At 54.5% G+C, this 55,986-nt stretch carries 58 protein-coding genes (2 of these 58 running past the window's edge); 45 read left to right on the forward strand and 13 right to left on the reverse strand.

Features of this window, described 5'->3' with window-relative positions:
• Positions 1 to 120, reverse strand: partial view of an MFS transporter gene (locus HMPREF1487_RS15340; RefSeq protein WP_010797587.1) — the 5' end (the start) only. The gene continues 1,191 nt to the left of window position 1, outside the view; only the first 120 of its 1,311 coding nucleotides appear in the window; its start codon is at positions 118 to 120; the stop codon falls past the left edge of the window.
• A gap of 235 nt (positions 121 to 355) precedes the next feature.
• Positions 356 to 1,156: a cytochrome C assembly family protein gene (locus HMPREF1487_RS15345; RefSeq protein WP_010797588.1), complete on the reverse strand. Its 801-nt coding sequence runs from the start codon at positions 1,154 to 1,156 to the stop codon at positions 356 to 358.
• Between the two features lie 135 nt (positions 1,157 to 1,291).
• On the opposite strand from HMPREF1487_RS15345, the gene ffh reads away from it, so the two are divergent.
• The 15 genes from ffh (at position 1,292) to HMPREF1487_RS15420 (ending at position 15,647) form a co-directional block, all read left to right on the forward strand.
• Complete coding sequence (gene ffh / locus HMPREF1487_RS15350; RefSeq protein WP_010797589.1) at positions 1,292 to 2,668, forward strand: signal recognition particle protein; 1,377 nt, start codon at positions 1,292 to 1,294, stop codon at positions 2,666 to 2,668.
• Between the two features lie 156 nt (positions 2,669 to 2,824).
• Positions 2,825 to 3,076 (forward strand): 30S ribosomal protein S16, encoded by a 252-nt coding sequence (gene rpsP / locus HMPREF1487_RS15355; protein WP_010797590.1) that lies wholly within the window; start codon positions 2,825 to 2,827, stop codon positions 3,074 to 3,076.
• Between the two features lie 5 nt (positions 3,077 to 3,081).
• Positions 3,082 to 3,621, forward strand: a complete 540-nt coding sequence (gene rimM / locus HMPREF1487_RS15360) for a ribosome maturation factor RimM (RefSeq protein ID WP_010797591.1) — start codon at positions 3,082 to 3,084, stop codon at positions 3,619 to 3,621.
• Positions 3,622 to 3,624: 3 nt separating this feature from the next.
• Positions 3,625 to 4,368: a tRNA (guanosine(37)-N1)-methyltransferase TrmD gene (gene trmD / locus HMPREF1487_RS15365; protein WP_010797592.1), complete on the forward strand. Its 744-nt coding sequence runs from the start codon at positions 3,625 to 3,627 to the stop codon at positions 4,366 to 4,368.
• A gap of 45 nt (positions 4,369 to 4,413) precedes the next feature.
• A complete protein-coding gene (gene rplS, locus HMPREF1487_RS15370; protein ID WP_010797593.1) occupies positions 4,414 to 4,764 on the forward strand; it encodes a 50S ribosomal protein L19 in 351 nt (116 codons plus the stop codon).
• 98 nt (positions 4,765 to 4,862) lie between these two features.
• Complete coding sequence (locus HMPREF1487_RS15375) at positions 4,863 to 5,282, forward strand: acyl-CoA thioesterase (RefSeq protein WP_010797594.1); 420 nt, start codon at positions 4,863 to 4,865, stop codon at positions 5,280 to 5,282.
• Positions 5,283 to 5,297: 15 nt separating this feature from the next.
• Positions 5,298 to 6,188: a site-specific tyrosine recombinase XerD gene (gene xerD, locus HMPREF1487_RS15380; RefSeq protein ID WP_010797595.1), complete on the forward strand. Its 891-nt coding sequence runs from the start codon at positions 5,298 to 5,300 to the stop codon at positions 6,186 to 6,188.
• Positions 6,189 to 6,243: 55 nt separating this feature from the next.
• Positions 6,244 to 6,972 carry a bifunctional protein-disulfide isomerase/oxidoreductase DsbC gene (gene dsbC, locus HMPREF1487_RS15385; protein ID WP_010797596.1) on the forward strand — a complete coding sequence of 243 codons (729 nt, stop codon included), beginning with the start codon at positions 6,244 to 6,246 and terminating at the stop codon, positions 6,970 to 6,972.
• A 161-nt stretch (positions 6,973 to 7,133) separates the two neighbouring features.
• Positions 7,134 to 8,438, forward strand: a complete 1,305-nt coding sequence (locus tag HMPREF1487_RS15390; protein ID WP_010797597.1) for a homoserine dehydrogenase — start codon at positions 7,134 to 7,136, stop codon at positions 8,436 to 8,438.
• Between the two features lie 58 nt (positions 8,439 to 8,496).
• Entirely contained in the window at positions 8,497 to 9,906 is a 1,410-nt protein-coding gene (gene thrC / locus HMPREF1487_RS15395; protein ID WP_010797598.1) for a threonine synthase, read from the forward strand.
• 94 nt (positions 9,907 to 10,000) lie between these two features.
• Positions 10,001 to 11,143, forward strand: a complete 1,143-nt coding sequence (locus HMPREF1487_RS15400; RefSeq protein ID WP_010797599.1) for a GGDEF domain-containing protein — start codon at positions 10,001 to 10,003, stop codon at positions 11,141 to 11,143.
• A 62-nt stretch (positions 11,144 to 11,205) separates the two neighbouring features.
• Positions 11,206 to 11,745: a YaeQ family protein gene (locus HMPREF1487_RS15405; RefSeq protein WP_010797600.1), complete on the forward strand. Its 540-nt coding sequence runs from the start codon at positions 11,206 to 11,208 to the stop codon at positions 11,743 to 11,745.
• A 113-nt stretch (positions 11,746 to 11,858) separates the two neighbouring features.
• Complete coding sequence (gene recJ / locus HMPREF1487_RS15410) at positions 11,859 to 13,574, forward strand: single-stranded-DNA-specific exonuclease RecJ (RefSeq protein WP_010797601.1); 1,716 nt, start codon at positions 11,859 to 11,861, stop codon at positions 13,572 to 13,574.
• A gap of 98 nt (positions 13,575 to 13,672) precedes the next feature.
• The gene (locus HMPREF1487_RS15415) at positions 13,673 to 14,776 is read left to right on the forward strand and encodes an NADH:flavin oxidoreductase/NADH oxidase (protein WP_010797602.1); all 1,104 of its coding nucleotides are present in this window, start codon (positions 13,673 to 13,675) and stop codon (positions 14,774 to 14,776) included.
• 154 nt (positions 14,777 to 14,930) lie between these two features.
• Positions 14,931 to 15,647 carry a tellurite resistance TerB family protein gene (locus HMPREF1487_RS15420; protein WP_010797603.1) on the forward strand — a complete coding sequence of 239 codons (717 nt, stop codon included), beginning with the start codon at positions 14,931 to 14,933 and terminating at the stop codon, positions 15,645 to 15,647.
• Here the strand turns inward: HMPREF1487_RS15420 and HMPREF1487_RS15425 are convergent, their stop codons facing one another.
• Entirely contained in the window at positions 15,648 to 16,562 is a 915-nt protein-coding gene (locus tag HMPREF1487_RS15425) for a LysR family transcriptional regulator (protein WP_010797604.1), read from the reverse strand.
• A 132-nt stretch (positions 16,563 to 16,694) separates the two neighbouring features.
• Here HMPREF1487_RS15425 and HMPREF1487_RS15430 point away from each other — a divergent pair, with 132 nt between their 5' ends.
• From HMPREF1487_RS15430 to HMPREF1487_RS15460, 7 genes are all read left to right on the forward strand, one after another.
• A complete protein-coding gene (locus tag HMPREF1487_RS15430; protein ID WP_010797605.1) occupies positions 16,695 to 18,362 on the forward strand; it encodes a GMC family oxidoreductase in 1,668 nt (555 codons plus the stop codon).
• 122 nt (positions 18,363 to 18,484) lie between these two features.
• Positions 18,485 to 20,107 (forward strand): MFS transporter, encoded by a 1,623-nt coding sequence (locus HMPREF1487_RS15435; protein ID WP_010797606.1) that lies wholly within the window; start codon positions 18,485 to 18,487, stop codon positions 20,105 to 20,107.
• A 250-nt stretch (positions 20,108 to 20,357) separates the two neighbouring features.
• Positions 20,358 to 21,453, forward strand: a protein-coding gene (prfB, locus tag HMPREF1487_RS15440; protein ID WP_100217761.1) for a peptide chain release factor 2 whose coding sequence is annotated in 2 segments (ribosomal slippage) — positions 20,358 to 20,429 and positions 20,431 to 21,453 — 1,095 coding nt in all. Because the reading frame shifts where the segments join, the coding sequence is not laid out codon by codon here.
• Between the two features lie 62 nt (positions 21,454 to 21,515).
• The gene (gene lysS, locus HMPREF1487_RS15445; RefSeq protein WP_010797608.1) at positions 21,516 to 23,018 is read left to right on the forward strand and encodes a lysine--tRNA ligase; all 1,503 of its coding nucleotides are present in this window, start codon (positions 21,516 to 21,518) and stop codon (positions 23,016 to 23,018) included.
• Between the two features lie 143 nt (positions 23,019 to 23,161).
• Complete coding sequence (locus tag HMPREF1487_RS15450; protein WP_010797609.1) at positions 23,162 to 24,457, forward strand: flavohemoglobin expression-modulating QEGLA motif protein; 1,296 nt, start codon at positions 23,162 to 23,164, stop codon at positions 24,455 to 24,457.
• Positions 24,458 to 24,495: 38 nt separating this feature from the next.
• Positions 24,496 to 25,233 (forward strand): TIGR00266 family protein, encoded by a 738-nt coding sequence (locus HMPREF1487_RS15455; RefSeq protein ID WP_010797610.1) that lies wholly within the window; start codon positions 24,496 to 24,498, stop codon positions 25,231 to 25,233.
• Positions 25,234 to 25,258: 25 nt separating this feature from the next.
• Positions 25,259 to 25,765, forward strand: a complete 507-nt coding sequence (locus HMPREF1487_RS15460) for an O-acetyl-ADP-ribose deacetylase (RefSeq protein ID WP_010797611.1) — start codon at positions 25,259 to 25,261, stop codon at positions 25,763 to 25,765.
• Between the two features lie 54 nt (positions 25,766 to 25,819).
• On the opposite strand, the gene HMPREF1487_RS15465 is transcribed toward HMPREF1487_RS15460, so the two are convergent.
• The 3 genes from HMPREF1487_RS15465 to HMPREF1487_RS15475 all read right to left on the reverse strand — a co-directional run bounded on the left by HMPREF1487_RS15465 (position 25,820) and on the right by HMPREF1487_RS15475 (position 27,667).
• Positions 25,820 to 26,593 (reverse strand): lipotoxin F family OmpA-related lipoprotein LptF, encoded by a 774-nt coding sequence (locus HMPREF1487_RS15465; protein WP_010797612.1) that lies wholly within the window; start codon positions 26,591 to 26,593, stop codon positions 25,820 to 25,822.
• Between the two features lie 46 nt (positions 26,594 to 26,639).
• Positions 26,640 to 27,083 carry a DUF4398 domain-containing protein gene (locus HMPREF1487_RS15470; protein ID WP_073450340.1) on the reverse strand — a complete coding sequence of 148 codons (444 nt, stop codon included), beginning with the start codon at positions 27,081 to 27,083 and terminating at the stop codon, positions 26,640 to 26,642.
• 245 nt (positions 27,084 to 27,328) lie between these two features.
• On the reverse strand, positions 27,329 to 27,667 hold the full coding sequence (locus tag HMPREF1487_RS15475) for a hypothetical protein (protein WP_010797614.1): 339 nt from the start codon (positions 27,665 to 27,667) through the stop codon (positions 27,329 to 27,331).
• 123 nt (positions 27,668 to 27,790) lie between these two features.
• Between HMPREF1487_RS15475 and ppc the strand changes: the two genes are divergently transcribed.
• From ppc to HMPREF1487_RS15515, 8 genes are all read left to right on the forward strand, one after another.
• Positions 27,791 to 30,430: a phosphoenolpyruvate carboxylase gene (ppc, locus tag HMPREF1487_RS15480; protein WP_010797615.1), complete on the forward strand. Its 2,640-nt coding sequence runs from the start codon at positions 27,791 to 27,793 to the stop codon at positions 30,428 to 30,430.
• A 275-nt stretch (positions 30,431 to 30,705) separates the two neighbouring features.
• Positions 30,706 to 31,353, forward strand: a complete 648-nt coding sequence (adk, locus tag HMPREF1487_RS15485; protein WP_010797616.1) for an adenylate kinase — start codon at positions 30,706 to 30,708, stop codon at positions 31,351 to 31,353.
• A 161-nt stretch (positions 31,354 to 31,514) separates the two neighbouring features.
• Positions 31,515 to 31,703 carry a CsbD family protein gene (locus HMPREF1487_RS15490; protein WP_010797617.1) on the forward strand — a complete coding sequence of 63 codons (189 nt, stop codon included), beginning with the start codon at positions 31,515 to 31,517 and terminating at the stop codon, positions 31,701 to 31,703.
• A gap of 95 nt (positions 31,704 to 31,798) precedes the next feature.
• Entirely contained in the window at positions 31,799 to 32,476 is a 678-nt protein-coding gene (gene tsaB, locus HMPREF1487_RS15495; protein ID WP_037030106.1) for a tRNA (adenosine(37)-N6)-threonylcarbamoyltransferase complex dimerization subunit type 1 TsaB, read from the forward strand.
• A 160-nt stretch (positions 32,477 to 32,636) separates the two neighbouring features.
• On the forward strand, positions 32,637 to 32,993 hold the full coding sequence (locus HMPREF1487_RS15500) for a hypothetical protein (protein WP_010797619.1): 357 nt from the start codon (positions 32,637 to 32,639) through the stop codon (positions 32,991 to 32,993).
• Positions 32,994 to 32,999: 6 nt separating this feature from the next.
• Positions 33,000 to 33,857: a DUF72 domain-containing protein gene (locus HMPREF1487_RS15505; protein ID WP_010797620.1), complete on the forward strand. Its 858-nt coding sequence runs from the start codon at positions 33,000 to 33,002 to the stop codon at positions 33,855 to 33,857.
• Between the two features lie 46 nt (positions 33,858 to 33,903).
• On the forward strand, positions 33,904 to 34,596 hold the full coding sequence (locus HMPREF1487_RS15510) for an extensin-like domain-containing protein (protein ID WP_010797621.1): 693 nt from the start codon (positions 33,904 to 33,906) through the stop codon (positions 34,594 to 34,596).
• Positions 34,597 to 34,656: 60 nt separating this feature from the next.
• Entirely contained in the window at positions 34,657 to 35,442 is a 786-nt protein-coding gene (locus HMPREF1487_RS15515) for a class I SAM-dependent methyltransferase (RefSeq protein ID WP_010797622.1), read from the forward strand.
• 3 nt (positions 35,443 to 35,445) lie between these two features.
• On the opposite strand, the gene HMPREF1487_RS15520 is transcribed toward HMPREF1487_RS15515, so the two are convergent.
• From HMPREF1487_RS15520 to HMPREF1487_RS15535, 4 genes are all read right to left on the reverse strand, one after another.
• Positions 35,446 to 36,450: an AbrB family transcriptional regulator gene (locus tag HMPREF1487_RS15520; protein ID WP_051370189.1), complete on the reverse strand. Its 1,005-nt coding sequence runs from the start codon at positions 36,448 to 36,450 to the stop codon at positions 35,446 to 35,448.
• A 67-nt stretch (positions 36,451 to 36,517) separates the two neighbouring features.
• A complete protein-coding gene (locus HMPREF1487_RS15525; RefSeq protein ID WP_010797624.1) occupies positions 36,518 to 38,035 on the reverse strand; it encodes a tripartite tricarboxylate transporter permease in 1,518 nt (505 codons plus the stop codon).
• 1 nt (position 38,036) lies between these two features.
• Positions 38,037 to 38,495: a tripartite tricarboxylate transporter TctB family protein gene (locus HMPREF1487_RS15530; RefSeq protein WP_010797625.1), complete on the reverse strand. Its 459-nt coding sequence runs from the start codon at positions 38,493 to 38,495 to the stop codon at positions 38,037 to 38,039.
• A gap of 45 nt (positions 38,496 to 38,540) precedes the next feature.
• Positions 38,541 to 39,524, reverse strand: coding sequence for a Bug family tripartite tricarboxylate transporter substrate binding protein (locus HMPREF1487_RS15535; protein WP_173869112.1), 984 nt, complete (start codon positions 39,522 to 39,524; stop codon positions 38,541 to 38,543).
• Between the two features lie 348 nt (positions 39,525 to 39,872).
• Here HMPREF1487_RS15535 and HMPREF1487_RS15540 point away from each other — a divergent pair, with 348 nt between their 5' ends.
• Together HMPREF1487_RS15540 and HMPREF1487_RS15545 are read left to right on the forward strand one after the other, a co-directional pair.
• Positions 39,873 to 40,544: a response regulator gene (locus HMPREF1487_RS15540; protein WP_010797627.1), complete on the forward strand. Its 672-nt coding sequence runs from the start codon at positions 39,873 to 39,875 to the stop codon at positions 40,542 to 40,544.
• Between the two features lie 58 nt (positions 40,545 to 40,602).
• Positions 40,603 to 42,015 (forward strand): sensor histidine kinase, encoded by a 1,413-nt coding sequence (locus HMPREF1487_RS15545; RefSeq protein WP_051370242.1) that lies wholly within the window; start codon positions 40,603 to 40,605, stop codon positions 42,013 to 42,015.
• Here the strand turns inward: HMPREF1487_RS15545 and HMPREF1487_RS15550 are convergent.
• Positions 42,009 to 42,845, reverse strand: a complete 837-nt coding sequence (locus HMPREF1487_RS15550) for an HDOD domain-containing protein (protein ID WP_010797629.1) — start codon at positions 42,843 to 42,845, stop codon at positions 42,009 to 42,011. The genes HMPREF1487_RS15545 and HMPREF1487_RS15550 overlap by 7 nt on opposite strands.
• Before the next feature lie 33 nt (positions 42,846 to 42,878).
• Positions 42,879 to 43,817 carry a CAF17-like 4Fe-4S cluster assembly/insertion protein YgfZ gene (locus HMPREF1487_RS15555; protein WP_010797630.1) on the reverse strand — a complete coding sequence of 313 codons (939 nt, stop codon included), beginning with the start codon at positions 43,815 to 43,817 and terminating at the stop codon, positions 42,879 to 42,881.
• Between the two features lie 147 nt (positions 43,818 to 43,964).
• Between HMPREF1487_RS15555 and HMPREF1487_RS15560 the strand changes: the two genes are divergently transcribed.
• Entirely contained in the window at positions 43,965 to 44,219 is a 255-nt protein-coding gene (locus tag HMPREF1487_RS15560; protein ID WP_010797631.1) for an FAD assembly factor SdhE, read from the forward strand.
• Positions 44,203 to 44,655 carry a protein YgfX gene (locus HMPREF1487_RS27965; RefSeq protein ID WP_073450332.1) on the forward strand — a complete coding sequence of 151 codons (453 nt, stop codon included), beginning with the start codon at positions 44,203 to 44,205 and terminating at the stop codon, positions 44,653 to 44,655. The genes HMPREF1487_RS15560 and HMPREF1487_RS27965 overlap by 17 nt, the downstream gene beginning before the upstream one ends.
• Here HMPREF1487_RS27965 and nadB read toward each other — a convergent pair.
• Positions 44,618 to 46,234, reverse strand: coding sequence for an L-aspartate oxidase (nadB, locus tag HMPREF1487_RS15565; protein ID WP_010797632.1), 1,617 nt, complete (start codon positions 46,232 to 46,234; stop codon positions 44,618 to 44,620). The genes HMPREF1487_RS27965 and nadB overlap by 38 nt on opposite strands.
• A gap of 335 nt (positions 46,235 to 46,569) precedes the next feature.
• Here nadB and rpoE point away from each other — a divergent pair, with 335 nt between their 5' ends.
• The 11 genes from rpoE to pdxJ all read left to right on the forward strand — a co-directional run.
• Positions 46,570 to 47,151, forward strand: a complete 582-nt coding sequence (gene rpoE / locus HMPREF1487_RS15570; protein ID WP_010797633.1) for an RNA polymerase sigma factor RpoE/AlgU — start codon at positions 46,570 to 46,572, stop codon at positions 47,149 to 47,151.
• Between the two features lie 31 nt (positions 47,152 to 47,182).
• A complete protein-coding gene (locus tag HMPREF1487_RS15575; RefSeq protein WP_010797634.1) occupies positions 47,183 to 47,785 on the forward strand; it encodes a sigma-E factor negative regulatory protein in 603 nt (200 codons plus the stop codon).
• Between the two features lie 18 nt (positions 47,786 to 47,803).
• Entirely contained in the window at positions 47,804 to 48,736 is a 933-nt protein-coding gene (locus HMPREF1487_RS15580; protein WP_010797635.1) for a MucB/RseB C-terminal domain-containing protein, read from the forward strand.
• A gap of 207 nt (positions 48,737 to 48,943) precedes the next feature.
• The gene (locus HMPREF1487_RS15585) at positions 48,944 to 50,359 is read left to right on the forward strand and encodes a DegQ family serine endoprotease (protein WP_010797636.1); all 1,416 of its coding nucleotides are present in this window, start codon (positions 48,944 to 48,946) and stop codon (positions 50,357 to 50,359) included.
• A 140-nt stretch (positions 50,360 to 50,499) separates the two neighbouring features.
• Positions 50,500 to 52,299, forward strand: coding sequence for a translation elongation factor 4 (lepA, locus tag HMPREF1487_RS15590; RefSeq protein ID WP_010797637.1), 1,800 nt, complete (start codon positions 50,500 to 50,502; stop codon positions 52,297 to 52,299).
• A gap of 4 nt (positions 52,300 to 52,303) precedes the next feature.
• Positions 52,304 to 53,158: a signal peptidase I gene (lepB, locus tag HMPREF1487_RS15595; protein ID WP_010797638.1), complete on the forward strand. Its 855-nt coding sequence runs from the start codon at positions 52,304 to 52,306 to the stop codon at positions 53,156 to 53,158.
• Between the two features lie 14 nt (positions 53,159 to 53,172).
• On the forward strand, positions 53,173 to 53,550 hold the full coding sequence (locus HMPREF1487_RS15600) for a DUF4845 domain-containing protein (protein WP_010797639.1): 378 nt from the start codon (positions 53,173 to 53,175) through the stop codon (positions 53,548 to 53,550).
• Positions 53,547 to 54,236, forward strand: a complete 690-nt coding sequence (gene rnc, locus HMPREF1487_RS15605; protein ID WP_010797640.1) for a ribonuclease III — start codon at positions 53,547 to 53,549, stop codon at positions 54,234 to 54,236. Before HMPREF1487_RS15600 ends, rnc begins: the two co-directional genes overlap by 4 nt.
• Positions 54,229 to 55,128 carry a GTPase Era gene (gene era / locus HMPREF1487_RS15610; RefSeq protein ID WP_037030114.1) on the forward strand — a complete coding sequence of 300 codons (900 nt, stop codon included), beginning with the start codon at positions 54,229 to 54,231 and terminating at the stop codon, positions 55,126 to 55,128. The genes rnc and era overlap by 8 nt, the downstream gene beginning before the upstream one ends.
• Positions 55,128 to 55,802: a DNA repair protein RecO gene (recO, locus tag HMPREF1487_RS15615; RefSeq protein WP_010797642.1), complete on the forward strand. Its 675-nt coding sequence runs from the start codon at positions 55,128 to 55,130 to the stop codon at positions 55,800 to 55,802. The genes era and recO overlap by 1 nt, the downstream gene beginning before the upstream one ends.
• Positions 55,803 to 55,814: 12 nt before the next feature.
• On the forward strand, positions 55,815 to 55,986 hold the start of the coding sequence (gene pdxJ / locus HMPREF1487_RS15620; RefSeq protein WP_010797643.1) for a pyridoxine 5'-phosphate synthase. 578 nt of this gene lie beyond the right edge of the window; the window shows 172 of its 750 coding nt (coding positions 1-172); its start codon is at positions 55,815 to 55,817; its stop codon lies off the right edge, out of view.

Genomic DNA, 55,986 nt, shown 5'->3' on the forward strand with positions numbered 1-55,986 from the left:
ATAAAAATCGTAAAACTCGATAGCCGTGCCGATAAAGCTTGCCGTTGCGATACGGGCTGTAGAGTTTGCAGGCGCGGCAGGCGAAACAGGTTCCGCCTCGTAGGTTGCAGTAGCAGTCATTGGATGTCCCAGGCGCTGTCGTTTTTTATGGCCTGACTCGTACGCTTGCCCGGGTAAGGCGCAGGTGCGTAATCATCCGGTGCGGATGTGAATCGTTAGCCTGTTATGACGCGGCTCTATCGGCGAGGGGGTAACCGCAGAGAGAGACGTTTAGCTGGGTAAGCCTTTGGATTATGGACAAGCCTTGCCGGAAACGGCAAGGCTTGCGAAGGGCAAAGGGCCTATGAGGCGATCTTCAGATGTGCAGGATGAATTCACGTACCAGCTTGCTGCCGAAATACGCGAGCATCAATAGGCAGAAGCCGGCCAGTGTCCAGCGGATGGCCTTGTGTCCACGCCAGCCCATGCGATGACGCCCCCACAGCAGGACGCCAAACAGGACCCACGCCACACAGGACAGAACCGTCTTGTGCACCAGGTGCTGGGCAAGCATGTCTTCGAGAAACAGCCAGCCGGAAATCAGGGACAAGGACAATACAGCCCAACCCGCCCACAGAAAACCAAACAGCAGGCTTTCCATGGTTTGCAGAGGGGGGAAGCTCCGGATCAGCCCCGATGGGTGCTTGTTCTTGAGCTGCCTGTCCTGAATCAATAGCAGCAACGATTGAAAAACAGCCAGTGTTAACAGACCGTAGGCAACAATCGAGAGCAGGACATGGGTTAATATGCCCGGCGTAATATCGATCGGTTGAACAGTGCCCGACGGTAACACGTCAGCCAGGAGCGTCGTGATGGCTCCTAGAGGATAAATCAGTACCAGTAATGTCTGTAGCGGCATGCGGATGCAGCCGAGCAGAATCAAAAGTATGGCTACCGCCGCGATCAGGCTGGACGCATCAAAAAAGTCCAGCGAAAGGCTGCTGGGTAGAATCAGCTGAATGAACAAGGCCGCGCCATGGGCGAGCAACGCTACTACGCCCAACGAGACCAAAAGGGTATTGTTGGGACGCTTGCGCGTGGTCAGACACACACTTTGATAGGCCGTGGCGACACTATAGAGAAGGGCAGCCGTCAGGCTGGGCAACAGGGATGACATAAATCCTTGAATCACTGAGCCGAAAGCAGATGAGTTTGGCACAGATGCCAGTGTTCAAGGAAGACTGTAGACGATGCCAGCCGACGTCCTCTTCGTTATACTTCACAACCTGCCGCCAGTTTTGGACGCATTTGCATGTTTGAAAACCTGACAGATAGACTCTCACAGAGCCTTCGCCATATCACTGGCAAGGCAAAATTGACCGAAGACAACATCAAGGACACGCTGCGTGAAGTGCGCATGGCGCTCCTTGAGGCGGACGTGGCGTTGCCGGTCGTCAAGGATTTCGTCAATAAGGTCAGGGACCGTGCCGTAGGCACTGAAGTCTCCAAGAGCCTCACTCCTGGCCAGGCCTTCGTGAAAATCGTTCGAGCCGAGCTCGAAGAGCTGATGGGGGCTGCAAACGAAGATCTGGCTCTCAATGTCTCTCCACCGGCCGTTATTCTCATGGCCGGTCTGCAGGGTGCAGGTAAGACCACTACAGCAGGCAAGCTGGCGCGCTTCCTGAAAGAGCGCAAGAAGAAAAGCGTTCTTGTTGTCTCTGCTGACGTCTATCGTCCTGCCGCGATCAAGCAGCTGGAAACCTTGGCTCATGAGGTCGGCGTTACGTTCTATCCCTCCGATATCAGCCAAAAGCCTGTTGCGATCGCCGAAGCCGCTGTGCGTGAAGCCAAGCTCAAGTTCATTGATGTCGTAATCGTGGATACCGCTGGTCGTTTGCATGTCGATGCAGAAATGATGGCTGAAATTCAGCAGGTTCATGCCGCGATCAAGCCTGCCGAAACGCTGTTTGTTGTGGATGCCATGACGGGTCAGGACGCGGCTAATACCGCCAAGGCCTTCAATGACGCGCTTCCCTTGACAGGCGTCGTGCTGACCAAGGTCGACGGTGACGCCCGTGGCGGTGCGGCATTGTCCGTGCGAGCCATTACAGGCAAGCCGATTAAATTCCTGGGTATGGGAGAAAAGAGCGAGGCGCTGGATCCTTTCCATCCTGATCGTATTGCTTCCCGTATTCTGGGTATGGGCGATGTGCTCAGCCTTATCGAGCAGGCCGAGCAGAACCTGGATAAAGAAAAAGCCGAAAAGCTGGCCAAGAAGCTCAAGAAGGGCAAAGGGTTCGATCTGGAAGACTTCCGTGACCAGCTTCGCCAGATGAAAAGTATGGGCGGCCTTGGCTCGCTTATGGACAAGCTTCCTACCATGATGGGTGGTGTCAATTTGTCCCAGATGGGAAATGCTCAGGGAGCAGCCGAAAAACAGTTCAAGCAGATGGAGGCTATTATCGACTCCATGACGCCTGCTGAGCGCCGTGATCCAGAGACGATCAGCGGCTCGCGCAAGCGTCGAATCGCCATGGGTTCTGGAACCCAGGTACAGGATGTAGGCCGCCTCATCAAGCAGCATAAGCAGATGCAGAAAATGATGAAAAAGGTGACCTCAAAAGGCGGCTTGTCAAAGCTTATGCGTGGCATGGGCGGCATGTTCCCAGGAGGAATGCCCAAGCTGTAAATCCCCAGGTTGCTGCCGTTGGGCGATCAGCCCTGCATAAGATAGGGAAAAAGAGTTTGCAATCGCTCGGATTATCCTTAGAATATGCGGCCTTTCGGGCCTGAGGCCCAGCGTGCGTAACATTTGTAAAGCACCGACTACAGGAACAAAGTTCACATGTTAACCATCCGTCTTGCCCGTGGTGGCTCCAAGAAGCGCCCCTTCTATCACCTGACCGTGACCAACAGCCGTAACGCCCGTGATGGTCGTTTCGTTGAGCGCATCGGCTTCTTCAATCCGGTTGCTTCCGGTAATGAAATCCGTTTGTCTGTTGACTCCGAGCGCGCTAGCTACTGGCTGAGCCACGGTGCACAGCCGTCTGAGCGCGTTGCTCAGCTGCTCAAGGACTCTGCTAAGGCAACTGCCTGAACTTTATGAGTCAGACGCCTGCGCCTGAAGAGGACCTGGTTGTCCTCGGTAAGATTGTCTCGGTGTATGGCGTGCGTGGCGAAGTGAAGGTCTATTCCTTCACCGACCCCTTGGACAATCTGCTGGAGTATCGTCATTGGACCCTACGTCGTGATGGCGAAATCCGCAAGGTAAGTTTGGTAAAGGGCAGCCTTCACGGCAAAGTCCTGACGGCCAAGCTTAAAGGTCTGGATGATCGCGAAGAGGCACGAGCCCTTTCAGGGTTCGAAATTTGTGTGCCTCGCCATGAGCTTCCAGGCCTGAACGAAGGTGATTACTACTGGTACCAGCTCGAAGGGCTGAAAGTGATCAACCAAGAAGGGCAGATGCTCGGCGTGGTGGATCATTTGCTTGAGACTGGTTCCAACGATGTCATGGTGGTAAAGCCATGTGTCGGCAGTCTGGACGATCGCGAACGCCTGTTGCCCTATGTTTTGGAGCAATTCGTCAAATCGATTGATCTAGTGGCAGGTGAGATGCGGGTTGACTGGGACGCGGATTTTTAAATCATGCGTGTCGACGTCATCAGTATCTTTCCTGAAGTATTCACAGCCGTCCGTGATTTCGGAATTACCGGTCGTGCGGTCAAGCAGGGGTTACTTCAACTCAATTGCCTGAATCCGCGGGACTATACCGAAGACCGGCATCAGACTGTTGATGATCGTCCTTTTGGGGGTGGTCCCGGCATGGTGATGAAAATTCAGCCATTGGAGCGGGCATTGAATAATGCACGCAGCAAGGCTGAGGGCTCGGTAAAAGTAATTTACCTTTCCCCTCAAGGGCGACAGCTGTCGCAGCAAGGGGTGAAGGAGCTGGCGAAAGAAGAACACCTCATTCTGATCGCTGGTCGTTACGAAGGTATCGACGAGCGCTTTATTGAAGCGCACGTTGATGAAGAATGGTCGATTGGTGACTATGTGCTGTCTGGCGGCGAGCTGCCAGCAATGGTCCTGATCGATGCGGTGACGAGGCTACTGCCTGGAGCGTTGGGGCATGTAGATTCCGCCGAGCAGGACTCGTTTACGGACGGTTTGCTCGATTGTCCTCATTACACTCGACCTGAGGTGTATGAGGGACGGCGGGTACCTGATGTGCTGCTCAGTGGTAATCACGAGCATATCCGGCGTTGGCGTTTACAGCAGTCCCTTGGAAGGACCTATAAACGGCGCGCTGATCTTCTGGAAAGACGCTCGCTTTCTGGAGAAGAGCAGAAGCTGTTGGCGGAATTCCTTCGTCAACAGGACGATAGTTAACGTATCGATGGCAGGTCTGACGGCTTGTCTTAGGAGCACACTAGCATGACCAACAAGATTATTGCACAGCTTGAAGCTGAACAAATGAACAAGGAAATCCCGGCTTTCGCGCCCGGTGATACCGTAATCGTTCAAGTAAAAGTAAAGGAAGGCGACCGTCAGCGTCTGCAGGCCTTTGAAGGCGTTGTAATTGGCAAGCGTAACCGCGGCCTGAACAGTGCTTTCACCGTTCGCAAGATTTCCAACGGTGTAGGTGTAGAGCGTACCTTCCAAACTTACAGCCCCATGATCGACAGCGTCAGCGTCAAGCGTCGCGGTGATGTTCGTAAAGCCAAGCTGTACTACCTGCGCGAACTGTCTGGCAAGGCAGCACGTATCAAGGAAAAGCTGGCTTAATTCAGCGATTCCACAAAAAAGCAGCCCTAGGGCTGCTTTTTTGTTGCGTGGATGAAAAGTCAGTATGGTGAGTTAGCTAAGCGAGTTCCCGGATGTCCATGACCCCTAGAGAGCAAGAAATCGCACGCCGAACAGAGCTGGCTGAAACGCGCGTGGCCAAAGCGGTATTTCCTCCTGATACCAATCATCATCACACGTTGTTTGGCGGGCAGGCGATGGCGTGGATGGATGAAGTCTCTTTCATTACGGCGACACGGTTTTGCCGTTTGCCGCTGGTAACGGTATCGACCGACCGTATCGATTTTAATCACGCCATTCCAGGTGGCTCTATCGTTGAGCTGATTGGTCGAGTGATAAAAGTGGGTAATACCAGCATCAAGGTGGGTGTCGAGGTTTACCTCGAGAGTATGTATAACGAAGGACGTGAACTGGCGATCAGTGGTGCGTTTAGCTTTGTTGCAATCGATGAGGATAAGCGTCCCGTCGCTGTTCTGCCGGACTTCCCTCAACACTCCTGAGTTGTAACACTGCCGATGCGAGATCATCCGTACATCAATCGATTTTTGGATGCCCTATGGCTTGAGAAAGGCTTATCCGAACACACGCGTGACGCCTATTCCAATGATTTAGGGCAGTTCAACGCCTGGTTGACGGAGCAGGGCGTTTCGCTTGAAAAAGCTGGTCGAGAGATGATTCTTGATCACTTGGCCTGGCGGCTGGACAAGGGTTACAAGGCACGCTCAACGGCGCGTTTTCTATCGAGCGTTCGTGGTTTTTATCGATATGCGGTTCGTGAAGGACTGATCGATGTTGATCCTACGCTACAGGTCGATATGCCTCGCCTTGGCGCTCCTCTACCCAAAAGCTTGTCCGAGGCAGATGTCGAGGCATTGCTTGCCGCACCGGATACTGATGACCCGCTGGGCTTGCGTGATCGAACCATGCTGGAGGTACTGTATGCAACGGGTCTTCGAGTCAGCGAGCTGGTTGGGTTGACGCTTCAGCAGGTAAATCTGCGACAGGGCTCGATGCGGGTGTTTGGCAAGGGAAACAAGGAGCGTCTGATTCCTCTGGGGGAGGAGGCTATCAATTGGCTGGAGCGGTATGCGAAGGAAGCGCGCGGCCTGTTACAGAACGGGTTGGCATCTGATGTGCTGTTTCCGAGCCTGCGTGGGACTGAAATGACGCGGCAGACCTTTTGGCACCGCATCAAGCTGCACGCCCAGGTGGCCTGTATCGACAAGCCGCTTTCACCCCATACGCTGCGCCATGCCTTTGCAACCCATCTGCTCAACCATGGTGCTGACTTGCGTACCGTACAAATGCTTTTAGGCCATTCAAGCCTTTCGACAACCCAGATTTACACGCATATCGCCCGGGCTCGTTTGCAGGCTCTGCATGCGGAACATCATCCTCGCGGTTAAATTGTAGGGTCGGCCTCTGTGGTAGGCTGGCAGCTATTGTTCACAGGAGTTATTCATGCGCATTACTCGTTTGGTGCTGGCGGTTTGCCTGGGGCTCGCAAGTACTTTTGCAATGGCTGAATCCGAGCAGGCTATCCGTAAGACCTTGAGTGCATTACAGCCTGATCTGGGTATCGAGTCGATTGGAAAAAGTCCTTTTGAAGGCCTTTATGAGGTTCAGCTCAAGGGCGGGCGTATCCTGTATGCCAGTGCTGATGGGCAATACATCGTTCAAGGATACCTGTACCAGTATAAGGACGGTCACGCCGTTAACCTGACGGAACAGGCTGAAAATGCAGCAGTGGCCAAGCAGATCAATGGTTTGGACAAGCAGCAGATGGTCGTCTTTCCGGCAGTGGGCGAGACGAAAGCTCACATTACAGTTTTTACGGATACCACATGCCCTTATTGCCAGAAACTACACGCCGAAGTTCCCAAGTTGAACAAGCAGGGTATCGAGGTGCGTTATCTGGCATTCCCGCGTCAGGGTTTAAATTCGGCGGGGTATAAGCAGCTTGAGGCAGTATGGTGCTCCAAGGATCGGGCCGAGGCGATGGAGCGCATGTTCGAGGGTAAGGAAATCAAGGCTGCCTCCTGTGATGATCCGGTTGCGAAGCAGTTCACTTTGGGACAACAGATTGGCATTCAGGGCACGCCTGCCATTATTCTTGCCAATGGACATATGATCCCTGGTTACCAGCCAGCGTCAGAATTGGTAAATGACGCGCTGGCAGCCGGTAAATAGGTATAGTGCAGTCATGACGGCCGAGCTAAGCTCGGCCGTTTGGTCTTGACGATAAGCCTGAGCGATACGTGGCAGCCAAGCGGCGTGCTTGAGGTAAACTCCGTTTCCAAGTTTTTATCAGCCCGGGTGTTCTACCGAGGCCTACAGCAGGGGAATAAAGCGTGAAACCGGTAAAAGTGGGTATTTGCGGACTGGGTACCGTGGGTGGCGGTACTTTCAATGTGCTCAAACGAAACGCTGAAGAGATTGCACGTCGTGCCGGCCGTGGTATTGAAGTAGCACAGATTGCTCAGCGTCGTCCTAATCCCAAGTGTGATACCGGTATTACCCCGATTACCGACGATGTGTTCGCTGTGGTGGATAACCCGGAAATCGACGTGGTGGTCGAGCTAATTGGTGGTTACACAGTGGCCCGTGAATTGGTCATGCGTGCAATCAACAACGGCAAGCATGTGGTTACCGCAAACAAGGCGTTGATCGCAGTGCATGGCAATGAGATTTTTGCCAGGGCGCGTGAAAAAGGCGTCATCGTAGCCTTCGAAGCGTCGGTTGCTGGAGGCATTCCTGTTATCAAAGCTGTGCGTGAGGGCCTTGCGGCTAACCGCATCAATTGGGTGGCGGGAATCATCAACGGTACTGGCAACTTTATCCTGACCGAAATGCGCGAAAAGGGCCGTACGTTCGAAGACGTACTCAAGGAAGCCCAGGCGCTCGGTTATGCCGAGGCGGATCCAACCTTTGATGTTGAAGGTATCGATGCGGCGCATAAACTTACCATTCTGGCATCCATTGCCTTTGGTATTCCGCTTCAGTTCGATAAGGCCTACACCGAAGGCATTACCACGCTGACCACGGCCGACGTTGGTTATGCCGAGGCGCTGGGTTACCGCATCAAGCACCTGGGCGTTGCGCGCAGCACCGAGAAGGGTATTGAGCTACGTGTTCATCCCACCCTGATTCCAGCCGATCGCCTGATTGCCAACGTAAATGGGGTAATGAACGCCGTCATGGTTAACGGTGATGCGGTGGGTTCGACACTGTTTTATGGCGCGGGCGCTGGTATGGAGCCAACGGCTTCCTCCGTAGTGGCTGATCTTGTCGATGTGGTACGTGCCATGACGTCAGATCCGGAAAATCGCGTTCCGCACCTGGCCTTCCAGCCTGACGCTTTGTCCGATCATCCGGTATTGCCTATCGAAGCCTGTGAGAGCGCCTACTACCTGCGTATCCAGGCCAAGGACCATCCAGGTGTGTTGGCCCAGGTGGCAAGTATCCTGTCGGAGCGTGGCATTAATATAGAGTCGATCATGCAGAAGGAAGCCGAGGAACATGACGGCTTGATTCCCATGATTCTGCTGACCCACCGGGTACATGAACAGCATATGAATGAAGCCATCAAGGCGCTTGAGTCACTTGAGGATGTGGTAGGGGCTGTTGTTCGTATCCGAGTCGAACATCTGAACTGATCCAGGCCGGCCGGATGATGGATCCGGCTATCAGCTGCTCTAATTGAAGGTTAAATCGATGCGTTACATCAGCACCCGCGGCAATGCGCCAGCGTTGAATTTCGAAGACGTTCTGTTGGCTGGCCTGGCCAGTGACGGAGGTCTGTATGTGCCGGAAAATCTGCCGCGGTTTACTCAGGAAGAGATTGCTTCCTGGGCTGGGCTGCCTTACCACGAGTTGGCATTCCGCGTCATGCGCCCGTTCGTTGAGGGCAGTATCAGCGATACCGACTTCAAACAGATTCTTGAGGAAACGTATGGCGCATTCGCTCACAGTGCGATTGCGCCGCTGCGTCAGCTCAATGCCAATGAATGGGTGATGGAGCTTTTCCATGGCCCAACCCTGGCGTTCAAGGATTTCGCACTACAGCTGCTGGGCCGTCTGCTGGATCATATTCTGCTCAAGCGGGATGAGCGCGTCGTGATCATCGGCGCCACTTCGGGCGATACGGGGTCTGCTGCTATTGAGGGCTGCCGTCGTTGCGAGAATGTAGACATTTTCATTCTGCATCCTCACCAGCGTGTATCTGAGGTCCAGCGTCGCCAGATGACGACCATCCTTGGCGAAAACATCCATAACATCGCCATCGAAGGCAATTTTGATGATTGTCAGGAGATGGTGAAGGCGAGTTTTGCCGATCAGAGCTTCCTCAAGGGCACGCGTCTGGTTGCCGTAAACTCGATCAACTGGGCGCGCATCATGGCCCAGATCGTTTACTACTTCCATGCAGCGCTGCAGTTGGGTGCCCCGGCGCGCTCCGTAGCGTTCTCGGTCCCGACCGGTAACTTTGGCGATATATTCGCAGGATACCTGGCGCGTAACATGGGGCTGCCTGTAAGTCAGCTTGTTGTAGCAACCAATCGCAACGATATCCTGCATCGCTTCATGAGCGGCAACCAGTATTTCAAGGAAACGTTGCACGCCTCGCTATCGCCTTCCATGGATATCATGGTGTCGTCCAACTTCGAACGTTTGTTGTTCGACCTGCACGGACGTAACGGTGTGGCGTTGGCCGAGCTGATGAGCACGTTCAAGGCCACGGGCAAACTCTCCGTTGAAGAAGATCGTTGGGTTGAAGCGCGTAAGCTGTTTGATTCATTGGCGGTAAGTGATGAAGACACGTGCGCTACCATCGCTGATGTCTTCAAGCGTACCGGCGAGGTGCTTGATCCGCATACGGCAATTGGCGTCAAGGCGGCGCGAGAGTGTCGTCGTAACCTGTCTACACCGATGGTAGTGCTGGGAACAGCACACCCCGTCAAGTTTCCTGACGCAGTCGAGAAGGCCGGTATTGGTAAGGCGCTGGAGCTTCCGGCTCACCTGAGCGATCTATTCCAGCGCGAGGAGCGCTGCACTGTGCTGCCTAACGCCATTGAGGCGGTACAGGCTTTTGTCGCTCAACATGGTAATCGCGGCAAGCCGCTCTAAATAGCGTTCAGGAGCGGATGCTGTTCTGGCATTCGCTCCTGACCAGCTTCCCCTTGCTCGTTTGATTGACACGCGTACTGCCAGGAGGGCTGCCGTGACTTTGAGCATGCCTACGCTACTTGTGACCAATGTGTATGTACTCGTTCTGCTTGGCGTGCTGATGCTATTTGCATGGGCAAGAGGGAGCCGCGAGGCAACTCTGGGCTTTCTGTGTGTGATGCTATGGTCGGGCGCGCTGGGGCTGGTAATAGGTAGCCTGCGTGGACGAGGAATGGATGCGTTGCCTATCGTGCTGGGAAACGTGCTTGTTCATGTCTGTTATGCCATGGGGTGGACTGCCATGCGGGCTTTTTCCGGACGACGAGTATTCTGGTCCGGAGTGTGGGCTGGAAGTGTCCTATGGTTGCTTGCCTGTCTGATTCCCGCCTTTTATGGCTCGCTGGCTGCGCGAATTCAACTGAGCTCGCTGGTAATTGTCAGCTATACCGTGTTGGCAGGTTATGAACTCTGGCGCTCCCGGAACGAAAATCAGGTATCGCTGGCGGCCTTGTTCAGTCTGTTTGGATTGCACAGTGTTTTTTATGTCGGTCGTTTCTTTCTGGATCGCTCACTGCCGTTCGCCAGGGAAAGTCATGGAATCGACTTTGCGGCGTTTCTGCTGCTCGAGACCTTGTTGTACAGCATTGGTCTGACGTTTGCGGCGACAGCCATGGTGCAGCAACGAACGGAGAGGCGTTACCGGCAAGCCTCGTTGACGGACTCGCTGACAGGTATTGGCAATCGACGGTCCTTCGTCGAAGACAGCGAAAACATGCTGCGTCACTGCCAGGTTCAGCATAGCCCTGTGACATTGCTACTGTGTGATATGGATAATTTCAAACAGCTCAATGACAGGCATGGTCATCAGGCTGGAGACCAAGCATTGGTAGCCTTTTGTGAGGTGGCCAGGATGCGGCTTCGAAAACGTGATGTTTTTGGTCGTTTGGGCGGCGAAGAGTTTGCGTGCCTGCTACCAGACACCACTACTGAAGCGGCGTATCAAATGGCTGAGCGGATACGGAAGGAATTTGCTTCATGCTCACGGGTAGCAGGGGTTTCCTTGAGTATCAGCATTGGTGTAGCCAGTTCGGCGGAGGCGGGTTATGTGCTTGATTCGCTGATTGCCCTGGCTGATAAGGGATTATATGAAGCCAAGGGGCTCGGCAAGAATCGAAGTGTCATTAGCCAGCCTGTCTGAGCAAGCCACTTTTCAGGCGTTTTCACGGTACACTGGTCAGCTTTACTTTCGAGCGGACATTCATGGCCCTGCAAGCCACGCCTTATAAAGTTGAACTTAACCTGACGGATCTGGACCGCAGCGTCTACGAGAACCTGCGTTTTACCGTTGCTCGTCATCCCTCCGAAACCGAAGAGCGTCTGGCTGTGCGCATCCTGGGGTACGCCTTGTGGTACGGCGAGCAGCTTGGGTTTGGTCGGGGACTTTCCGATGTAGATGAGCCTGCCCTTTGGGAAAAGAGTCTCGATGATCGTGTACTGCATTGGATTGAAGTAGGGCAGCCTGATGCTGAGCGCCTGGTCTGGTGTTCTCGCCGTGCGGAGCGGGTCAGCTTGCTTGCCTATGGCAATTTGCGGGTCTGGCAGAGCAAGGTAGTCGATTCGGTGAAGATGCTGAAAAACCTGAACATTGCAGCGGTGCCTGTTGAGCCGCTGGCTGCATTGGCTACTGATCTGCCACGCTCGATCAGCTGGAGCGTAATGATCAGTGAGGGGACTGTGTTCGTGACGGACGAGCGTGGTCAACACGAGCTTCATCTCGACTGGTTGATGGGTGAGCGTTGATTCATCGGAAAACGCTTTAAAAGCCATGGAAGCAGACGCATCTTGAATCTATCCATGGCTTGAGCCGTCTGTTCGGCCTGTTCTCTATTTCTGTTGTAATACTTGAGTAATCGATGCGTATCGAACTTCGTTCCCTGCCGGATGAATTGCCCGATCTGGGTGATCTTCCGCCGCTACTGACCCGTCTTTATGCCGCGCGTGGCGTGAAGAGTGCTGATGAGCTTGAAAAAGGGCTGGCGCGGTTACATCCCTATCGGTTGTTCAAGGGGATGGATGACGCCATCGAATTGCTGGTCGATGCGCTGGCCAAGCGTCAACGCATTCTGGTCGTGGGTGATTTTGACGCTGATGGCGCAACCGCTACCAGTGTGGCGGTTCTTGCCTTGCGCAGTCTGGGTGCCGCCTGGGTCGATTACCTTGTTCCTAATCGCTTTGAATACGGTTATGGGCTGACACCTGAAATCGTCGCGGTTGCCCGGGAGCGCCAGCCTGACCTGCTGGTGACCGTGGATAACGGAATTTCCAGCATAGACGGTGTCGAGGCTGCCAAAGCCGCAGGAATGCGCGTGCTGGTGACCGACCACCATTTGCCGGGCCATGAGTTACCTGCTGCTCATGCGATCGTTAACCCCAACCAGCCTGCCTGTGAGTTTCCCAGCAAGTGCATTGCTGGCGTGGGCGTTATCTTCTACGTGATGCTTGCACTGCGGACGCGGCTGCGTGAAGAGGGCTGGTTCGATGCGCTGAACATCAAAGAACCTAATCTGGCTGAGCTGCTGGATCTAGTTGCGCTGGGCAGTGTTGCCGACGTGGTCCCATTGGATGCCAATAATCGGATTCTGGTCCATCAGGGATTAGCGCGTATACGTGCCGGTCGCGCTCGTCCGGGGCTCAGAGCATTGCTGGAGGTGGCTGGGCGGCAACCGGGTAAGATTACTTCTACTGACCTGGGATTTATTCTGGGGCCGCGCCTGAATGCGGCGGGGCGGCTGGATGATATGTCGCTTGGAATCGAGTGCCTGCTGTGCGAGGACGAAGCCCTTGCACGAGACATGGCCGTCCAGCTGGACCAGCTCAATAAGGATCGAAAGCTGATCGAGCAGGGCATGCAGCGTGAGGCCTTGGCGCAGCTCAAGGAGTTACCCAGAGACGATATGCCGTTCGGATTATGTCTGTTTGATCCCGAATGGCATCAGGGCGTCATTGGTATTCTGGCATCTCGTCTCAAGGAACGTTACCACCGGCCCACGCTGGCCTTTGCCGATGCCGGTGACGGCATGCTCAAGGGCTCGGCGCGTTCGGTTCCAGGGTTTCATATCCGTGATGCGCTGGATGCTGTTGCGGCGCGTCATCCTGGGCTGATCACTAAGTTCGGCGGGCACGCCATGGCAGCGGGGCTATCACTGCCTCAAGAGAATTTCGGTGCGTTTGCTGCGGCTTTCGATGCGGAAGTCAGACGGCATCTGGTCGAGGATGACCTGACAGGGCGTTTGCAATCGGACGGTTCGCTGGAAACCTGCGATTTTCAACTGGAGATTGCACGTGCACTCAAGCATGCTGGCCCCTGGGGGCAGCATTTCCCCGAGCCGATGTTTCACGGTGTGTTTGAGGTCGTGCAGCAGCGTATTGTAGGTGAGCGGCATTTGAAGCTGGTTTTGAAGAGTGAGTGCGGAGGCATTCAACTGGACGGCATTGCGTTCAACATTAATTGCGAGGTCTGGCCGAATCCGCAAATTCGCTGGGTCGAAGCCGCCTACCGCCTGGATGTGAACGAATTTCGTGGTCAGGAAAGCGTGCAGCTGATTGTGGTTCACCTGACGCCCAAGTGAAGTAATAGGCCTCATAAAAATAGTTGCATTGCTATCGAATTGATCATTCCGGCAAAGTAAGGCTCTAATAGATTCAAGTCCTTGTGCCGAGAGCGATCATGAGCAAACTTTTTGAGCCTTTTACCCTTCGCCAACTGACGCTTCCGAACCGCGTTGTAGTTTCCCCCATGTGCCAATATTCGAGCGAAGACGGTTTCGCCAATGATTGGCACTTGGTCCACCTGGGCAGCCGTGCCGTTGGTGGCGCGGGTCTGGTCATCAGTGAAGCTGTTGCCGTTACGCCAGAAGGACGTATTACTCCGCAGGATCTGGGCTTATGGAAGGACGAGCAGATTGAGCCGCTGCGCCGCATCACTCAATTCATTCAGTCACAGGGCGCGGTACCGGGTATCCAGATTGCCCATGCCGGGCGTAAAGCCAGTACGTGGCGTCCTTGGGAAGGCAAGCACGGCAGCGTTCCCATCGCTGAAGGTGGCTGGGTTCCCGTAGCTCCGTCAGCGATAGCCTTTGACCCCCAGCACACACGTCCTACCGAGCTGGATGCTGAGGATATTGCCGGTCTCACCAAAGCCTTTGTCGCAACAGCCGAGCGCGCACTGGCTGCCGGGTTCAAGGTTGCTGAAATCCACGCGGCCCACGGTTATCTGCTACATCAGTTTCTTTCACCGATTTCAAACCAGCGTAGCGATCAATACGGTGGCAGTTTCGATAACCGTATCCGTTTCCTGTTGGAGGTTACACAAGCCATTCGAGCAGTCTGGCCTGATGAGCTGCCTGTCTTTGTTCGGTTATCGGCAACCGATTGGGTAGAAGATGGCTGGAATGTAGACGAGACGGTAGAGCTGGCCAAGCGCTTGAAACCCCTGGGTGTCGATCTGATTGATGTCTCCTCGGGAGGTACTGCGGCAAACGCCGAAATCCCGGTAGGCCCAGGTTATCAAACGCAATTTGCAGAGCGGGTTCGCAAGGAGGCTGAGATTGCCAGTGGCGCCGTGGGCATGATTACCGATGCGGCCCAGGCTGAGCACATCATTCGTACCGGTCAGGCCGATGTGGTACTGCTGGCACGCGAACTGCTGCGTGATCCGCACTGGCCGCTGCAGGCCGCTGAAGCATTGCGCGACAAGGTTTCCTGGCCCGCACAGTACGTTCGCGCGGCACACCGGGATACGCCCCTTCGCAAGCCGCTATCGTTCGATTGACCCTGTTAGGGCGAGCTTCCAGTAGGTTCGCCCTGTTTAATCCTCCCTCCAAGCGTCCCTGCAATATCTCGCAGCAGAAGAGCGCTCCGCTGCATGAACCATCTGCCGGTGTGTCTTGCCCTAATAGGTATCTACCATTATCTGGAGAGCAATGATGCAAACACGTGGCCTGCTGGATCAATTACTCAAGACAGGGCAGGACATGCTCGCCAAGCAGGGCGGCCTGTCCGGTGCACTTGGAAAGTTGAATCAAGGTAATGCGAAGTCTCAAACCCCTTCGTCGAAAGACCCTCTGAGCGGCATGCTGTCGAGTGCAGGCGGCGGAGCGCTGGCCGCCAGTGTGTTGGGGATGCTTTTGCGCGGCAAGGGCGCCACCCGTATGGGAGGTGGCCGGATGGCCAAGTATGGTGGGTTGGTCGCGCTGGGTACGCTAGCCTACCAGGCTTATACAAACTGGCAGAAAAGCCAGGCCAATGCGCCTCAGGCCGAGCCTCAGACAGTAGATCGTGCGCCGGAAGGAAAGGTGGAGCAGCACAGTCAGGCCATTCTGAAGGCACTTATTGCGGCAGCCAAGGCAGACGGGCATATCGATGATCAGGAGCGTAAGCTCATTGATGACGAAATGAATCGACATGCAGATGATCCTGAGCTTCAGAACTGGCTGCGTCAGGAAATCAATAAGCCGCTGGACCCTGCCGAAATTGCTGCCAGCGCCAAGACGCCGGAAATGGCTGCCGAGATTTACCTGGCAAGTCTGTTGATGGCCGATGATCAGCAAGTGATGGAAAAGGCCTATCTAGACGAGCTGGCGCGTCATCTGAACCTGGATCCCGCCCTCCGGGCTGAGTTGGATAGCAAGGCCAAGGGCTGATCATGTGTCCGGGCCGTCTTGCTCGGCGGCCTGGCCCATCAAGACATGTTGGTGTTGCTCGCACAGGCCAACCAGAAAATCCCAGACAACGCGCAGCCGCACCGTTCGATGAAGTTCTCGGCGCGATGATATCCAGTAGTGCCGAATGACGCGCTCCTGCGGCAGGACTGGTATCAACAGGGGATCGCGGCTTCCCAGGTAGTAGGGAAGGATGGCAATGCCGATTCCCGCCTGAGCCGCCATTTGCTGAGCCAGCACGCTGGTGCTCCGGAACGCTACTTGCGGGTGCTTGCACATTGTCTGGAGAAAAAGCAGTTCTTTGGTGAATATCAGGTCGTCTACGTAGCTAATCCAGCGATGGCGGGAGAGATCTTCCCGTGAGTGAAGGGGAGGCGCTTTTTCCAGATAAGCTGAACTGGCGTACAGTTGGAGACAATAGCTGCTGAGTTTTCGAGCGATGACCAGATCAGCGCTGGGCCGTTCGAGCGTAACGGCAATATCCGCCTCCCGGTTAGTAATGCTGACAAAGCGGGGAACCGAGACCAGCTCGATTTCAAGGCCCGGATAGCGCTCCAGTAAGGTTGCCAGCCGCCCGGCCAGGAAGCCCGTGCCCAGTCCTTCCGTCACCCCAAGGCGAACCTGGCCTAGGGGATTTACGCTACAGGTCATTTCTTCCTGCGCCAGAAGGGCGGATTCCTCCATGGCCTCGGCATGCTTGAGTAATGCCTGACCGGCTGGTGTGAGCTGATACCCCTGGGTGTGCTGAACGAGAAGCTGCGTGCCCAGGGTGCGTTCGAGCGATTCGATGTGCCGAGCGACGGTCGTGTGGCTGGTTCCCATACGCCTGGCCGCGGATAGCAAGCGCCCGCTGCGCTGTAATTCCAGAAAGAAGCGGAGGTCGTCCCAGTTGAACATTCGCGTGACTCCTCACCTAGGTAACTGCTGTGCATTTTTGAACAACGGCTGCCTGAAAATGATTGTTCTTGTTCTGAAATACTCCGTCTAGCATGAAGAGCAATAACAAGTACAACAAGAGCAGATGTTCTGATGACCACTCTTCCGAATTCATACGACTATGTCATCGTTGGCGCAGGTCCTGCCGGTTGCCTGCTGGCCAATCGGCTATCGGCTGATCCTTCGGTTCGCGTGTTGCTTCTAGAGGCGGGCGGCCGTGATACCTATCCCTGGATTCACATCCCTGTCGGCTATCTCTACTGTATCAATAATCCCCGTACTGACTGGTGTTTCAAGACCGAGCCCGAACCTGGTCTCAACGGGCGGGCGCTGGGTTATCCGCGCGGCAAGGTGATGGGAGGTTGCTCTTCTATCAACGGCATGATTTATATGCGTGGTCAGGCGCGTGACTATGACGAGTGGGCGGCTGCGGGTAATGCCGGTTGGGGTTGGCAGGATGTCTTGCCGCTATTCAGGCGCATGGAGAATCACTACGCAGGAGCGTCTGAGCTGCATGGGGCGGGTGGTGAGTGGCGCGTCGAGAAACAGCGCCTGAGCTGGGATATTCTCGAAACATTCCGTCGCGCAGCGGCAGAGTCGGGCATTTCTTCGGTCGAAGACTTCAATACGGGTGACAATGAAGGCTGTGGTTTCTTTCAGGTCAATCAACGTAGCGGAGTTCGATGGAACGCAGTCAAGGCCTTTCTCAAGCCTGTCCGGCAGCGAGCCAACCTGACGATCGTGACCAATGCCGAGGCGGATCGGGTCATCCTGGAGGACGGACGGGCCCGTGCCGTTCAGGTCGTACGGAAGGGGCAATTGCAGCGCTTTATCGCGCGTCGGGAAATTATCCTGTGCAGCGGTGCCATAGGCTCTCCCGCCATTTTGCAGCGCTCGGGTATTGGCCCGCGACCGCTATTGGAGCGGCTCGGGATTGGTGTTCAACATGAACTGCCCGGCGTTGGTGCAAACCTTCAGGATCACCTGCAGTTACGTCTGATCTACAAGGTCTCGGGTATTCATACGCTCAATCAAATGGCCAGTAGCCTATGGGGTAAGCTGAACATGGGCCTGCAGTACGCATTCGGACGCCGCGGCCCGCTGGCCATGGCGCCGAGCCAGCTGGGTGCTTTCGCTCGCTCCGAGCCGAGCCAACCGTCTGCCAATCTGCAATACCATGTTCAGCCATTGTCGCTGGATCGCTTCGGCGAGCCGCTGCACACCTTTCCAGCATTCACGGCCTCAGTGTGCAACCTGCGGCCAGAGAGCCGGGGGCGAGTGGAAATTTGTTCGGCAGAACTAGATGCTGCGCCGCTGATCCAGCCGAACTATCTCAGCCATGAGGCGGATCTCAAGGTCGCTGCCGATGCTATTCGTCTAACACGACGTATTGTCGGCTCGCCGGCCCTGGCACCTTATGCACCGGAAGAGTACCTGCCGGGTCCGGACTTTCAGACAGAGGAGCAGCTAAGAATGGCTGCCGGCAGTATTGGTACTACCATCTTTCATCCTGTGGGGACCTGCAAGATGGGGGCAGGTCCCGAGGCGGTCGTGGATGCTCAGTTGCGCGTTCATGGGATACCGGGGCTACGTATTGCCGATGCGTCGATCATGCCCACTATCGTGTCGGGTAATACCTGCTCACCTACGTTGATGATCGCGCAGAAGGCGGCCGAACTGATAGTGGCAAGCCAGCGAGACGAGCGGCTGACCCATGCTGCCCAGACGATCCGACGTGAGCCGGAGCGGCTGGCAATCTGAGCAACACAAGGCAATCTCAACGAAGGCAGTACCGCTTGAACAGGCCGTATGAGGTTCTGGCGTCCCGCAGTGAATAACAATGACAACAGACACTGAGACCCCACGAGGGTCGGGAGACAAGCATGGCAGAATATGCCCAGGCCAGCGGCTACAGCCGCACCGTCAGCAGCACCCGTGAAGAGCGCAAGGTTATCTTTGCCTCTTCTTTGGGGACCGTGTTCGAGTGGTATGACTTTTTTCTTTACGGCGCCCTGGCGGCCGTGATCAGCAAGCAGTTCTTCGCAGGTGTCAACGAAACTACCGCCTTCATCTTTGCCCTGCTGGCTTTTTCGGCGGGCTTTCTGGTCAGGCCGTTTGGTGCACTTGTCTTTGGCAGGCTAGGCGACAAGATCGGCCGCAAATATACATTTCTGGCAACCATCCTATTGATGGGTGTTTCTACCTTTGGGGTTGGATTGTTGCCTACCTATGCCTCCATCGGACTTGCCGCCCCCATTTTGTTAGTTACGTTGCGATTGCTTCAGGGGCTGGCGCTGGGTGGCGAATATGGAGGAGCCGCCACTTATGTGGCTGAACACGCACCGGCTGGCAAGCGGGGTAGCTATACCAGTTGGATTCAGTCAACAGCAACCCTTGGGCTTCTGCTTTCGCTACTGGTCATTCTGGTCTGTCGGAAGCTGACCGGTGACGCATTCGAAACCTGGGGCTGGCGCTTGCCGTTCCTGTTTTCGATTGTGCTGTTGGGTATCTCAACCTGGATTCGTCTGTCGATGCACGAGTCCCCGGCGTTTCTCAAAATGAAGTCCGAAGGCAAGACGAGCCATTCTCCTATTAGGGATTCGTTCACCCGCTGGAGCAATTTGCGCGTTGTGTTGATTGCGTTATTCAGCATCAATGCCGGCCAGGCAGTAACTTTTTATACCGCGCAGTTCTACGTCCTGTTCTTTCTGACGCAAATGCTCAAGATGGACGCCGCCCTGGCTAATACGCTGCTTATCATCTCGATTGTCATCGGTGCGCCTTTCTTTGTCTTTTTTGGTTGGCTGTCCGATAAGGTCGGTCGCAAGCCGATTATGATGCTAGGACTGCTGCTGGCAACGGTTTGCTATTTTCCAATCTTCAAGGCTTTGGGGCATTACGCCAATCCGGAGATTGATATGGCCAGCCGGCAGGCACCGATTACCGTCGAGGCGGATCCTGCCACCTGTACCTTCCAGTTCGATCCTGTCGGCAAGGCACGCTTCGACAGTCCGTGCGATCGGGTCAAGGCACTTCTGGTAAAGCGCGGCCTGCCTTATCAGACCGCTGAAGGTGCCGCTGGCAGTGAGATCGTCGTACGGGTAGGGCAACAGGAAGTACGCGGTTATGATGCGGCTACCCTGAGCGCAGCAGTGGACGCAGCCGGTTATCCACAAAAGGCTGATCCGGCGGCCATCAATCAGGGCATGGTCGTGCTGTTGATCGTTGCGCTGATTTTGATCGCTACCATGACGTATGGTCCATTGGCAGCATTGATGGTGGAACTGTTTCCGACCCGTATCCGATATACCTCGCTATCGCTGCCATACCATGTTGGCAACGGCTGGTTCGGCGGTCTGTTGCCTACCGTGTCCTTTGCGCTTGTCGTGTATACCGGCGATATTTTTTATGGCCTGTGGTATCCAGTGCTTATTACTGGGGGCAGTCTGGTGGTAGGCCTGCTGTTCCTGCGTGAGACCCGTCATGTCGATATTCACGCAGATTAAGCGCACTCAAAGGTCTGGGCTGTGTAGGCCGCGCTGTAAACTGTGCCGCCTGTATCGGATGTCGTACCGGTAGGCGCCAAGCGGCATGAGTCGACCGGAGCCTGCAGCAGTGCTTTTCCATGCTGCTGTAGGCCATTCGGAGGGGCTGAATAACGGAGGGACGAACAAACACCCGCAAAGGCTGCCGGATCGGAGCCGGTTGCAGTATACTCGCAGGCTTTTCCACGTTTTCCGCGAGTGATTGCCAGCCATGGAAATCAACCCGATTCTGAACAGTATCAAAGACCTCACCGGACGTACCCAGACCATTCGGGGGTATCTTTGACTACGATCATAAAAAAGATCGTTTGACCGAAGTTGAGCGCGAGCTCGAAGATCCAAGCGTCTGGAACAAGCCTGAGTACGCTCAGAGCCTTGGCAAAGAACGCGCCCAGCTGGCCCAGGTGGTCGAAACCCTTGATGAGCTTTCCGGTGGTCTGGCCGATGCAAACGACCTGCTGGAAATGGCTGCCGAGGAAAATGACGAAGGCGCTGTCAACGATGTAGCCACCGAGGTCGAGCGTTTGCGCGAGATTCTCGAGAAGCTCGAGTTCCGTCGCATGTTCAGTGGCGAGATGGATCCGAACAATGCCTACCTTGATATCCAGGCTGGCTCCGGCGGCACTGAGGCTCAGGATTGGGCCAATATGCTGCTGCGCATGTACCTGCGCTGGGCAGACAAACACGGCTTCGAGACGACCATCATGGAGCTCTCCGAAGGTGAAGTGGCAGGGATCAAGGGCGCAACCGTTCATGTGAAGGGTGAGTATGCGTTCGGCTGGCTCAAGACTGAGATCGGCGTACATCGGCTGGTTCGCAAGAGTCCATTCGATTCGGGCAACCGCCGCCACACGTCGTTTACAGCCGTCTTCGTTTCGCCGGAGATCGATGACAACATCGAAATCGAGATCAACCCAGCCGACCTGCGGATCGATACCTACCGTTCCTCCGGCGCGGGTGGTCAGCACGTTAACACCACGGACTCGGCGGTGCGTATCACCCACGTGCCCACCAACACGGTGGTCAGCTGCCAGAACGAGCGCTCCCAGCACGCCAACAAGGACACCGCCATGAAAATGCTGCGGGCCAAGTTGTATGAGCAGGAAATGCAGAAACGTACGGCCGCTTCCCAGGCGTTGGAAGACTCCAAGTCCGATATCGGCTGGGGCCACCAGATCCGCTCCTATGTACTCGACCAGTCTCGGATCAAGGATCTGCGTACCGGCATCGAGAACAGCAACTGCGATGCGGTACTGGACGGCGACCTGGACGAGTTTATCGAGGCCAGCCTCAAGCAGGGCCTGTAACACTACCTTAAACGCCTTCTTCGACAGGAGAGGGCTGATCCCGTGATGGAAATACCCAGACCATGAGCGAACAACCTTTAGACCAACATGCCCAAGAGCAGGAACACAACAAGCTGATTGCCCAGCGCAAGGAAAAGCTTGCAGCCCTGCGCGCCGAGCAGCGCATCGCGTTCCCGAATGACTTCCGCCGCGACAGCTACTGTGCGGATCTGCAGAAAGCCTATGAAGGCAAAAGCAAGGAAGAGCTGGCCGAAGCGGGCATCAAGGTCAAGATTGCTGGCCGCATCATGCTCAACCGCGGTGCGTTCATGGTTCTTCAGGACATGACCGGCCGGCTTCAGGTTTATGTAGACCGTAAGAAGCTGCCAGCGGAAACGCTGGAAGCCATCAAGACCTGGGATCTGGGCGATATCATCGCGGCCGAGGGCACACTGGCCCGCTCCGGCAAGGGCGACCTGTATGTAGACATGGACAATGTTCGTCTGCTGACCAAGTCTCTGCGTCCTCTGCCTGACAAGCATCACGGCCTGACCGATACCGAGATGCGCTACCGTCAACGCTACGTCGACCTGATCGTCAACGACGACGTCCGCCATACGTTCCGTGTACGCTCGCAGGTGATCGCTCACATTCGCCAGTTCCTGCGGGATCGTGACTTCCTCGAAGTCGAAACGCCCATGCTGCAGACCATCCCAGGCGGTGCGGCGGCCAAGCCCTTCGAGACGCATCACAATGCGCTGGATATCGATATGTTCCTGCGTATCGCTCCAGAGCTTTATCTGAAGCGACTCGTGGTGGGTGGCTTCGAGCGCGTGTTCGAGATCAACCGCAACTTCCGTAACGAAGGCGTATCGACTCGGCATAACCCCGAATTCACCATGCTTGAGTTCTACCAAGCGTATGCCGATTACGAAGACAACATGGACCTGACCGAGGAATTGTTCCGCGAGCTGGCCATGGCGGTTTTGGGTACCACCGATGTGCCGTATCAGGGCAAGGTCTTCCACTTCGGTGAGCCGTTTGCACGCTTGTCCGTGTTCGACTCGATCCTGAAGTACAACCCCGAGATCAGCGCTGATGATCTGCGTGACATCGAGAAAGCACGTGCGATTGCCAAGAAGGCCGGTGCGGACGTCAAGGGCTTCGAAGGGCTTGGCAAGCTACAAACCATGATTTTCGAAGAGCTGGTCGAGCACAAACTGGAGCAGCCTACGTTCATTACTCAGTATCCGTTCGAAGTCTCTCCGCTGGCCCGTCGTAACGACGATGATCCAAGTGTGACTGACCGCTTCGAGCTGTTCATCGGTGGCCGTGAAATCGCCAACGCCTATTCCGAACTTAACGATGCGGAAGACCAGGCTGAGCGCTTCCACGCTCAGGTGGCCGATAAGGACGCCGGTGATGACGAAGCCATGCATTTCGATGCCGACTTCGTGGCGGCGCTGGAATACGGCATGCCGCCAACGGCAGGTGAGGGCATCGGTATTGACCGTCTGGTCATGCTGTTGACCGACTCTCCGTCGATCCGTGACGTAATTCTGTTCCCGCATATGCGCCCGCTGTAAGCAGTTGCTGTAAACAAAGAACCGCCTTTATGGCGGTTCTTTTATTTCTGGCGTACCGAGATCTGTCGAACCGCCGTCTACCCAGGCAGTCGATACGCTATCCTGCATACGTCAGGGTTTGTCTTCCCTGTAATGAGGTGGGCATGAATTCACGCAAGGTGAAAAACCAGTACCAAGAGACGATTCGCACGCTTTCCGATCGTATCGTGGCGGCCCAGGCCCCCATCCGGATTCTCGATGCGGTGAAGTGGGAGGATGAGGTCAAACAGCGCTTTCTCGATGGCAAGGGCAAGATGCTACCCCCGGTGGATCGCGCCTACTATGAACAGCGGCCGTTAGGGTTCGACCCGGATGAGGTCAAGGGCGAGTTTCAAAGCATCGAGCGGGAAGTGACCCGGCACCTGGGGCAATTCAGCCCGGTGGGGCAAATCATGCGGCGTATGTGTCGTGAGTACCGCATGGTCGTGCGGATGCTTCAGGCGCGAGGGACGCGAGATTTTGGCCTGATCTCACAGGAACTCTATGGGGCAGCGTCCGATGCCTTTCATGCCGGTGACCCGACTCTGGCGGATCTAGGCATGATGATGTCGGATTATCTGAACAACATCGATAAGCGCAGCGATCTCAAAGACGAGCCCAAGACACTCACCGCCAAGGAAGCTGCACCGATGCTGCAGCAGCGCCTGAATGCAGTATTTGGAGAAGACGAAGGCACTATCCGTGTGTTCGAATCAGATGGAATCGTTGCCGACGCTGCCGCAGGTGCGGATTACATCAAGATCCGGGCGGACGCCATGTTCAACGAACGTGATATTCGTGCGTTGGAGGTTCATGAGGGGTTGGTCCATGTCGGGACAACACTGAACGGTCAGAATCAGCCGATCTGCACCTTTCTCTCGAAAGGACCGCCATCGTCCACCGTTACGCAGGAAGGCTTGGCTATCCTCATGGAGGTCATCGCCTTTACTTCTTACCCTTCACGCCTGCGCAAGCTGACCAATCGTACCCGTGCTATTCACATGGCAGAGGAGGGTGCTGATTTTCTGGATGTCTTCCGCTTCTATGAGGAGCAGGGTTACAGCCTGGAGGATGGTTACCAGAACGCCAGTCGCGTATTCCGCGGTTCTACACCTTCCGAGTTACCGTTTACCAAAGACCTCTCCTATCTCAAGGGCTTCATTCTCATCTACAACTACATTCAGCTGGCCGTTCGTAAGGGTAAGGTAGAGCAGATTCCCCTGTTGTTTTGTGGCAAGACCACCCTGGAAGACATGCGCATCCTGAGCCAGCTGGTTGAAGAGGGTCTGGTCGCGCCGCCCAAATACCTGCCGCCCCAGTTCCAGGATCTCAATGCCTTATCGGCCTGGATGTGTTTTTCCAACTTCCTGAACCATCTCAGCCTGGATCGAATCGAAGCGGATTACGCCAATATCATTTGACCACGCCGACGCCTTGTGTCGGCTTACAGGAGTAAGCCATGCCCAGTCATGAGATCGATTACCGCATCATTGGTGAGTCCATGCAGGCGGTGGAAATCGGACTTGATCCCGGCGAGACCGTTATCGCCGAGGCAGGTGCCATGACCTATATGGAAGAGGACATCGATTTCACTGCCCGCATGGGGGACGGATCCGGCGGAGTGCTGGGCAAGCTGTGGAGCGCTGGTAAACGCATGATGGGCGGCGAATCGCTATTTATGACGCACTTCACCAATGAGGGGAAGCGCAAGCGTCATGTAGCCTTCGCTGCGCCTTATCCAGGACACGTTGTGCCGGTTGACCTCTCAGCTATTGGCGGTACGCTTTTCTGTCAGCGCGATGCCTTCCTCTGTGCTGCGCTAGGTACGCGTGTAGGCGTAGCGTTTACCCGCCGCCTGGGGGCCGGCTTCTTTGGTGGTGAGGGTTTCATTCTGGAAAAGCTGGAAGGCGATGGTCTGGCCTTCATGCATGCGGGCGGTACGGTCATTCGCAAAGAGCTCAATGGGGAAACGCTCCGTCTTGATACCGGGTGTCTGGTTGGTTTCACCGAAGGTATCGATTACAGCATTGGCTTGGCAGGCGGCCTACGCAGCATGCTGTTTGGCGGTGAGGGCTTGGTATTGGCAACCCTAAAAGGACACGGCTCCGTATGGGTCCAAACGCTCCCTTTTTCACGTCTCGCTGAGCGCGTCTATGAAGCAACGACCAAGGCGCAAGGCGAGAAAGGCAGTGAATAGCCATCCATCGCTCATAGAGGTTTGAATGAAAATTCGGGTATGGCAAGGGGATATTACCGCGTTGGATGTTGATGTCATCGTCAATGCGGCGAATGAGTGTCTGCTAGGCGGGAGTGGCGTTGATGGCGCGATTCACCGGGCAGCGGGTCCTGAGCTCTTGGAGTATTGCCGACGACTGGGCAGATGCCCGGTTGGAGAGGCCAGGCTTACGCCTGGTTTCAATCTTCAGGCCCGCTTCATCATTCATACCGTCGGGCCGGTTTGGAGCGGAGGCAATTCAGGTGAACCCGAGCAGTTAGCGCGGTGTTATCGAACCACGTTGGCGCTGGCTGAAAGTATCGATGCCCGTACCCTGGCCTTTCCTGCGATCAGCTGTGGTGTCTATGGATATCCTGCGGAGCAAGCGGCACGCGTTGCGGTATCCGTTCTCCAAGAGCCCAGACCGGAAGGCAGCTCGGTTCGTGAAGTCATCCTCGTAGCGTTCTCCACTGAAATGGCAGAGGTATTAACTAACGCTACGCTCATTGATTGATCACCCGCCCATAAAAAAGCCCGACATTAGCCGGGCTTTTAGGACGGTCACCTATTACATGCGTGGTGCAACCGGATTCGCGTCGTTGGAAATAGTAACCTCTACGCGACGATTCATGGCGCGATCAGCTGCGGTAGAGTTGCTAGCTACCGGGAATGCCTTGCCATAGCCTCGGGTTACGATGCGATTAGGCGATATGCCCATGCTGACCAGCGCGGTCTTGATAGCATTCGCACGGCGCTCGGACAGCTGCTGGTTGTACGAGTCGGAACCTGTGCTATCAGTGTAGCCTTCAACAATGACCTGGCGTTCTGGGTTCTGCTGCAGGAAGCTGGCTAGCTGCTGAACGTTGGTCATGCCTGCGGGCTTGAGTGTGGCCTGGTTCAGATCGAATAGTACGTTGCCGAAGGTTACGACAGTACCACGATCCGTCTGCTTGGCGTTAAGCTGGCTTTGCAGCTGCTTGAGCTGCGCAGTACGGGCATCCAGACGAGCCTGGGTACGCTGTGCGTCAACGCCTTGCAGCTGCTGCTCGGTCATGCGCAGCTTGACAGTTTGCATGGCCAGTTGAATGCGCTGGTTGGCCAGGTACGCTAGTTGGTCGACCTTCTCCTGCTTGTCGCCTTCACGGTAAGCACGGCTGGCCTTGTCTACCCAGTCACCAGCATCCTTGGTTTCCAGCGCAGCCAGCTGAGAGGACTGAGGCTGGGATTGTAGTGCTGCATAGTCAGCCTGGGCCTTCTCAAGGTTCGGGTTTGGTGGAGTCGAACAGGCAGCCAGGGCGATGCTCAGGGCAGATACGGCAGGGATAAGAAACTGTTTACGCATAACATTTATCCTTTAGGCATAAGACGGGAATAGGGGATGGGTCAGCTTATTGCTGGCGTTGGTTCTGCTTTTGCTGCAGCTCGCCGTTGATCATCCCTTCCTCGCGGATCTGCTGAATGCTCTTCTGAGCGTCCTGGAGGGCTGCATCAGCCTTGGCAGCCTGAGTCTTGCGAGTTGCCAGACGTGCGTCCCACTCGGCCTGCTCGGCCAATTGCTTGGCTTTTTCGTAGTTCTTTTCGTTCAGTGCTGTTTGAGCCTGTGTCCACTTGTCCTGGGCAGACTTGGTTTCCAGCGGAGCGTACTGATTGCCGCCACCACTTACCGCTTCATTGACTGCGGATTGAGTAACGGCCATCTGCTCACTAGGCGGATCACCTGCGCAGCCGGTCAGGATCAGTGCACTGCCTAGCGCCAGTGCAGCGAATTTCAGACTACAGGCCTTTTGTATCGATTTCTTGGCAGTCAATGTATTCATAGGGCTCAACTCCATTAATAGTCCAAACAGCTAAATTGTTCCCTGGCTGACAGGGTGGCCGAGGCCTTTTATTACCTTCGCTATTTATCGGATCGAAGGTTATTGACAAAAAGCCTCTCATTTACTGGCTAACGTATGGACCGCTTCAAGTCACGAAATGTTCATCCCTTGTCTAAAAATCCATAGCACGCTAAGCGGTAAAACGGCATTTCAATCCAGCTAATGGCTTGTTCTGGCTAGGGTTATTGTGCGTCTGCCGATCATGTGGACGAATCGTTTTTGTTGAGCTCAGCCAAGTGCTTCTTCGACAGTTCCAGAAAGCGTGGCGTGGGGCCAACATCTTCATAAAGTGGATCACCCAGCTCGTCCGTTGCTACGACTCGCTGTCCCTTGACATAGGGAAAACTGGCTTCAAGTTCCTCTAGCGCCGCGCCTACCAGCTCAGCTAAGAGTTCTTCTACGCTACGCTTTGGATACATTTCGTGGAGGGCATGCAACCGGGCCGCGGATTCAAGGTCCAGAACCAAGTTGTAGTGTGCGTGGGCCATACGGCCTGTAGCGTTCTGCTCCCATTCCTGTACGAGCTCGCTGATCTTCATGAGAATCTCCTTCGCCTGACCGTTTCGTTGCAGTTCTACAAAAGCTAGACAGCAGAGTGTCGTACGAGGTCCCTGGCGCAGGTGTGCTAGAACAACAAAGAGAACAACGAAAGAGGGATAAACATGGTCGTCGAGATTGATGTTCGTCTGCGGGAAGATGTTCACCGACTGGGAGAGCTGTTAGGACAGACCATTAGCGATCAGTATGGTCCTGCCTTTCTGGAAAAGATCGAGCGTATCCGAAAGGGCGCGAAAGCTTCGCGTGGCGGGTCGCTCCGTGGCGAAAGACAGCTGTCCGAGACGCTCAATTCGCTGGATGAGTCCGAGCTGCTACCAGTTGCCAGAGCCTTCAATCATTTCCTGAACCTGGCCAATATCGCCGAGGAGTATCACCGTATCCGTCGGCGTAGCGCTGGCGAGCCGGCACCGCTGGAAGACCGGGTGCTCCAGGAAGTTCTGTCCCGGCTCAAACAGGCGGGGCACACTGGGCCAAAGCTTGCCGAGCAGCTGTCTCAGCTGAGTGTCGAGTTGGTTCTCACGGCGCATCCAACGGAGGTTGCTCGCAGAACGCTGATTCAGAAGTACGAGGAGATTACCGAACAGCTGGCCGCCCAGGATCACGATGATTTGACAGCTGCCGAGCGGCACGAGGTGCAGCAGCGACTGCGCCGCCTCATTGCGGAAGCCTGGCATACCGAAGAGATTCGCCGACAGCGGCCCACGCCTGTCGATGAGGCCAAATGGGGATTCGCCGTTATTGAAAACTCCCTTTGGCATGCAGTACCCAGACTGCTGCGGCAAGTAGACGAAACCTTACAGGAGGCTACTGGAGAACGTCTGCCGTTGCTGGCAACGCCTGTTCGATTCGCTTCCTGGATGGGCGGCGATCGTGATGGGAATCCGAATGTAACGGCTACGATAACGCGCGAAGTGCTGCTGTTGGCACGCTGGATGGCGGCCGACTTGTACATGCGTGATGTAGACCGCCTTGCATCGGAGCTTTCCATGCAGCGTGCCTCGGCTGAACTCATGGCAGAGGTAGGTGATACACCTGAGCCGTACCGCGCCCTGCTCAAGCAACTACGCGAGCGACTCAAGGCCACGCGCGACTGGGCTGCCCGAGCCGTTCATGAGCCTCATATCCCCAGCACAGGGGTGCTTGAGCACAATGAAGAGCTCCTGGGACCTCTCAAGCTCTGCTATGAGTCGCTCCATGCTTGCGGAATGGGCGTTATCGCTGACGGGCCGTTGTTGGATGCGTTGCGTCGCGCTACTACCTTCGGGCTTTTCCTGGTGCGGCTGGATATCCGTCAGGATTCGACCCGCCATGCGTCAGCCATGAACGAAATTACAGAATATCTGGGGCTTGGCAGCTATGCCGAATGGGATGAAGCGCGTCGGCTGACGTTTCTGGAGACCGAGCTCTCCAATCGCAGACCCTTGCTGGCACCGGATTACACGCCCTCGGCAGACACTGCCGAAGTGCTTGCAACCTGCCGTGTAATTGCCGAGTCACCTGCAGCAGCGCTGGGGTCCTATGTGATATCGATGGCGGGCTCAGCGTCAGATATCCTGGCCGTGCAACTCTTGCTCAAGGAAGCAGGCGTACGTCGACCCATGCGGGTGGTACCTTTATTCGAGACACTGGATGATCTTGATCATGCAGGCGAGGTCATTGAAAGCCTGCTGGCGCTGCCGGGCTATCGCGAACGGCTTCAGGGGCCCCAAGAGGTCATGATCGGCTATTCCGACTCGGCCAAGGATGCAGGAACCCTGGCTGCGGCCTGGGCGCAGTATCGTGCCCAGGAAGCCTTGGTAGACATCTGCAGCCGGCAGGGTATCGAACTCATCCTGTTCCATGGGCGCGGAGGCACGGTGGGACGCGGTGGCGGTCCTGCCCATGAGGCGATCCTTTCGCAGCCGCCAGGTTCGGTCTGCGGCCGTTTCCGGGTAACGGAGCAGGGTGAGATGATACGCTTCAAGTTTGGTCAGCCCGATATCGCGCGGCAGAATCTCAACCTTTACCTGGCTGCTGTCTTGGAGGCTACATTACAGCCGCCTCCAGTCCCTGAGCCGGAGTGGCGGGCTGACATGGATCGTCTGGCTGCAGACAGCCTGAAGGCTTATCGTGGCGTGGTGCGGGAGCATCCTCAGTTTGTTGACTACTTCCGCAGGGCTACGCCTGAGCAGGAACTGGGCCGTCTGCCCTTGGGCAGCCGCCCGGCGAAGCGTCGTGAGGGCGGGGTGGAAAGCCTGCGTGCCATCCCCTGGATTTTTGCCTGGACACAGACCCGCCTGATGTTGCCTGCCTGGTTGGGCTGGGAAACAGCGTTGGCTAGGGCCTTGGAGCGGGGTGATGAGCAGCGGTTACAGCAGATGCGTGAGCGCTGGCCGTTCTTTCGTACTCGCATCGATATGCTGGAAATGGTTTTAGCCAAGGCTGACGGAGACATTGCCCGGCTCTATGACGAGCAGTTGGTGCCGGAGCAGTGGCGTGCGCTAGGGCAAGAGCTCCGCGACCTGTTGTCACAGGCGGAGCGCTCTGTACTGCGTCTGACCGGCCAGGCCGAGCTGCTGGCTCACAACCCTCAAACGCGGGCGTTCATTGCCGTACGTAATATCTACCTTGATCCGCTACACCTGCTTCAAATCGAGCTGCTGGAACGTTCTCGACAGGCTGGAGAGGGCACGGCAAGCCCCCTGGATCAGGCCCTGCTGGTCAGCGTTGCAGGCATTGCGGCAGGCCTTCGCAATACGGGTTGAGGGCCGGTTCTGTTGTTTGAAAACGTCCTGTCTGCTCCTCATGAGCGAGCAGCAGGACGGTCAGCCAGGCAATCCTTCCATTTCATCTGGAAAGCACGAATAAATCCCTGCGACTTTTAGTGGCTTGTGCCCCCTCGTGATGCTGTGTATTTTGAATCCCCTTGACCGTCAAACGGCCAAATAAAACATCGAGACAGCCTGAGGATCGCAATGGCTCTGTTGAGCGGGCCACTTCAAGGCAAGTCCTGGATACCATCATTTAAGGAGCGACGTGCATGCGCGTGATACTGCTAGGGGCGCCCGGTGCCGGTAAAGGTACTCAGGCTCGGTTCATTACCGAGAAGTTTGGCATTCCGCAAATTTCCACTGGGGACATGCTGCGTGCTGCCGTCAAAGCCGGGACTCCGCTAGGTCAGCAGGTCAAAGGCGTCATGGACAGTGGTGGCCTGGTTTCCGACGAAATCATTATTGCCCTGATTTCCGAGCGTATTCTGGAAGCCGATTGCTCCAACGGCTTCCTCTTTGATGGTTTCCCTCGCACCATTCCACAGGCCGAGGCGCTGAAGAATGCTGGCGTCACCATCGATCACGTGCTTGAAATTGCCGTGGATGATGAAGAGATCGTCAAGCGTATGTCGGGTCGTCGCGTACATCCGGCTTCAGGTCGTGTGTACCACACGCTCTACAATCCGCCGAAAGTCGAAGGTAAAGATGACGAAACCGGAGAAGATCTGGTTCAGCGTGAAGATGACAAAGAAGAAACCGTACGTAAGCGTCTCGATCTGTACCATTCCCAGACCAAGCCGCTGGTAGACTTCTACCAGAAGCTAGCAGACGCTGAAGGCACGCCGAAGTGCAGCCGGGTTGAAGGTGTCGGGTCCGTCGAATCGATTACGGCCAAGGTACTCGAAGCGCTCAAGTAAAGGCGTTTCCATCTGTTGCCAAACGGTCCTTTCAGGGCCGTTTTTAGTATCTGAAGGGAAAATGCAAAAAGCCAAAAAGCAGCCTCTCAAACAGGAATAGTTGAACTCCTCTGCCTTGCGCTTAGTCCTAATAAGGCACACAACGAAATTAGGAGAACGCTATGAGCAGCACAACAGATAAGATCAAAGGCACTGCGAACGAAGTAGCGGGTAAAGCCAAGCAAGGTGTAGGTGAGGCCACCGATAATCAGAGCCTCAAGAATGAAGGCGATACCCAAGAGATCAAGGGTAAAGGCCAGAAAGTGGTTGGCGATGTCAAAGATGGCGTCAAGAAAGCCGGCAACCTGTAAGTATTAGAGATTCGATCAACGGCCATCTTCGGATGGCCGTTGTCGTTTCTGGAACTTATACTGGCAGACTTTGCTGTTTTGTCTGGATACCACCGATGCCTACGCTGTTGGCCATTGATACTGCTACCGAAGCTTGTTCTGTTGCGCTCCTCCATGAAGGAAGCGTCATGTGCCGCTATGAAGTGATTCCCCGTATGCATGCACAGAAAGTGCTGCCCATGGTTCAAGAACTCATGGCTGAATCAGAACTTGCGCTAACGGCCATAGACGCCATCGCATTCGGTCGCGGTCCTGGCGCATTTACCGGCGTGCGTATTGCGATTGGTGTTGTTCAAGGCCTGGCTTTCGGTCTGGACCGGCCAGTGCTGCCGGTATCCAATCTGGCTGCACTGGCGCAGCGGGCTTATCGTGAGCGAGGCGTTAATCAGGTAGCCGCCGCTATCGATGCACGTATGGATGAAGTCTACTGGGGTTGTTATCGCTTGGAGCAGGAGGTGATGCAACTGGTTGGAGTTGAAGCGGTGCTTCCTCCCGAGCAGGTGCAGCTTCCAGCAGGCAGTGCAGGAGAATGGTTTGGGGCTGGTACAGGATGGGGGTATGTTGGCCGCATAGCCGCTTCTGTTGCCGAAACGGATGGTAATCTTCTGCCCCATGCCAAGGATATCCTGACCCTGGCGACGTATGCATGGAGTCAGGGAGGCGGCGTACCAGCAGAAGAAGCGCAGCCTGTCTATTTGCGTGATCAAGTTGCCACGCCTAAGCAGCCACGCTGATCCGGCCTCGACAGCAACAGGCGACAGGCGGTAAAACCCTGTGTGTATTACTGAGGTCAACAGATGAACTGCTGATTTCATCGACCGTATGGTATTTGAGATAGTTTGCTAAGCGCAGGCGATCTCATACAGTGGCGATACTGGCAAAAGGGCATTAATCATGCGTATCGATAGCTACACTTCCTCTTACTCATTAGATCGTCCTGGTCGTAATCGGGCGGACAGCTCGTATCATGAGATACAGAATGAGGAAGAAGTCCGTCGTGAGCAGCCCGCTACGGGTAATGTTTCCTCGCAGGGGTTGGGTACTGCGCCACTGATTCGCAGAGTCGAGTCAACCCAGCCAGATGATGAAGTGACCAGTGATGCTCAGCTGCTGACAGCGCGGGAATATGTTCTCTATGAACAGCCGATCAGCGCCCGTAGCGCACGGGCCATTGCCAGTTACGATAGCATTGCCATGCTGCCACGAGATACCGGGGCCGCTCAGGTAGTAGGCCTGGACTTTTATGTCTGAAGCTTGATGCTGCCTTATTATATTGGTTGCCCATCATGGAGTGATCCTCACTGGCGAGGTTCACTCTATCCAGCATCTACACGATCCTCGGAATTTCTTCCGCGCTATGCTCAGGTGTTTAATGCGGTAGAGGGAAACACCACGTTCTATGCCGAGCCCTCTGGCGAGACGGTATCGAGATGGGCTGAGTTGATGCCGGATCACTTTCGCTTCTGCGCCAAGTTTCCTCGCGAGATCAGCCATGACGGTGATCTAAGAGCCTGCTTATCCCATGCGCATTCCTTCATGCAGCTGCTGGTCCCGTTAGGGAGGCGTGTCAGCCCATACTGGCTTCAGTTTTCTTCAAACTTTGGTCCGAATCGACTGGCCGAGCTGGCTGATTTTCTGGATGCACTGCCTTCCTCAGGGCGAATAGCAGTAGAGGTGCGACATGACGATTTTTTCAGCAAGGGTATGGCTGAGCGTGAGCTCAACAATTTGCTGATGGCCAGAAATGTCGAGCGTATCGGACTGGATTCCCGTGCCTTGTTCAGTAGCGAACCGGTCTCCGATGTCATTCGTGACGCGCAAGCCAAAAAGCCTCGCGTGCCTGTCCGTGTTCCTGCTTTTACCCAATCACCACAGATCCGCTTCATTGGTCGGTTGGAACTTGAGGCCAATGATATCTATCTAGAACCTTGGGTGATTAAATTTGCAGAGTGGATCAAGGAAGGGCGTACCCCTTACATATTTCTGCATACACCTGACAACCGTCATGCTCCTGAACTTGCCATGCGTTTTCATGCGCAACTGCAGGAGCGCTTGCCGGAACTACCGCCATTGCCAGTCATGGCTGAGCCTGTCGAGCAGCTAGGCTTGCTGTAAGCCAGATCATATACGCCAGTCATGACCGCTCACTGTCAGGACAGGTATGCGTTACGTCTTTGCTCTAATGTGCTTGATCATTCTGGTGGCCGGGATCGGTCTGGCCTATGACTGGATCCGTGTTCCGCCTCAATGGAATCCATTTAAGCCGCTTGATGTGCGACAGCCACCCAATTTTCTGACCCGATACAAGCTGATGAGGCTGCAACACGATCCTGAGCTATGCGCACAGGCGTTGCAGACGTCACCGCTGCGCTACGCCCAGATGCCTGCTAATGCCGGGACCAAGCAGTGCCCGCTGGAGAATGTCGTTAGGGTGCAACGCTCCAATGTAGCCTTCAGCGGCAGTTTCCTTGCGACATGTCCTTTAGCAACAGCCTACGCCTTGTTTGAACTGCACACGTTACAACCAGCAGCAGAGGCCGTTTTCGGGCAGCGTGTCGTCAGTGTCGAGCATTTTGGAAGTTTCGCCTGCCGCAATATCTATCATCGTGCCAATGCCCGTCGTAGTGAGCATGCTACCGCCAATGCGTTGGACTTGGCTGGCTTTCGCCTGGAGAACGGACAGCGCATTACCGTAGCGCGTGATTGGAAAGGGGACGATAGCAAGGCACGGTTCTTACATTTGCTTCGAGAAGGAGCCTGTAAATCCTTTAACACGACGCTGTCTCCAAATTACAACGCGGCGCACCATGACCACTTTCATCTCGACATGGGGGGCTTCCATGTGTGCCGTTAAGCGTGCCTATCCGGCAGCGCTCTGGCAAAATGCGGGCTTTGTTTCTTGATTGACCTTGTCATGATTACTGATCCAAGTGCTGTCGCCGTTTCCATCCAACCGCTTGATGCCGCATGGCAGGGACAGGCAGATGCCTTGGGCTTGCAGCTAGGCCTGCCTGTCACTCAAGCGCCTGAGACGGATTTTGTGCTTCAGTTGGGGGAGTCGGGTCTTCAACTGGTTCAGCGTGGCCCAGATGCGCCAGGACCGGTGCGGGTTGATCTTTTGGAAGGTGCAGCAGCGCATCGGCGACGGTTTGGAGGCGGCAGTGGGCAGATGATTGCCAAGGCTGTCGGTGTTGGCACAGGCATACGTCCGAGTGTACTCGACGCCACGGCCGGCCTTGGCCGTGATGCCTTCGTTCTGGCAACGCTGGGCTGCGCGGTCACATTAATCGAGCGCCAGCCCTTGATTGCTGCTCTGCTTGAGGACGGTCTAAGGCGTGCAACAGGCGACGAGGAAGTCGGCGCTATCGTGGCGCGCATGACCCTTCTCAAGGGAAATGCCATTGAGCTGATGCGGAAGATGGATGAGGCTCCTCAGGTGATCTACCTCGATCCCATGTTTCCCCATCGTGATAAGTCGGCGCTGGTAAAAAAGGAAATGCGCATTTTTCGTCCCTTGGTAGGTGATGATCCTGACGCACCAGCCTTGCTTGAGGCTGCCCTCGGGTTGGCCAGTCATCGCGTGGTGGTGAAGCGTCCACGCAAGGCGCCTCCTATCGAGGGGGCGAAGCCCAGTTATAGTCTGGATGGCAAATCCAGTCGCTACGATATTTATCCCAAAAAGGCGTTGGGCAAGGGCTAATCGCTAGTCAGTCGCTCGGCGCATCCAGAGCCGGTAGACCGGTTGTGCCAGGAAAAGAACCAGCAGCAGCCGAAGCACCTGCATGGCGGTGACCAGCGGTACCAGCAAATGCAATGCTTCGGCGGTCAGGCTCATCTCGGCGATACCTCCAGGTACCATCCCCAGCAAAAGCGAGCGGGCATCGAGTCCGGTCAACCAGCCCAGTCCCATTGCAATAGGGGTGGCAATGAGGATGGCCAAGCAGGTAGCCAACACCGTGCGTGCCATGAAGGCGGGCGCCTGGCGAAAGAAGGGGCGATCGAAATAGCATCCTAGTGAGCTGCCAATGAGCCACTGGCCGATGTCCCCCGCTCCTGCAGGTAAGCCGATATTCAAATTGAATGTCACGCTGGCTGTAATGCTGGTCAGGAGGGCGCCCAATTGCCAGGCGTTTGGCAGTCGCAGCTTTTGAAAGATGAATGCCAGACCGGCACCGGTCACCATGATGGGCAATAACCAAGAAAAACTGACTTCAATAGTGTGCGCAACAAGAGCATGCTCGCCGGCAAATAAATACTTGTAAGCTGCCGGAACGCTTAACAGCACAAACACCATTCTCAGGCTCTGAGCAGCGGCCACTCGAGCCAGTACGGCGTCGTTGCGTTTGGCCAGATTGACCATTTCATTGGCGCCCCCAGGCATGCTGGCAAAAAAAGCAGTTGCACGGTCCTCGCCGCTGCGTCGTAATAAGACGATGCCTATCACACTGGCGGTGACGGTCAGCACCGTGCCAAGCACAATGATCAGCGCGTGCGCTGCAATCTGCTCAACAATGGTTTGGTTGAAATGCAGGCCAATGCCTGTGGCGATCACCCATTGGCCTCCTTTGCGCGCGTGAGGCATTTCCTGAGTCCGCCAGCCACAGCAACGGATAGCGATAACTCCAAGCAGTGAGCCGATCATCCAGGGAAGGGGCCAGTGCGCGAGACTGGCCAAGTATCCTCCGGCTGCTCCGGCCAGGGGAGTCATCCACCAGGGCCGGAGCGAGACGATCAACGTGTGATAGAAACGCTTCACTGTTTGGTTTTTGCCTTTATCACGCGTTGGCCAAGTTGGCTTTACGGCGAAGAGAGCGACGACGCCAGATGCGAACTATCGGCAGGATCAACATGACGATGACCAGCAGCCATACGATTTGGCTGATGCCACTGGACCATAGAATGTCCATGCTGCCATTGGAGATCGAAAGCGCCCGGCGCAGGTTCTGCTCCATGAGGCCGCCCAGAATGAAGCCCAGCAGCAGCGGCGACAGTGGGAAGTCCAGCTTGCGCAGGATGTATCCAATGATTCCAATAATCACCATGAGGATCAGGTCAAACGTTGTCGCGTGCACGGCATAAACGCCAATTGACGTGATGATGGCAATGATAGGGACCAATGCCCAGTTCGGTACTGCCAGGATCTTGGTGAAGACCTTGATCATGGGTACGTTCAGGATGAGCAGCATCACGTTGGCAATGAACAGCGAAGCGATCAGACCCCAGACCAGCGTAGGTTCGTTCTGAAACAGAAGCGGGCCAGGAGTGATGTTGTACAGCGTAAGGGCACCAATCATGACTGCTGTCGTTCCCGACCCTGGAACACCCAGCGTCAGCATAGGGATCATGGCGCCACAGCAGGACGCACCGATCGCGGTTTCGGGCGCAGCAAGGCCGCGAAGGTCTCCTTTGCCAAACTCACCCTTTTCACCAGCCATGCGCTTTTCAGTCATGTAGGCCAAGGCACTGGCCAGTGTCGCACCCGCACCGGGCAATACACCCATGACAAAACCGCCAACAGCACAGCGAAGGTTGGTCAGGAATACCGACTTGGCTTCCTTGAAGTTGAACAGCATGCGACCTGTTGCCTTGACAGCTTCCTGGCCATGGTGGGTTTTCTCAAGCAGCAATAACACCTCGCTTACTGAAAACAAGCCCAGGACCAGCACAACAAACTGGATGCCGTCTGCCAGATGGATGCTGTCAAAGGTGAAGCGATAAACACCGCTGTTGGCATCAATGCCGATGGCTGCAAGGAAAAGCCCTAACAACGAGGCGACCAGCGTTTTGACGGGTTTGTCACCCGCCATGCCTGCCAGACAGACAATGGCAAAGACCATCAGCACGAAGTATTCAGCTGGGCCAAAGGCAATTGCCCATTTAGCCAGCAGCGGGGCAAACAGTACCATGCCGCATGTCGCCACGAAGGCGCCAATAAAGGAGCTCCAGGCCGACAAAGACAGGGCTACGCCGGCCAATCCTTTACGAGCCAGTGGATAGCCGTCCAGGGTGGTCATGAGCGTTGATGCTTCGCCCGGGATGTTCAGTAGAATCGACGAAATACGTCCGCCGTATTCACAGCCAAGGTAAACCGCTGCTAAAAGAATCAAAGCGGATTCAGGCGGCAGACCTAGCGCAAACGCTACCGGGATCAACAGGGCCACCCCATTGATAGGGCCTAAGCCTGGGAGCAGACCAACTACGGTTCCGATCAGCGTACCGATCAGGGCGATAATAAGGTTGGTAGGCGTTAAGGCAACACCAAAGCCTTGGGCAAGAAAATTCAGGGTTTCCATCTTAGATCTCCAGGCCGTCTAGGATGCCCAAGGGCAGTGGAACGTCCAGAATGTGATCGAATAGTATGTATAGGCAGATGGACATGACAATGCTGGTCACGAGGCTGGGCAACCAGCGCCCGCCATAGAGTCGAGCAAACAGAAAGCCTGCAACGATGCTGCTGGGAACAAAGCCGAATGGCTCGAACAGCAGGGCGTAAGCCAGTAGCAGCAGAACGCAGCTGACTACCTTGCGCGCAGTCGGTGCATCCATGGGTTGTTCGTCATGGGCGTGATCAATTGGCGTAGGCTTGACCAGAAGGTAAGCCAGCCCTGCTGACATCAGTCCCAGCATCAACATGGGGTAGGCGCGGGGGCCGACCGGCTCGTAAGAGAACGGTGCCTGATAGTCCAGGGCAAGGTACATCATGACCAGGCCGGCAATTAGCCAGACGCCCAGAAAGAGACGTTGAAAAAGCATGGCATTTCCCTCGGACGCTCCGCCTGCGCGGAGCGTCAGGTAGCGTTATTGGATCAGGCCAAACTCTTTGGCCATGCCCCGGTACTTGGCAACTTCCTTCTGTACGTAGGCATCCAGCTCACTGCCAGTCATGGCAAATGGAAAAAGCTCACGCTGGTCGCGTAGTTTGGCAAAGTCATCCGAAGCCAGCAGTTTGTCGAAAGAGGCTTTCCACCAGTTGTAGTCTTCATCACTGACTTTCGGGCCGAGGTAATAGCCGCGCACTACAGGCCATACGATATCGTACCCCTGCTCGCGAGCGGTGGGGATGTTGGCCATGGCAGGCTCATCCAAACGGTTTTCGGAAAAAACCGCCAGGATTCTCATATCACCGCTCTCGATGTGAGGCATGGAGTCGGAAATATCCGTACTGCCCACTTGAATATGCCCACCCAGCAGAGCCGTTGCGATCTCGCCTCCGCCTTCCAGTGAGACATAGCGGAGGTCACGCGGATTGATACCCGCGGCCTTGGCAACGAGGGCGGTCTGCATCCAGTCCTGGCTACCGACGGTTCCGCCAGAGCCAATGACCACTTTGCCTGGATCCTTTTTAAGCGCTTCGACCAGATCGCCAAGGGTCTTGTAGGGGGAATCATTCTTTACGGCGATGGCACCGTAACTGGTTCCTACCGCTGCCAGCCATTTAACGGCCTTTTCATCGAAGCGGCCAAACTTGCCCTGTGCCAGGTTAAGCAGGGAGCCGCTTGAAAACGCAACGATTGTTCCGCCTTCCTTGGGTCGTTGTGCCACGACGGTATTGTAAGCCACTGCGCCTACACCTCCTGGCATATAAGTAACCCGCATAGGTTTTTCTAGCAGCTTGGCATTTACCAGCGCGCTCTGCGCAAGTTTGCAGGTCAGGTCGAAGCCACCGCCTGGAGAGGCTGGTGCAATACATTCAGGGCGTTTGGGTTCAGCTTGCAGCTGTGTGGAGAGCATTGCTGCAACAGCAGCGATTGCCAGGGGGCGTAGGGATAGGGCCATGGTTATCTCCTTTTGTTTTTATAGTGCGGAACGGCAACGGAGCAGCGTGCTTCCATTGCTGAAGCAATCTTGCGTCAGTTGAAAACTGATACGTAAACAGGTAGCGAGCCTGGCGGCTGGCGAAGTGCGTAAGTAGGGTAGGGCGGAAGAGTTTCCGACGAGGCGAGTACGCGACGGGTCTGCATGATGGGATTCCGTATTGTTGTTTTTGTAAGGCCTTTGGTGCGTATAAGGCTTATTAACCTGATCGTAGTGGCACAAGCTTTCACGAAGCTTTCAATCTGAAAGGATCTAGACCATTTATCAGTCGCTCTGGGTACACTGAGACGATCTAACACGATTTCGGAGAATCGAGTGCGTATCTTGCTCGTCGAGGATCATCTGTCACTGGCTGAAAGTGTGGCACAGGCGCTGAAGGGAGAAGGTTGGACTGTCGACGTCATCAATGACGGTGTCGCTGCTGACCTGGCACTGGCAAGTGAGGAATACGCATTGGCCATTCTGGATGTTGGGTTGCCGCGAATGGATGGCTTCGAAATCCTGGCCCGTCTTCGTGAGCGGGGTAACCGTTTGCCGGTATTGATGCTGACGGCGCGCGGGGAAGTGAAGGATCGGGTTCAGGGGCTTAACCTAGGGGCTGACGATTACCTGGCTAAACCCTTCGAACTTACCGAGCTCGAAGCTCGAGTCAAGGCGCTGCTTCGACGCAGTGTGTTGGGCGGCGAGCGCCAACAGCGCTGCGGCCCGCTCGTCTATGACCTCAACACCCGACGCTTCACGCTTGATAATGAACCCTTGACCCTGACCTCGCGTGAGCAGGCAGTGCTTGGCATTCTGATTGCCCGCCCCGGTCGGGTGATGAGTAAGGAACAACTGGCTTCCCAGGTCTTTGGTCTAGATGAAGAAGCCAGCCCTGAAGCCATCGAAATCTACATACATCGTTTGCGCAAGAAGCTTGAGGCCAGTGCTGTTCGTATCGTGACCTTTAGAGGGCTGGGCTACTTGCTGGAGTTTTCAGGTGCTTGAGCGCAGGGAAGGCGTGCGGGTAAGCCCGGAAAGTTCTGAAGCCAATAGCAGTGTTGTCATCGAGGGCAGTCTGCGAGGTCGATTGCTTGGCCGTCTGGCTGTCTTGCTGGCCTTGTTATTGATCGTGAGCAGCCTTAGTGCCTATATCAATGGTCGGCAGGTTGCCGACACCGCCTATGACAGGACGCTTTTGGCATCAGCCCGAACCATCGCAGCCGGGCTGTCCGCAGAGGACGGTACCCTGAGGGCCGATGTGCCCTATGTCGCGCTGGATACCTTTGCTTATGACAGTGCCGGCCGAATCTATTATCAGGTGCTCGACATTGAAGGGCATCTGACCTCCGGGTACGAAAATCTTCCGCCACCGCCTCCGGATACGCCGCTGACTCAGGACTATCCTGCCTTGGCGCGTTTCTATGACGGACAGTACCGGGGGCAAGGTGTACGAGTTGTCAGTTTGATGCAGCCGGTCAGTGAAACCAACATGAACGGCATGGCTGAAATACGGGTAGCGGAGACAGAGCAGGCTCGTGAAAACATGGCGCGTAGCCTGCTGGTTGATACCTTGTTGCGGCTCTGCCTTCTTTCCGTGGGAGCTTTGCTGCTGGTTTGGTGGGTTGTAAGCGTAGCGCTTCAGCCGCTTGAGCGATTAAGGGCTGCGGTTGAGGAGCGTCAGGCGGACGATTTGCGTCCACTGCCTAGGGTGGTGATTCAGCGGGAGCTGTTTCCCTTGGTAAGCGCATTGAACCAGTTTACGGTCAGGCTGAGAGGGCTCTTCGAGCGTCAGGCTCAGTTCATTGCCGACGCCGCCCATGAATTACGTACACCACTGGCCGCGCTAAAGGCTCGTCTTGAGCTGGGTGTTCGTGAGCAGAGCCCGCAGCAATGGCATGCAACCCTGCTTGATGCCCAGCGCAATACAGACCGTTTGGCTCATCTCGCCAATCAGCTCCTGTCCCTGGCAAGGATCGAAAGCGGGGCACAGGCCATTGCCGAAGGTGGAGCAGAGCGCATCGAATTGGGGGCCTTGGCCAGAGATCTTGGTCTTGCGCTTGCGCCCTTGGCCTATAAGCGAGGTGTCTCGCTGGAGCTGGAAGCGGAAGCTGAGGTATGGGTAAAGGGCGAGCCGACCTTACTCAATGAGTTGTTATCCAACCTTATTGATAACGCACTGGCTCACACGCCTGAAAATGGTACGGTCATAATCCGGGTGCTCACACCCTGTATTCTTGAGGTCGAGGATGATGGCCCGGGTATTCCTGCCGATGCGCGCGCGCACGTTTTCGAGCGATTCCACCGGCTGGATCCTCAGCGGGGCGGTGCCGGGTTGGGATTGGCTATCGTGGGAGAGATCTGCCGCGCTCATCAGGCTGCTATAACCTTGCATGATGGCGCGGCGGGAGGGCTGCGTGTAAGGGTTGTATTCCCTGACGAGCGCGTGATCCCCAATATCGATTGGACGGCCTATTGAAGGAAGTGCTTGGACTGTTCCAGTGCTTCCCCTAGATCCTCATCGGCCTTGATGTCAGTAGAAGGATCCAGCCCCAGCTTTCTGAAGGAAGCAATAGGCGTCCAGTCCATTTTAGTCAAGGGGTGCTCCGTGCCGCTAAGGCTCTGCAGGTAAGCAACCTGAACAATGTCGGCGTAATCCACCTTAGGCGTATTGCGCTCGAAGTCCAGATAATCCTGAGGCACGTTGACAATGGACTCCTGGAAATCCCAGGCTTTCAGAATCCGCTTTCCTATCTTGGGATGGATTTCCTCGATTACACGATCCAGTGTCAGCGAGTTGGCCAGCAGTGAACTGTGTTCTTCGGCATACGTCAGGATGGGTAGCACACCGATCTGATGCACCAGGCCCGCCAGTGCAGCCTGATCGGGAGAAAGGCGAGTGAAGTGCTTGCACAGAACATAGCTGATGCCCGCGATTTCCGTACTTTTAGCCCATACCTCACGCATCTTATGATCAACCGCGTCGGTAGTAGCTTGGAACATCTGCTCCATTGCAAGTCCGATTGCAAGATTGCAGGTGTAGTTGATACCTAGCCGATTGATAGCGGTGTGAAGATCCGTGATCTCGTTGCTAATTCTGAGCAGCGGACTGTTTACTACCTTAATGATTCGCGCCGTCAATGCCGTATCGTTGCCGATGAGCTTGCCCATGTCAGCGCTTGTGACATCCGGGTCCTCGGCGGCCTCGCGAACACGCAGGGCCACTTCAGGTAACGTTGGCAGAACCAGCTGATCGTTTTCAATGGCCTCGTTGAGCTCTTGAGCTACCTGTTCGGCAAGCATGATCATTCTTTATCCCTCGAAAAGCATTCGTCTGATACGTCAGCGTTGAATTTCGCGATCCGTATCGATTACATAAGGCAGATCCAAGAGCTCGCACACGGGGCCCTCGTTAGATGCGAGATGAATGCGGCCATCCTCTTTCGCATCGATTTGTAAAACAGCCAGAAACTCTGTTCTACCGTCATCCCGCGCAGCCAATACCACTTCTCCCACGCTGCTATTATGCACCGGAGAAAACAGCTCGGTGCCAGGCGCTGGTGTATCAGCGTCTACCTTTAGGCGATAGAGTCGGCGCTTCAGTCGCCCAAGGTATTGCATGCGTGCGACGATTTCCTGACCGGTATAGCAGCCTTTCTTGAAGCTGACGCCATCCACGGCCTGCAGGTTGATCATTTGAGGAATGAACAGCTCGCGGGTGGGGCCGAACACCTGTCCGATTCCCTCGCGTATCTGGCCCAGCAGCCAGTGCTCTAGGGCGACCTCAGGCGCTATGCTGCTTAATTGCTGATGGAAGGACTCTGCAAGCGCGCTAGGAGTCCAGATTTCGACACGCTGTCTACTCAGACGTATCGCCAGCATGCCGTTAAAATGAGCAACACCATTAACCTGTTCGGGAAGAGTTAATGACGGCAGTGCTTTCTGCGCTGTCTCAACGCTGGCGCCGAATCGCACCCATTCAGCACTTTCGTCTGCCAACGTCGACTTGGAAAACACTGCGTATTTCTTTAGGTCCGTCAACTGCGGCTCTACTAATTCCTTCGCCATCGCCAGCAGGTATCCTTCCTGGATTTGCACGATGCGAAAGCTCGAAACCATTCTTCCCTTAGGCGTACAGCGAGCACCCAGGCTGGATGTTTCTGCATTGAGATAATTGATGTTGCAAGTCACTTGGCCTTGCAGGAATTTTCCCGCGTCCGCTCCGCGAATCGCCAGGATGCCTTCATGAGACAGTGCGCAAAAATATAAGGAGTCAGCCATAGAGCATCAACGGCAAGAGAATGAACGCTCATCATAGAACGCAGGCGTGTTCTTGTCAGTTGCGATAACAACAAGATGCTTTCCTGCAGGTAGAGCTGAGCAATCTGATGAACTCGCCTATAATGCGCCCAACTTTGAGGAGCCACCATGACAGACGAAACCGAACTCAAGCGACTTTTCTGGCACAGCCGTCGCGGCATGCTTGAACTGGACGTGTTGCTGGTACCTTTCGTTCAGGAAGTTTACCCTTCACTGAGCCAGCAGGATCAAGACCGCTACAAAAAACTCCTCGACTGTGAAGATCAGGACATGTTCGTCTGGTTTATGCAGCGGGGCGAGCCTGAAGATCCAGACCTAAAGTATATCGTTCGGATGATTCTGGATCGTGTCCAACCGGATTGAGCCGTTTGAATGCCACTGGCAGCACTCTCGACAATTATTTTGTGTCTATTGTGCGACCTTGCTGTTGGCCTTCGTCTCGTTATTTATGGCCAACATTCCGACATGGGCGGCCATCATGGGCGCTCTCATGTGTGTCGCCCATGCTGCCTGGGTAATTCCGGGCGCCATATTGTTGCATCGGCCAAATGAGCCGCGCCGCCTGAAACATGATGAGAGCGGATGGCAACTCTGGTCTCCAGGGCAGGGGTGGCACCCTGTTCAGCTATGCCGGGATAGCATGGCGCTGCCGCTTATTATCGTGTTGCGATATCGACGTGTAGATGAAAAGTGGACCCGGGCAGTTTGTATCCCGTCTGATGCCATGACGCCGGATGCTCACCGGCGTTTGCGGGTCAGGCTCAGGTTTGCGCAGCGACGTTGGGCGGCACCAGAATAGTATCCTGTACCTGACTGCACGGCCTGGGATAATCCAGTGTGTAGTGCAGGCCACGGCTTTCCTTGCGCGCCATGGCGGAGCGGACAATCAACTCTGCTACTTGGGCAAGATTTCTAAGCTCAATCAGATCACGGCTTACTTTGTAATTGCTGTAGAAGTCATCTATTTCTTTCATTAAAAGCTGTATGCGGTTGTAGGCGCGTTGCAATCGCTTGTCGGTTCGGACGATACCTACATAGTTCCACATGAAGCGGCGCAGCTCCTCCCAGTTGTGCGTAATAATGACATCCTCATCCGAATCGGTTACCTGGCTGGCATCCCAGTTGGGAAGGTGGGGAGGGTGCTGTGTCTTGTCGAGCTGACTCTCGATATGCCTGGCCGCCGAGCGCGCATAAACGAAGCATTCGAGTAGTGAGTTGCTGGCCATTCGATTGGCACCATGCAATCCCGTAAAACTGGTTTCTCCGACGGCATAGAGCCCCGGCAGGTCAGTACTTCCGTTTTCATCTACGCATACCCCGCCGCAGGTATAGTGAGCAGCCGGTACGACAGGGATTGGCTCGTGGCGAATATCGAAGCCTAGGCTCAGGCATCGCTCATAGACCGTAGGAAAGTGTGCAGTAATGAAGTCGGCCGGCTTATGGCTAATATCGAGATGGACATAAGGAATGCCAAGTCGCTTCATCTCATGGTCGATCGCCCGGGCTACGATATCGCGTGGCGCCAGTTCGGCTCTCTCGTCAAAGCGCGGCATGAACCGCTCACCGTTTGGCAGCTTCAGAAGAGCCCCTTCGCCTCGCAATGCTTCCGTAATCAAAAAGTTGCGGGCCTGCGGATGATAAAGGCAGGTAGGGTGGAATTGATTGAATTCCATATTGCCTATACGGCAGCCGGCTCGCCATGCCATGGCAATGCCGTCACCGCAGGCGCTTTCTTGGTTGCTGCTGTAGAGGTACACCTTGCTTGCTCCACCGGTCGCTAAGACTGTGAAGCGTGCACCGTATGTATCAACTTCACCGGTGTTTCGGTCAAGTACGTATGCACCTAGGCAGCGGTTGTTTTTTAGTCCGATCTTGATGCCTGTAATCAGATCGACCGCAACCTGTTGTGAAAGCAGATGAATATTAGGCCGTTCCTTGGCAGCAGCCAGTAGCGTATCGAATATTGCAGCGCCAGTTGCGTCGGCAGCGTGGATGATCCGCCTATGGCTGTGGCCACCTTCACGGGTCAGATGAAGAGGAAACCTTTTCTGTGCGTCTCCTTCGCTTCGAGTAAAAGGAACGCCTAAGTTGATTAGCCATTCCATGGCCTCACGGCTTCTTTCCACCGTGAAACGAACAGCCTGTTCGTTGCATAATCCAGCACCCGCTATCAATGTATCCTTGACGTGGGAGTCTATGGTGTCGTCCTCATCCAGCACAGCGGCTACACCACCCTGTGCCCAGTAGGTTGAACCATTGGAAAGGTTGCCTTTGCTGAGAACTGCGATCCGAAGGTGCGGGGGTAAGGTTAGTGCCAGGGTGAGGCCAGCAGCGCCGCTGCCGATGATCAGAACATCATGATCGATGTGTTGGCCCATATATCGTCTCTTTTTGTTGGTTTAGCTATACGATTAACTAGCGTAATGGCGATGTCATTCTATGGAGGAAGGAACTTTATAGGGCCCGGAGCCGTCCATGTGAGGATAATTTTCCACACGGACAGTAAAAAGTGGCCGAGAGAATGAATAGTGGAATGACTGCTAATAGCTATCAGCGGATGTCGGCGGAAAACCGGCTTACCGATCAGCGAATCGAAGACAAGGTTCGCCCGATATCTGCCGTGGGGAGAACTTTTACGCAGCACCCTGGTCTATCCAAACAACAGGATGAGAAGGGTGAAGCGGGTCTCCTTCGGAATCAACAAGGAGCTCCCATGCAAACCCAGGAACAGGATCAGCAGCTTGTCGAGCGCGTGCAGCGAGGCGATAAGCGTGCATTTGATCTCCTGGTGCTGAAATACCAGCACAAGATTTTAGGGTTGATCGTGCGCTTCGTGCACGACACCCAGGAAGCGCAAGACGTAGCGCAAGAAGCTTTCATCAAAGCCTATCGCGCGCTAGGGAATTTTCGTGGTGATAGTGCGTTCTATACCTGGCTATATCGCATTGCGATAAACACAGCAAAAAATCATCTGGTTGCTCGTGGTCGTCGTCCACCGGACAGTGACGTAAGCGCAGAAGATGCTGAGTTCTATGAAGGCGATCATGCCTTAAAGGATATTGAGTCGCCTGAGCGTTCGTTGTTGCGGGACGAAATTGAAAGTACCGTTCATCGCACCATTCAGCAATTGCCAGAAGATTTAAGAACCGCGCTAACTTTGCGTGAATTTGAAGGTCTTAGTTACGAGGACATTGCAAATGTGATGCAGTGTCCAGTAGGTACAGTACGCTCGCGCATATTCCGTGCGCGGGAAGCCATCGATAAAGCCCTGCAACCTTTGTTGCGGGAAGCATGAGACAGCGGCGACAGCTATGAGAGAGGTTGATATGAATCGTGAAGCTCTGCTGGAATCACTGTCCGCTGTTATGGATAACGAAGCGGACGAACTGGAAGTCAGACGTGTACTCGCGGCGACAAGCGAGGACGCTGAACTCCGTGCTACTTGGTCCCGTTATGCAATGGCTCGTGCAGTCATTCGCAACGAACCTATCATGCCAAAGCTTGATATCGCATCTGCAGTATCGGCTGCGCTGGCTAACGAAGAGGCGCCTGTGGTGATTACACCTGCTGCAGTGGCTAAGCCCAAGGTAAGCCGGTGGAGTGCGATCAGTCGAGTGGCAGTCGCGGCTTCTGTAACAGTGGCTGTGTTGGCAGGTGTGCGGCTGTATAACCAGGAAGGCGTCTCTGAACAGATGGCCCAACAGGCTCCAGCACCTATCAGCGTACCGCAGGTACAGAGTCCTGCTGTATTGGCTAATTACAGCGAAGAAAGTGCTCAGAGCGCTGAGTCCAAGACGGCTAATCCGTCTGCAGTGGCCAACCCACAGCTGCCTGGCTACATTCGTCAGCATGCACAGCAGGCTACTTTCAACAGTGTTGAAGGTTCCGCGCTTCCTTATGCACGTGGTGCTAACGCAGAAACTCGTTAATCCCTGATAAGGAAGAGCATGCGGTTTGCTCCAGTTATATATGGAATAGGCGGTTTGTTACTGATAACTCAATCAGTACAAGCCGCCGAGTCAATGGATTGGTTGAACAAGCTATCAACCAGTGACAAGGTTAATTTCCAAGGTTCTTTTATCTACGAGAGCAATGGGAATCTAACTTCACATCATATCGCCAGAAAAGTCGATTCCAATGGGGATGTTAAAGAGCGTCTCTACCGGCTTGATGGCACTCCTTATGAAGTAGTGCGTGATAATAATCGCATTGTCTGCAGTACTTCAGCAGATGATCAGGTTGATGTGGCAAAAAGCCTTGCTCCCAAATTGAGGCCTGATCAAATCGATAGAGGCTACACCCTCAAACATCTCGGAGAGTCGCGCGTTGCAGACAATCCCACGGATGTCATAGCGTTTATTCCCAAAGATTCCTATCGATACGCTTATGAAATGCAACTAAGCAAGTCGACTGGACAGGTCCTCAAATCCACCACATTCGATCAAAAGGGTAATGCACTGGAAAGACTTCAGTTCATTACTTACTCGTCGCTTGCGCCAAGTACAGCTGAGCTTGATCCTAAAGGTGACTGTGCTCCTGGCGCAGAAGCGGAAGAGGCGAGCCATGCAGACCAAGCTACATGGGCGGCTTCCTGGCTTCCCTCCGGCTTCGAGCAGGTACGATCATTGAAGAGCTGGCAGGCAGGTGGGGACGGACGACCTGTACAGTACCTTCTATACAGCGATGGTCTGAGTAGTTTTTCTGTATTTGTTGACTCTGATAGTCATACAGCGATGACCGATAGTCGAAACCAGTTTGGTCCTACCAGTGTCGTATCCAAGCGCATCAATCCATCTGACAAGGATGTGTTGATTACTGTCGTAGGCGAAGTTCCTGCCGGTACGGCCGAGCGCATAGCGTTATCCGTACGGCCCGACTAAGTCTGTGCCGCTAATAAGTACATGTTTCTTGATACTCATAGGGAGTATCAGGAAACATTCAGCTTTTCTATGGTATTTCGTCAGGTGACTCTTTTAAGGCGGTTCGTCTGCTGCCTGAAGTAGTGATGCGGTGGGTACTGCACCATCGCTTGGTAAAAGCTAACTGTTAGCACTGTCTGTCCCCTGCAAGAACGGGAGCTGTATTTCATGCGAATGTTTAAACATTACCTGGCAGCCTTGATGGCAACATGGGCGCTAGGCGTATCGCTATTGGCCCATGCGGATCTTCCAGACTTTACTCCGCTGGTAGAGTCGGCAAGCCCTGCCGTTGTTAATATCAGTACTCGCCAAAACCTGCCGGCTAGCCGTGGCGGTGCCATGTCCATGCCTGATCTCGAAGGGCTGCCGCCAGGTATTCGTGAATTCTTCGAGCGAAGCATTCCTCAAATGCCGCAAGGGCCGGACAGTCGTCGGCGAGAAGCCCAGTCGTTGGGGTCCGGTTTTATTATCTCGGCTGATGGTTATGTCCTGACCAACAACCATGTGGTAGCCGATGCGGACGAAATCATCGTGCGCCTTTCTGACAGAAGCGATCATACTGCCAAATTAATTGGTGCTGATCCGCGTACAGACGTGGCGCTCCTCAAGATTGACGCCAAGAATCTTCCGACCGTTAAGTTAGGTAATTCTGACAAGCTCAAGGTCGGTGAGTGGGTGCTGGCTATTGGTTCGCCCTTCGGGTTCGACCACTCCGTGACAGCCGGTATCGTAAGCGCCAAGGGGCGTAGCTTGCCAAACGAGAACTATGTTCCATTCATCCAGACGGATGTTGCGATCAATCCTGGCAATTCTGGTGGCCCGCTGTTCAATCTGAGCGGGGAAGTGGTAGGTATCAACTCTCAGATATTTACGCGTTCGGGCGGCTTTATGGGGCTTTCCTTTGCTATCCCGATCGATGTGGCTATGAATGTGGCCAATCAGTTGCGTACCGAGGGTAAGGTGACACGCGGTTGGTTGGGAGTTGTCATTCAAGAAGTAGACAAAGACCTGGCAGAGTCTTTTGGCTTGGAGAAGCCAGCCGGCGCTTTGATCGCTCAGGTTTTGGAAAGCGGACCTGCAGCCAAGAGTGGCTTGAAGGTGGGAGATGTCATCCTGTCGGTTAACGGGCAACAGATTGTTGAGTCAGCAGATCTGCCTCATCTGATCGGTAACCTGAAGCCTGATGCCACCGCGGAAATGAATATTGTGCGTGAAGGCGCACGCAAGACCGTATCCGTTAAGGTCGGTGATATGCCCGATGATGATTCCATTGCTGCCTCAGGTCAGCCCGGCGCTGAGCGTAGCAGTAATCGAATGGGGATTGCTGTTGCGGATCTGACTGATGAGCAGAAGAAAAGCCTTCAGTTGCAAAGTGGCGTGGTAATCAAGCAGGTAACGGACGGACCGGCTGCCATGATTGGCTTGCGTCCGGGCGATGTAATTACTCATTTGAATAATCAGCCGGTTTCCTCGGCGCGCCAATTCCAGGACACAATGAAGAAGCTTCCTGCCGACAAGTCCATTTCCATGCGCGTCATGCGTGATGGACGAGCCAGCTTTATTACTTTCAGGCTGCCCAAGTAAGGTCAATGAGGCGAGGTGGAAACACCTCGCCTTTTTACCTTATGTAAGTCCGTGCGTGACGGGTTTCCATAGTATCGGGTAAACTCCCAGGCTATTTTTTCCAGCGGGCATTCCGCTGCTGGCCTTTCGAGTGTTGATCCGTGAGTGACCTAAGTCATATCCGTAACTTTTCCATCATTGCCCACATTGACCATGGCAAGTCGACGCTAGCCGACCGCTTTATTCAAATGTGTGGCGGCCTGTCCGACCGCGAAATGGAAGCCCAGGTGCTGGACTCCATGGACCTCGAGCGCGAGCGCGGAATTACCATTAAAGCCCACAGCGTGACGCTGCACTACAAGGCGCAGGATGGTAAAACGTACCAGCTCAACTTTATCGATACCCCTGGGCATGTTGACTTCACCTATGAAGTAAGCCGCTCTCTGGCTGCCTGTGAGGGCGCTTTGCTCGTTGTTGATGCTGCTCAGGGCGTTGAGGCTCAGTCCGTAGCCAACTGCTATACAGCGATTGAGCAAGGTCTTGAAGTCATGCCTGTGCTCAACAAGATGGACCTGCCTCAGTCCGAGCCAGAGCGCGTTAAGGCAGAGATTGAGCACATCATTGGTATCGATGCCACTGACGCGGTTCCCTGCTCAGCCAAGAGTGGCATGGGTGTTGTCGATGTCCTGGAGCGACTGGTCAAGGTAATCCCTGCTCCTGAAGGCAATATCGAGGCGCCTCTACAAGCATTGATCATTGATTCCTGGTTCGACAATTATCTAGGTGTTGTGTCCTTGGTACGCGTCAAGCATGGACGTGTGAAAAAAGGCGACAAGATTCTGGTGAAGTCCACCGGCAAAGTACATCAGGTGGATAGTGTTGGCGTCTTTACGCCTAAGCATACCGAAATGCAGGATCTTAAGGCCGGTGAGGTAGGCTTCATTATCGCTGGTATCAAGGAGATCCTGGGGGCGCCAGTAGGTGATACGCTGACGCTTTCCAGCACGCCAGACGTAGCCATGCTGCCGGGCTTCCAAAAGGTCAAACCTCAGGTCTATGCAGGCCTCTTTCCGGTCAGCTCGGATGATTTTGAAGACTTCCGCGAAGCGCTGCAGAAGCTGACCTTGAACGATGCGTCTTTGCAGTACGAGCCTGAAAGCTCAGAGGCACTGGGCTTTGGCTTTCGCTGCGGTTTCCTCGGTATGCTCCATATGGAGATTATCCAGGAGCGTTTGGAGCGCGAATACGATCTGGATCTGATCACGACTGCACCGACTGTAGTGTTTGAAGTCGTGCATAAGAATGGCGAAATCGTATACGTAGACAACCCCTCAAAGCTGCCTGATCTTGCGTCGATTGCAGAAATGCGCGAACCGATCGTGCGGGCCAATATTCTTGTGCCTCAAGAGCACTTGGGTAACGTCATAACCCTATGTATTGAGAAGCGTGGTGTGCAGCGGGACATGCAGTTCCTCAGCAGCCAGGTTCAGGTTAGTTATGATCTGCCTATGAATGAAGTTGTTCTGGACTTTTTCGATCGACTCAAGTCCGTTAGTCGTGGGTATGCTTCGCTGGATTACAGTTTTGATCGCTTCGAAGCTTCTAATCTGGTCAAGCTTGATGTCCTTATCAATGGTGAGAAAGTCGATGCGCTGGCATTGATCGTTCACCGAGACAAGGCTCACCACAAAGGTCGAGCTCTGACAGAGAAAATGAAGGAGCTGATTCCACGTCAGATGTTTGATGTGGCGATCCAGGCAGCTATTGGTGGGCAGATCGTAGCGCGGACAACCGTAAAGGCATTACGTAAGAACGTATTGGCCAAGTGTTACGGTGGAGACGTATCCCGTAAGCGCAAGCTGCTGGAGAAGCAGAAAGCGGGTAAGAAGCGGATGAAGCAGGTTGGTAGTGTGGAAATTCCACAAGAAGCCTTCCTGGCTGTACTCAAAGTGGATAGCTGAGAATATGTCATTCAATTTTCCTTTGCTTTTGGTTATCGCTGTCGCAGTGTGTGGCGGTTTGGCACTGTTTGATTTGGTCTTTCTGGCGCCACGCCGGCGTACAAGAATTGCGACATACGAAGGGCAGGTTACCGAGCCCGATCCAGTTGCTTTGGATAATTTGAGGAAGGAGCCACTCTTGGTCGAGTATGGGAAGTCATTCTTTCCTGTACTCGCCATCGTTTTGGTTCTGCGGTCGTTTCTGGTGGAGCCTTTCCAGATTCCTTCGGGCTCAATGAAGCCCACATTGGAAGTGGGCGATTTCATCTTGGTAAACAAGTTCGCCTATGGAATCCGTTTGCCGGTTATCGATACTAAGATCATCCCGGTTGGAGACCCGCAGCGCGGTGATGTCATGGTATTTCGCTATCCCAGCGACCCCTCCGTTAATTACATCAAGCGTGTTGTAGGCTTGCCTGGCGACACCATTCGCTATACTCCAGAGAAGCAGCTTTTTGTGAACGGTCAATTGGTCTCAAAGCAACTGATCGGAGAGGAGCCTGGCTCTTTGGGTAGTGCAAAGCTATACAAAGAGAAATTAGGCGAAGTAGAGCATGTCATTCGTGAGGAGATGACTCGTTATAACCTGCCGGCGGATAGTCAATGGGTTATACCGGCTGGTCATTATTTCATGATGGGGGACAACCGGGATAACTCCAATGACAGTCGTTACTGGAGCGACCCTGGTATTCCACACGAATTGCTTGGCATGGTTCCCGATAAAAATATTGTTGGCAAAGCCTTCGCTGTCTGGATGAGCTGGCCTGACCCAAAGGTCAAAAATTTACCTAACTTTTCCCGTGTAGGGATCATTCATTAAATAGGAAATGCGTCATGTCTATGTCGCACAGGCAAAAGGGACTTTCCTTCATAGGCTGGCTGCTAATGCTGTGCATTATTGCTTTCTTGGCAAGCACAGCCTTTAAGCTTATTCCTCATTATCTGGATTATCAGGCGATGACTAAAGTCATCACCTCTATAGAAAGTGAGAAAGCGATGAATATTCATAGCGTGCCCGATGTGTATTCGTATGTAAGCAAGGGCATGCAGGTTAATAGCATTAATGATATTGACCTTGATAAAGCCATGCAGGTGAAGACTGAGGACAATAGATTCCTTATCCATCTGGATTATGAAAAGCGTGAACCTCTAATCCGTAATATTGATTTAGTGGTTCATTTTGAACGCGACTTCCGTATAAGTATCCCGTGAACCCACCCTTAGATCGTCTCGAGCGCCGGCTCGGTTACACCTTCAAAGACCAGGGCCAAATGGTCCTGGCTCTCACTCATCGCAGTTTTGCCAGTAAGAATAATGAGCGTCTTGAGTTTCTAGGAGACGCTATTCTTAACTTTGTGATTGGCGAAGCGCTCTATCAACATTTCCCTCAAGCCCGTGAAGGTCAGCTTTCTCGCCTGCGCGCAAGATTGGTAAAGGGAGAGACCTTAGCTGTCCTGGCCCGTAGTTTTGAGATTGGAGACTATCTCCGGCTAGGCTCGGGCGAGTTGAAAAGTGGCGGCTTTCGCCGCGAGTCTATTCTGGCAGATGCGATGGAGGCTCTGATTGGCGCTATCTATCTGGATGCTGGGATGGAAGCGGCCAGAGATCGGATCATGGCTTGGCTAGGGCCGCAACTTCGTGAGCTTACGCCAGTCGATACGAACAAGGATCCCAAAACACGCCTTCAGGAGCATCTGCAGGCGCGGGGATGTGAGTTGCCAAAGTATGAAGTGGTCGCGATCGAAGGCGAGCCACATTGTCGCGTCTTTTTCGTCGAGTGCGACATATCGATGCTAAGCGAAAAAACCAGTGGCCAAGGGCCCAGTCGCCGCATCGCAGAACAAATGGCTGCAACAGCCGCGTTGATTGCTTTAGGAGTAGAGAATGGCCATGACTGACCCGGTATCCCGTTGTGGATACGTAGCTATCGTTGGGCGTCCTAACGTGGGCAAATCTACTCTGCTGAATCATATCTTAGGGCAGAAGCTTGCTATCACCTCTCGAAAGCCCCAAACGACACGTCATACGTTGTTGGGTATTAAGACAGAAGGGGATGTTCAGGCTGTTTATGTCGATACGCCTGGTATCCACAAAGAGAATCAAAAAGCTCTCAATCGCTATATGAATAAGACCGCATCCGCAGCCCTCAAAGATGTAGATGTAGTTATCTTTGTGGTGGATCGCATGCGCTGGACTGAAGAGGATGCGTTCGTTCTAGAACGAGTCCGCCATGTCAAATGTCCGGTGATTGTGGCGGTTAACAAAACGGACCGCATGGAAGATAAAGCAGAGCTTCTACCTCAGTTGAAGTGGCTATCCGAGCAGTTGCCTGAAGCAGAGGTTATCCCTATCTCTGCGCAAAATGGTGTGAATCTGGATTCCCTCGAGAAGCTTGTAGCGGATCGGCTGCCTGAGGGAGACCATTTCTTTCCTGAGGATCAGCTTACTGATCGTAGTAGTCGTTTTCTGGCTGCAGAGCTCGTACGTGAAAAAATTATGCGTCAGCTGGGTGCTGAACTTCCCTATCAGGTCACGGTTGAAATTGAGGAGTTTAAACAGCAAGGGAATGTGTTGCACATCCATGCGCTGATTCTGGTAGAGCGTGATGGACAGAAAAAGATACTCATCGGAAATGCAGGTGAGCGAATCAAGCGGATTGGTCAGGATGCTCGGAAAGATATGGAGGCCCTCTTCGATTCGAAGGTCATGTTGAACCTTTGGGTGAAGGTAAAAAGCGGCTGGTCAGACGATGAGCGCGCACTCCGCTCTTTGGGATACGCAGATCTTTAATGCAAGAACCTGAGAAAGTCTTCGTTCTTCATGCTCGGCCCTTCAGGGAAAGTAGCACGCTCGTAGACTTTTTTTCATTGCGTGGGAGGTTTCGAGCAGTCTATCGAGGCGCTCGTGGAAAATCTGGCAGTGTTGTTCGGCTGTTTCAGCTATTTGAAGGGCAGTTCCGGGGACGTACTGAATTAAAGACAGTTCACCGTATGGAGCCTTTGGCTCCTCCCTTTCTTCTGAGCGGAGATGCTCTGTTTAGTGGCCTTTATCTCAATGAGCTCATCGTACGTCTTCTTTTGCCAGAAGAGCCGCACCCGGCGATCTTCCATCAATATGCAAATACCTTGCGTGCATTGAGTAATCATGCAGACGTGGAACCTCCGCTAAGGAACTTCGAGTGGACGTTTCTCGATGAGTTGGGTTACGGCTTTTCATTAGAAGTGGATAGTCGCGGCAACGCTATAGATCCCAAAAATATCTATCGTTTTGTTCCAGATGAAGGCCTTGAATGTATACCTGTATATCAGCCTGGTGCATTCCAAGGTAGTGAGCTGCTGGCCTTGTCTGGCGCTGACTGGAATGATGCAGGTGTCCTTAAATCAGCTAAACGACTCATGCGCCAGGCTTATGCTCCGCTGCTTAGTGGCAAGCCGCTTATTAGCCGTGAATTGTTTCTTAAGTGAGAGTTGAATGCGATGTTTGCTAGCCGACTTTTATTAGGCGTCAACATTGATCATGTGGCAACTTTGCGCCAGGCGCGCGGTACACGTTATCCCGATCCTCTTAAGGCAGCGCTTGATGCAGAGGAGGCTGGTGCAGATGGAATTACACTGCATTTACGTGAAGACCGTAGGCATATTCAGGAGC

Origin of the sequence: Pseudomonas sp. HPB0071 (genome assembly GCF_000478505.2) — a bacterium.
Classification (GTDB): domain Bacteria; phylum Pseudomonadota; class Gammaproteobacteria; order Pseudomonadales; family Pseudomonadaceae; genus Chryseomonas; species Chryseomonas luteola.

What these genes read in the sequence shown, in the direction of transcription:
- HMPREF1487_RS15345 (WP_010797588.1), bottom strand. Translation starts at nt 1,156, where the DNA reads ATGTCATCCCTGTTGCCCAGCCTGACGGCTGCCCTTCTCTATAGTGTC.
- HMPREF1487_RS15515 (WP_010797622.1), top strand. Translation starts at nt 34,657, where the DNA reads ATGATTACTGATCCAAGTGCTGTCGCCGTTTCCATCCAACCGCTTGAT.
- rpoE (WP_010797633.1), top strand. Translation starts at nt 46,570, where the DNA reads ATGCAAACCCAGGAACAGGATCAGCAGCTTGTCGAGCGCGTGCAGCGA.
- HMPREF1487_RS15575 (WP_010797634.1), top strand. Translation starts at nt 47,183, where the DNA reads ATGAATCGTGAAGCTCTGCTGGAATCACTGTCCGCTGTTATGGATAAC.
- HMPREF1487_RS15525 (WP_010797624.1), bottom strand. Translation starts at nt 38,035, where the DNA reads ATGGAAACCCTGAATTTTCTTGCCCAAGGCTTTGGTGTTGCCTTAACG.
- HMPREF1487_RS15580 (WP_010797635.1), top strand. Translation starts at nt 47,804, where the DNA reads ATGCGGTTTGCTCCAGTTATATATGGAATAGGCGGTTTGTTACTGATA.
- HMPREF1487_RS15560 (WP_010797631.1), top strand. Translation starts at nt 43,965, where the DNA reads ATGACAGACGAAACCGAACTCAAGCGACTTTTCTGGCACAGCCGTCGC.
- nadB (WP_010797632.1), bottom strand. Translation starts at nt 46,234, where the DNA reads ATGGGCCAACACATCGATCATGATGTTCTGATCATCGGCAGCGGCGCT.
- HMPREF1487_RS15450 (WP_010797609.1), top strand. Translation starts at nt 23,162, where the DNA reads ATGAATTCACGCAAGGTGAAAAACCAGTACCAAGAGACGATTCGCACG.
- HMPREF1487_RS15405 (WP_010797600.1), top strand. Translation starts at nt 11,206, where the DNA reads ATGGCCCTGCAAGCCACGCCTTATAAAGTTGAACTTAACCTGACGGAT.
- HMPREF1487_RS15465 (WP_010797612.1), bottom strand. Translation starts at nt 26,593, where the DNA reads ATGCGTAAACAGTTTCTTATCCCTGCCGTATCTGCCCTGAGCATCGCC.
- trmD (WP_010797592.1), top strand. Translation starts at nt 3,625, where the DNA reads ATGCGTGTCGACGTCATCAGTATCTTTCCTGAAGTATTCACAGCCGTC.
- HMPREF1487_RS15600 (WP_010797639.1), top strand. Translation starts at nt 53,173, where the DNA reads ATGTCTATGTCGCACAGGCAAAAGGGACTTTCCTTCATAGGCTGGCTG.
- HMPREF1487_RS15490 (WP_010797617.1), top strand. Translation starts at nt 31,515, where the DNA reads ATGAGCAGCACAACAGATAAGATCAAAGGCACTGCGAACGAAGTAGCG.
- HMPREF1487_RS15520 (WP_051370189.1), bottom strand. Translation starts at nt 36,450, where the DNA reads ATGACTCCCCTGGCCGGAGCAGCCGGAGGATACTTGGCCAGTCTCGCG.
- rimM (WP_010797591.1), top strand. Translation starts at nt 3,082, where the DNA reads ATGAGTCAGACGCCTGCGCCTGAAGAGGACCTGGTTGTCCTCGGTAAG.
- lysS (WP_010797608.1), top strand. Translation starts at nt 21,516, where the DNA reads ATGAGCGAACAACCTTTAGACCAACATGCCCAAGAGCAGGAACACAAC.
- HMPREF1487_RS15430 (WP_010797605.1), top strand. Translation starts at nt 16,695, where the DNA reads ATGACCACTCTTCCGAATTCATACGACTATGTCATCGTTGGCGCAGGT.
- rpsP (WP_010797590.1), top strand. Translation starts at nt 2,825, where the DNA reads ATGTTAACCATCCGTCTTGCCCGTGGTGGCTCCAAGAAGCGCCCCTTC.
- HMPREF1487_RS15510 (WP_010797621.1), top strand. Translation starts at nt 33,904, where the DNA reads ATGCGTTACGTCTTTGCTCTAATGTGCTTGATCATTCTGGTGGCCGGG.
- HMPREF1487_RS15550 (WP_010797629.1), bottom strand. Translation starts at nt 42,845, where the DNA reads ATGATCATGCTTGCCGAACAGGTAGCTCAAGAGCTCAACGAGGCCATT.
- HMPREF1487_RS15555 (WP_010797630.1), bottom strand. Translation starts at nt 43,817, where the DNA reads ATGGCTGACTCCTTATATTTTTGCGCACTGTCTCATGAAGGCATCCTG.
- HMPREF1487_RS15505 (WP_010797620.1), top strand. Translation starts at nt 33,000, where the DNA reads ATGCTGCCTTATTATATTGGTTGCCCATCATGGAGTGATCCTCACTGG.
- rplS (WP_010797593.1), top strand. Translation starts at nt 4,414, where the DNA reads ATGACCAACAAGATTATTGCACAGCTTGAAGCTGAACAAATGAACAAG.
- HMPREF1487_RS15470 (WP_073450340.1), bottom strand. Translation starts at nt 27,083, where the DNA reads ATGGAGTTGAGCCCTATGAATACATTGACTGCCAAGAAATCGATACAA.
- HMPREF1487_RS15415 (WP_010797602.1), top strand. Translation starts at nt 13,673, where the DNA reads ATGAGCAAACTTTTTGAGCCTTTTACCCTTCGCCAACTGACGCTTCCG.
- HMPREF1487_RS15460 (WP_010797611.1), top strand. Translation starts at nt 25,259, where the DNA reads ATGAAAATTCGGGTATGGCAAGGGGATATTACCGCGTTGGATGTTGAT.
- HMPREF1487_RS15585 (WP_010797636.1), top strand. Translation starts at nt 48,944, where the DNA reads ATGCGAATGTTTAAACATTACCTGGCAGCCTTGATGGCAACATGGGCG.
- HMPREF1487_RS15475 (WP_010797614.1), bottom strand. Translation starts at nt 27,667, where the DNA reads ATGAAGATCAGCGAGCTCGTACAGGAATGGGAGCAGAACGCTACAGGC.
- era (WP_037030114.1), top strand. Translation starts at nt 54,229, where the DNA reads ATGACTGACCCGGTATCCCGTTGTGGATACGTAGCTATCGTTGGGCGT.
- recJ (WP_010797601.1), top strand. Translation starts at nt 11,859, where the DNA reads ATGCGTATCGAACTTCGTTCCCTGCCGGATGAATTGCCCGATCTGGGT.
- HMPREF1487_RS15375 (WP_010797594.1), top strand. Translation starts at nt 4,863, where the DNA reads ATGACCCCTAGAGAGCAAGAAATCGCACGCCGAACAGAGCTGGCTGAA.
- HMPREF1487_RS15455 (WP_010797610.1), top strand. Translation starts at nt 24,496, where the DNA reads ATGCCCAGTCATGAGATCGATTACCGCATCATTGGTGAGTCCATGCAG.
- recO (WP_010797642.1), top strand. Translation starts at nt 55,128, where the DNA reads ATGCAAGAACCTGAGAAAGTCTTCGTTCTTCATGCTCGGCCCTTCAGG.
- thrC (WP_010797598.1), top strand. Translation starts at nt 8,497, where the DNA reads ATGCGTTACATCAGCACCCGCGGCAATGCGCCAGCGTTGAATTTCGAA.
- HMPREF1487_RS15425 (WP_010797604.1), bottom strand. Translation starts at nt 16,562, where the DNA reads ATGTTCAACTGGGACGACCTCCGCTTCTTTCTGGAATTACAGCGCAGC.
- tsaB (WP_037030106.1), top strand. Translation starts at nt 31,799, where the DNA reads ATGCCTACGCTGTTGGCCATTGATACTGCTACCGAAGCTTGTTCTGTT.
- ppc (WP_010797615.1), top strand. Translation starts at nt 27,791, where the DNA reads ATGGTCGTCGAGATTGATGTTCGTCTGCGGGAAGATGTTCACCGACTG.
- adk (WP_010797616.1), top strand. Translation starts at nt 30,706, where the DNA reads ATGCGCGTGATACTGCTAGGGGCGCCCGGTGCCGGTAAAGGTACTCAG.
- xerD (WP_010797595.1), top strand. Translation starts at nt 5,298, where the DNA reads ATGCGAGATCATCCGTACATCAATCGATTTTTGGATGCCCTATGGCTT.
- HMPREF1487_RS15435 (WP_010797606.1), top strand. Translation starts at nt 18,485, where the DNA reads ATGGCAGAATATGCCCAGGCCAGCGGCTACAGCCGCACCGTCAGCAGC.
- HMPREF1487_RS15420 (WP_010797603.1), top strand. Translation starts at nt 14,931, where the DNA reads ATGCAAACACGTGGCCTGCTGGATCAATTACTCAAGACAGGGCAGGAC.
- dsbC (WP_010797596.1), top strand. Translation starts at nt 6,244, where the DNA reads ATGCGCATTACTCGTTTGGTGCTGGCGGTTTGCCTGGGGCTCGCAAGT.
- ffh (WP_010797589.1), top strand. Translation starts at nt 1,292, where the DNA reads ATGTTTGAAAACCTGACAGATAGACTCTCACAGAGCCTTCGCCATATC.
- HMPREF1487_RS15500 (WP_010797619.1), top strand. Translation starts at nt 32,637, where the DNA reads ATGCGTATCGATAGCTACACTTCCTCTTACTCATTAGATCGTCCTGGT.
- lepB (WP_010797638.1), top strand. Translation starts at nt 52,304, where the DNA reads ATGTCATTCAATTTTCCTTTGCTTTTGGTTATCGCTGTCGCAGTGTGT.
- HMPREF1487_RS15530 (WP_010797625.1), bottom strand. Translation starts at nt 38,495, where the DNA reads ATGCTTTTTCAACGTCTCTTTCTGGGCGTCTGGCTAATTGCCGGCCTG.